57 protein-coding genes and 1 tRNA gene (2 of these 58 cut by a window edge) are annotated in these 57,671 nt (G+C 38.3%); 14 read left to right on the plus strand and 44 right to left on the minus strand.

Translation table 11 applies throughout. From position 1 onward, the window contains the following. Positions 1-43, minus strand: partial view of a flavodoxin family protein gene (locus QEN48_RS00270; protein ID WP_280108417.1) — the beginning only. 545 nt of this gene lie to the left of the window's left edge; 43 of the gene's 588 nt are visible here — the first part of the coding sequence; its start codon is at positions 41-43; the stop codon falls past the left edge of the window. 143 nt (positions 44-186) lie between these two features. Continuing rightward, a complete protein-coding gene (locus QEN48_RS00275; RefSeq protein WP_280108418.1) occupies positions 187-900 on the minus strand; it encodes an isoprenylcysteine carboxylmethyltransferase family protein in 714 nt (237 codons plus the stop codon). A gap of 146 nt (positions 901-1,046) precedes the next feature. Between QEN48_RS00275 and QEN48_RS00280 the strand changes: the two genes are divergently transcribed. Then, on the plus strand, positions 1,047-2,195 hold the full coding sequence (locus QEN48_RS00280) for a sulfatase-like hydrolase/transferase (protein WP_280108419.1): 1,149 nt from the start codon (positions 1,047-1,049) through the stop codon (positions 2,193-2,195). 82 nt (positions 2,196-2,277) lie between these two features. Here QEN48_RS00280 and QEN48_RS00285 read toward each other — a convergent pair whose 3' ends face one another. The 11 genes from QEN48_RS00285 to QEN48_RS00335 all read right to left on the minus strand — a co-directional run bounded on the left by QEN48_RS00285 (position 2,278) and on the right by QEN48_RS00335 (position 9,792). Beyond that, on the minus strand, positions 2,278-3,120 hold the full coding sequence (locus QEN48_RS00285; RefSeq protein WP_280108420.1) for an ATP-binding protein: 843 nt from the start codon (positions 3,118-3,120) through the stop codon (positions 2,278-2,280). Continuing rightward, on the minus strand, positions 3,117-3,953 hold the full coding sequence (locus QEN48_RS00290) for an ATP-binding protein (protein WP_280108421.1): 837 nt from the start codon (positions 3,951-3,953) through the stop codon (positions 3,117-3,119). Before QEN48_RS00290 ends, QEN48_RS00285 begins: the two co-directional genes overlap by 4 nt. A 19-nt stretch (positions 3,954-3,972) precedes the next feature. Further along, a complete protein-coding gene (locus QEN48_RS00295; protein ID WP_280108422.1) occupies positions 3,973-4,332 on the minus strand; it encodes a NifB/NifX family molybdenum-iron cluster-binding protein in 360 nt (119 codons plus the stop codon). A 13-nt stretch (positions 4,333-4,345) separates the two neighbouring features. After that, positions 4,346-5,143, minus strand: coding sequence for an Mrp/NBP35 family ATP-binding protein (locus tag QEN48_RS00300; RefSeq protein WP_280108423.1), 798 nt, complete (start codon positions 5,141-5,143; stop codon positions 4,346-4,348). 15 nt (positions 5,144-5,158) lie between these two features. Next, positions 5,159-5,533, minus strand: a complete 375-nt coding sequence (locus tag QEN48_RS00305; protein WP_280108424.1) for a NifB/NifX family molybdenum-iron cluster-binding protein — start codon at positions 5,531-5,533, stop codon at positions 5,159-5,161. A 6-nt stretch (positions 5,534-5,539) separates the two neighbouring features. Continuing rightward, positions 5,540-5,710, minus strand: coding sequence for a hypothetical protein (locus tag QEN48_RS00310; RefSeq protein WP_280108425.1), 171 nt, complete (start codon positions 5,708-5,710; stop codon positions 5,540-5,542). Positions 5,711-5,918: 208 nt separating this feature from the next. Then, positions 5,919-5,992, minus strand: a tRNA-Ile gene (locus QEN48_RS00315). Positions 5,993-6,060: 68 nt separating this feature from the next. After that, complete coding sequence (pssA, locus tag QEN48_RS00320) at positions 6,061-6,726, minus strand: CDP-diacylglycerol--serine O-phosphatidyltransferase (RefSeq protein WP_280108426.1); 666 nt, start codon at positions 6,724-6,726, stop codon at positions 6,061-6,063. 154 nt (positions 6,727-6,880) lie between these two features. Then, positions 6,881-7,489, minus strand: coding sequence for a phosphatidylserine decarboxylase (locus tag QEN48_RS00325; protein ID WP_280108427.1), 609 nt, complete (start codon positions 7,487-7,489; stop codon positions 6,881-6,883). After that, positions 7,486-8,319 (minus strand): archaeosortase A, encoded by an 834-nt coding sequence (gene artA, locus QEN48_RS00330; RefSeq protein WP_280108428.1) that lies wholly within the window; start codon positions 8,317-8,319, stop codon positions 7,486-7,488. The genes QEN48_RS00325 and artA overlap by 4 nt, the downstream gene beginning before the upstream one ends. Positions 8,320-8,412: 93 nt before the next feature. Beyond that, entirely contained in the window at positions 8,413-9,792 is a 1,380-nt protein-coding gene (locus QEN48_RS00335; protein ID WP_280108429.1) for a radical SAM protein, read from the minus strand. A 161-nt stretch (positions 9,793-9,953) separates the two neighbouring features. On the opposite strand from QEN48_RS00335, the gene QEN48_RS00340 reads away from it, so the two are divergent. Further along, the gene (locus tag QEN48_RS00340) at positions 9,954-10,343 is read left to right on the plus strand and encodes a hypothetical protein (RefSeq protein ID WP_280108430.1); all 390 of its coding nucleotides are present in this window, start codon (positions 9,954-9,956) and stop codon (positions 10,341-10,343) included. Between the two features lie 113 nt (positions 10,344-10,456). Continuing rightward, positions 10,457-13,234, plus strand: coding sequence for an alanine--tRNA ligase (alaS, locus tag QEN48_RS00345; RefSeq protein ID WP_280108431.1), 2,778 nt, complete (start codon positions 10,457-10,459; stop codon positions 13,232-13,234). 99 nt (positions 13,235-13,333) lie between these two features. On the opposite strand, the gene QEN48_RS00350 is transcribed toward alaS, so the two are convergent. Together QEN48_RS00350 and eif1A are read right to left on the minus strand one after the other, a co-directional pair. Beyond that, positions 13,334-13,939 carry a KH domain-containing protein gene (locus tag QEN48_RS00350; RefSeq protein WP_280108432.1) on the minus strand — a complete coding sequence of 202 codons (606 nt, stop codon included), beginning with the start codon at positions 13,937-13,939 and terminating at the stop codon, positions 13,334-13,336. Between the two features lie 23 nt (positions 13,940-13,962). Beyond that, positions 13,963-14,280, minus strand: coding sequence for a translation initiation factor eIF-1A (gene eif1A, locus QEN48_RS00355; protein WP_280108433.1), 318 nt, complete (start codon positions 14,278-14,280; stop codon positions 13,963-13,965). 278 nt (positions 14,281-14,558) lie between these two features. Here eif1A and QEN48_RS00360 point away from each other — a divergent pair, with 278 nt between their 5' ends. Then, positions 14,559-14,936 (plus strand): CBS domain-containing protein, encoded by a 378-nt coding sequence (locus QEN48_RS00360; RefSeq protein ID WP_280108434.1) that lies wholly within the window; start codon positions 14,559-14,561, stop codon positions 14,934-14,936. Here the strand turns inward: QEN48_RS00360 and QEN48_RS00365 are convergent. Together QEN48_RS00365 and purB are read right to left on the minus strand one after the other, a co-directional pair. Continuing rightward, entirely contained in the window at positions 14,904-16,274 is a 1,371-nt protein-coding gene (locus QEN48_RS00365) for an asparagine synthetase B (protein ID WP_280108435.1), read from the minus strand. The genes QEN48_RS00360 and QEN48_RS00365 overlap by 33 nt on opposite strands. Then, positions 16,271-17,632, minus strand: a complete 1,362-nt coding sequence (purB, locus tag QEN48_RS00370; protein ID WP_280108436.1) for an adenylosuccinate lyase — start codon at positions 17,630-17,632, stop codon at positions 16,271-16,273. The genes QEN48_RS00365 and purB overlap by 4 nt, the downstream gene beginning before the upstream one ends. A 222-nt stretch (positions 17,633-17,854) precedes the next feature. Here purB and QEN48_RS00375 point away from each other — a divergent pair, with 222 nt between their 5' ends. Further along, a complete protein-coding gene (locus QEN48_RS00375) occupies positions 17,855-18,820 on the plus strand; it encodes a tyrosine--tRNA ligase (protein WP_280108437.1) in 966 nt (321 codons plus the stop codon). Between the two features lie 74 nt (positions 18,821-18,894). Here the strand turns inward: QEN48_RS00375 and QEN48_RS00380 are convergent, their stop codons facing one another. The 9 genes from QEN48_RS00380 to QEN48_RS00420 form a co-directional block, all read right to left on the minus strand. Continuing rightward, positions 18,895-20,379, minus strand: coding sequence for a proton-conducting transporter membrane subunit (locus QEN48_RS00380; RefSeq protein ID WP_280108438.1), 1,485 nt, complete (start codon positions 20,377-20,379; stop codon positions 18,895-18,897). A gap of 83 nt (positions 20,380-20,462) precedes the next feature. Next, on the minus strand, positions 20,463-21,920 hold the full coding sequence (locus tag QEN48_RS00385; protein WP_280108439.1) for a monovalent cation/H+ antiporter subunit D family protein: 1,458 nt from the start codon (positions 21,918-21,920) through the stop codon (positions 20,463-20,465). Positions 21,921-21,948: 28 nt separating this feature from the next. Further along, positions 21,949-22,314 (minus strand): cation:proton antiporter subunit C, encoded by a 366-nt coding sequence (locus QEN48_RS00390; RefSeq protein ID WP_280108440.1) that lies wholly within the window; start codon positions 22,312-22,314, stop codon positions 21,949-21,951. Next, entirely contained in the window at positions 22,311-22,751 is a 441-nt protein-coding gene (locus tag QEN48_RS00395) for an MnhB domain-containing protein (protein ID WP_280108441.1), read from the minus strand. Before QEN48_RS00395 ends, QEN48_RS00390 begins: the two co-directional genes overlap by 4 nt. A gap of 2 nt (positions 22,752-22,753) precedes the next feature. Further along, positions 22,754-23,023, minus strand: a complete 270-nt coding sequence (gene mbhE / locus QEN48_RS00400) for a hydrogen gas-evolving membrane-bound hydrogenase subunit E (protein WP_280108442.1) — start codon at positions 23,021-23,023, stop codon at positions 22,754-22,756. Further along, entirely contained in the window at positions 23,016-23,261 is a 246-nt protein-coding gene (locus QEN48_RS00405; RefSeq protein WP_280108443.1) for an NADH-quinone oxidoreductase subunit J, read from the minus strand. The genes mbhE and QEN48_RS00405 overlap by 8 nt, the downstream gene beginning before the upstream one ends. Further along, complete coding sequence (gene mnhG / locus QEN48_RS00410; RefSeq protein ID WP_280108444.1) at positions 23,262-23,687, minus strand: monovalent cation/H(+) antiporter subunit G; 426 nt, start codon at positions 23,685-23,687, stop codon at positions 23,262-23,264. After that, the gene (locus tag QEN48_RS00415; RefSeq protein WP_280108445.1) at positions 23,684-23,956 is read right to left on the minus strand and encodes a monovalent cation/H+ antiporter complex subunit F; all 273 of its coding nucleotides are present in this window, start codon (positions 23,954-23,956) and stop codon (positions 23,684-23,686) included. The genes mnhG and QEN48_RS00415 overlap by 4 nt, the downstream gene beginning before the upstream one ends. Then, a complete protein-coding gene (locus tag QEN48_RS00420) occupies positions 23,956-24,465 on the minus strand; it encodes a Na+/H+ antiporter subunit E (RefSeq protein WP_280108446.1) in 510 nt (169 codons plus the stop codon). Before QEN48_RS00420 ends, QEN48_RS00415 begins: the two co-directional genes overlap by 1 nt. Positions 24,466-24,541: 76 nt before the next feature. Here QEN48_RS00420 and pyrF point away from each other — a divergent pair, with 76 nt between their 5' ends. Both pyrF and QEN48_RS00430 read left to right on the plus strand, forming a co-directional pair. Beyond that, complete coding sequence (gene pyrF / locus QEN48_RS00425) at positions 24,542-25,195, plus strand: orotidine-5'-phosphate decarboxylase (RefSeq protein WP_280108447.1); 654 nt, start codon at positions 24,542-24,544, stop codon at positions 25,193-25,195. A gap of 201 nt (positions 25,196-25,396) precedes the next feature. Further along, a complete protein-coding gene (locus QEN48_RS00430) occupies positions 25,397-26,560 on the plus strand; it encodes a TraB/GumN family protein (RefSeq protein WP_280108448.1) in 1,164 nt (387 codons plus the stop codon). Positions 26,561-26,757: 197 nt separating this feature from the next. On the opposite strand, the gene QEN48_RS00435 is transcribed toward QEN48_RS00430, so the two are convergent. Both QEN48_RS00435 and QEN48_RS00440 read right to left on the minus strand, forming a co-directional pair. Next, positions 26,758-27,876 carry a CBS domain-containing protein gene (locus tag QEN48_RS00435; protein WP_280108449.1) on the minus strand — a complete coding sequence of 373 codons (1,119 nt, stop codon included), beginning with the start codon at positions 27,874-27,876 and terminating at the stop codon, positions 26,758-26,760. Positions 27,877-28,189: 313 nt separating this feature from the next. Next, a complete protein-coding gene (locus QEN48_RS00440) occupies positions 28,190-29,209 on the minus strand; it encodes a GTP-binding protein (RefSeq protein WP_280108450.1) in 1,020 nt (339 codons plus the stop codon). A gap of 123 nt (positions 29,210-29,332) precedes the next feature. Here QEN48_RS00440 and QEN48_RS00445 point away from each other — a divergent pair, with 123 nt between their 5' ends. The 5 genes from QEN48_RS00445 to gatE all read left to right on the plus strand — a co-directional run bounded on the left by QEN48_RS00445 (position 29,333) and on the right by gatE (position 36,134). Next, on the plus strand, positions 29,333-29,707 hold the full coding sequence (locus QEN48_RS00445) for a hypothetical protein (protein WP_280108451.1): 375 nt from the start codon (positions 29,333-29,335) through the stop codon (positions 29,705-29,707). Between the two features lie 158 nt (positions 29,708-29,865). Next, entirely contained in the window at positions 29,866-31,422 is a 1,557-nt protein-coding gene (locus QEN48_RS00450; protein ID WP_280108452.1) for a tRNA uridine(34) 5-carboxymethylaminomethyl modification radical SAM/GNAT enzyme Elp3, read from the plus strand. A gap of 90 nt (positions 31,423-31,512) precedes the next feature. Further along, on the plus strand, positions 31,513-32,931 hold the full coding sequence (gene argH / locus QEN48_RS00455; protein ID WP_280108453.1) for an argininosuccinate lyase: 1,419 nt from the start codon (positions 31,513-31,515) through the stop codon (positions 32,929-32,931). 20 nt (positions 32,932-32,951) lie between these two features. Continuing rightward, a complete protein-coding gene (gatD, locus tag QEN48_RS00460) occupies positions 32,952-34,226 on the plus strand; it encodes a Glu-tRNA(Gln) amidotransferase subunit GatD (protein ID WP_280108454.1) in 1,275 nt (424 codons plus the stop codon). A gap of 15 nt (positions 34,227-34,241) precedes the next feature. After that, positions 34,242-36,134: a Glu-tRNA(Gln) amidotransferase subunit GatE gene (gatE, locus tag QEN48_RS00465; RefSeq protein WP_280108455.1), complete on the plus strand. Its 1,893-nt coding sequence runs from the start codon at positions 34,242-34,244 to the stop codon at positions 36,132-36,134. A 446-nt stretch (positions 36,135-36,580) separates the two neighbouring features. On the opposite strand, the gene QEN48_RS00470 is transcribed toward gatE, so the two are convergent. Next, positions 36,581-37,537, minus strand: coding sequence for a hypothetical protein (locus QEN48_RS00470; protein ID WP_280108456.1), 957 nt, complete (start codon positions 37,535-37,537; stop codon positions 36,581-36,583). A 108-nt stretch (positions 37,538-37,645) separates the two neighbouring features. Between QEN48_RS00470 and QEN48_RS00475 the strand changes: the two genes are divergently transcribed. Beyond that, positions 37,646-38,371 carry a hypothetical protein gene (locus QEN48_RS00475; protein ID WP_280108457.1) on the plus strand — a complete coding sequence of 242 codons (726 nt, stop codon included), beginning with the start codon at positions 37,646-37,648 and terminating at the stop codon, positions 38,369-38,371. Here the strand turns inward: QEN48_RS00475 and QEN48_RS00480 are convergent. Genes QEN48_RS00480 through QEN48_RS00500 form a run of 5 tightly spaced genes read right to left on the minus strand, consistent with a single transcriptional unit; the run spans position 38,368 to position 45,494 of the window. Continuing rightward, positions 38,368-39,336, minus strand: a complete 969-nt coding sequence (locus tag QEN48_RS00480; protein WP_280108458.1) for a ribonuclease H-like domain-containing protein — start codon at positions 39,334-39,336, stop codon at positions 38,368-38,370. The two genes, QEN48_RS00475 and QEN48_RS00480, sit on opposite strands and share 4 nt — an antisense overlap. A gap of 17 nt (positions 39,337-39,353) precedes the next feature. Beyond that, on the minus strand, positions 39,354-41,525 hold the full coding sequence (locus tag QEN48_RS00485) for an SMC family ATPase (protein WP_280108459.1): 2,172 nt from the start codon (positions 41,523-41,525) through the stop codon (positions 39,354-39,356). A 33-nt stretch (positions 41,526-41,558) separates the two neighbouring features. After that, positions 41,559-42,812 (minus strand): DNA repair exonuclease, encoded by a 1,254-nt coding sequence (locus QEN48_RS00490; RefSeq protein WP_280108460.1) that lies wholly within the window; start codon positions 42,810-42,812, stop codon positions 41,559-41,561. An 18-nt stretch (positions 42,813-42,830) separates the two neighbouring features. Next, positions 42,831-44,369 carry an ATP-binding protein gene (locus QEN48_RS00495; protein WP_280108461.1) on the minus strand — a complete coding sequence of 513 codons (1,539 nt, stop codon included), beginning with the start codon at positions 44,367-44,369 and terminating at the stop codon, positions 42,831-42,833. A 15-nt stretch (positions 44,370-44,384) separates the two neighbouring features. Then, entirely contained in the window at positions 44,385-45,494 is a 1,110-nt protein-coding gene (locus QEN48_RS00500; RefSeq protein ID WP_280108462.1) for a DNA double-strand break repair nuclease NurA, read from the minus strand. Between the two features lie 121 nt (positions 45,495-45,615). On the opposite strand from QEN48_RS00500, the gene QEN48_RS00505 reads away from it, so the two are divergent. Next, the gene (locus QEN48_RS00505; RefSeq protein WP_280108463.1) at positions 45,616-46,215 is read left to right on the plus strand and encodes a hypothetical protein; all 600 of its coding nucleotides are present in this window, start codon (positions 45,616-45,618) and stop codon (positions 46,213-46,215) included. 53 nt (positions 46,216-46,268) lie between these two features. Here the strand turns inward: QEN48_RS00505 and tpiA are convergent, their stop codons facing one another. The 10 genes from tpiA to QEN48_RS00555 all read right to left on the minus strand — a co-directional run. Beyond that, positions 46,269-46,916, minus strand: a complete 648-nt coding sequence (gene tpiA / locus QEN48_RS00510) for a triose-phosphate isomerase (protein ID WP_280108464.1) — start codon at positions 46,914-46,916, stop codon at positions 46,269-46,271. Between the two features lie 17 nt (positions 46,917-46,933). Next, complete coding sequence (locus tag QEN48_RS00515) at positions 46,934-48,085, minus strand: bifunctional 5,6,7,8-tetrahydromethanopterin hydro-lyase/3-hexulose-6-phosphate synthase (protein WP_280108465.1); 1,152 nt, start codon at positions 48,083-48,085, stop codon at positions 46,934-46,936. A 134-nt stretch (positions 48,086-48,219) separates the two neighbouring features. Next, the gene (locus QEN48_RS00520; RefSeq protein WP_280108466.1) at positions 48,220-49,386 is read right to left on the minus strand and encodes an MFS transporter; all 1,167 of its coding nucleotides are present in this window, start codon (positions 49,384-49,386) and stop codon (positions 48,220-48,222) included. Then, the gene (locus QEN48_RS00525; RefSeq protein WP_280108467.1) at positions 49,383-50,576 is read right to left on the minus strand and encodes an NAD(P)/FAD-dependent oxidoreductase; all 1,194 of its coding nucleotides are present in this window, start codon (positions 50,574-50,576) and stop codon (positions 49,383-49,385) included. The genes QEN48_RS00520 and QEN48_RS00525 overlap by 4 nt, the downstream gene beginning before the upstream one ends. A 170-nt stretch (positions 50,577-50,746) precedes the next feature. Beyond that, a complete protein-coding gene (locus QEN48_RS00530; protein WP_280108468.1) occupies positions 50,747-50,971 on the minus strand; it encodes a hypothetical protein in 225 nt (74 codons plus the stop codon). Between the two features lie 122 nt (positions 50,972-51,093). Further along, a complete protein-coding gene (gene nucS / locus QEN48_RS00535; RefSeq protein WP_280108469.1) occupies positions 51,094-51,861 on the minus strand; it encodes an endonuclease NucS in 768 nt (255 codons plus the stop codon). A 149-nt stretch (positions 51,862-52,010) separates the two neighbouring features. After that, the gene (locus tag QEN48_RS00540) at positions 52,011-54,227 is read right to left on the minus strand and encodes a CDC48 family AAA ATPase (RefSeq protein WP_280108470.1); all 2,217 of its coding nucleotides are present in this window, start codon (positions 54,225-54,227) and stop codon (positions 52,011-52,013) included. A gap of 59 nt (positions 54,228-54,286) precedes the next feature. Continuing rightward, on the minus strand, positions 54,287-54,928 hold the full coding sequence (locus QEN48_RS00545; protein ID WP_280108471.1) for a metalloregulator ArsR/SmtB family transcription factor: 642 nt from the start codon (positions 54,926-54,928) through the stop codon (positions 54,287-54,289). Positions 54,929-55,090: 162 nt separating this feature from the next. After that, positions 55,091-55,975 (minus strand): TFIIB-type zinc ribbon-containing protein, encoded by an 885-nt coding sequence (locus QEN48_RS00550; RefSeq protein WP_280108472.1) that lies wholly within the window; start codon positions 55,973-55,975, stop codon positions 55,091-55,093. A 215-nt stretch (positions 55,976-56,190) separates the two neighbouring features. Then, positions 56,191-57,671 carry the 3' portion of a glutamate synthase-related protein gene (locus QEN48_RS00555; protein WP_280108473.1) on the minus strand. It continues 160 nt past the right edge of the window, so 1,481 of the gene's 1,641 nt are visible here — the last part of the coding sequence; the start codon falls outside the window, past its right edge; its stop codon occupies positions 56,191-56,193.

The raw sequence follows: 57,671 nt of genomic DNA on the forward strand, positions 1-57,671 counted from the left end.
TTCCATCGCTACGAGGACTTCCATTAAAACCCAGAGCTTTCAATATAAACACCAAAAAACCAATACAACCGGAAAAACCATTAGTTTTTCCAAAAAAACTATATTTTCAGAAAAAACGATTGATGTTCAGACTGCTCCAAACAACCTAAAGTATAGAGGGGTATTGGGGGTTGTGTTATATTTTTGTTATATGAATCTGGGTGTTTTTTCTCTATATTTTTGATATAAATGTGGGTTATCGATGGATTGCATCACCTCTTTCTCTTCATCGATCGTTAGTTTATAGTAGAAATATATTAAGACTGGTAGCATAGCTAAGGTTAGTAGTGAAGGCCAGTGGATAAACCATCCAACTGCGATTAATATTATACCTAGGTATTGTGGGTGGCGGGAATAACGATATACTCCGTTTGTTACAAGCTCTTTTTGTTTTATGTTTTTATATAAGGTGATCCAGCCTAGAATGACTATAATCATTCCTATGAGGCTTATTATCATTCCAACAATCTTCCAGAAGGTCATAGATAGAGATTGACCCAGGAATGTAAAGGAGAATATAATTTCTTGTGTTGGTGGTGCTCCTCCAGGTGAGATAGCGGCTGCAGATGAGATATAGACTGTTAATGGAACACCGTACATTTCGATAAATAGTGAAACTATGAAGGCTGTGTATATCCCCATTGATTTCCATTCAATTTTCTTCCTGAAAGAAAGAGGTAACAAAAAGACAAGGAAAACACCAATGTTGAGTAAAACGAGGTCCCAACGACCTTGGACCACCATGGATTCAACATGACCCATCATAAACCAATGTGCATGCTCATAAAAAGACGGGAGTGACAATAAGGCCAGTAAGGCCAATACAATAAATCCAGTTCTACGCCAATTAGGCCAGTCCATTTTCTTTAAAACCTATAAAGGAATTGTTTTGTATTAATATTGGTTTTATTTATATTTCAATATTTTATTTTTTCATTTTTTATGGGAGGGGGTTTTTTAGTAAAATAAGTATTTAGTTTTAGTAGGTTTATCGGGTTTGATGTTTTATGAATGTTGTTGTTTTGGTTGTTGACACTGTTAGGAGGGATCGTCTGTCTCTTTATAACCGTGATATCGATTTCACTCCTAATTTTTTACGGTTTTCAAAATCTTCTGATGTTTATTTGAATGCTTTTAGTCAGGCCCCTTGGAGTTTTCCGTCACAACTTTCATTTCTTTCCGGTTTATATCCATGGCAACATCAAGGGAATCAATTAAAGCCATTTCTAGGTGATGAAGTTGATTTATTACCTGTTAAGTTGAAGGATGAGGGATATTTTACATCTATTATTCATAATAACACTTGGTTAACTCCAATTACTGGGGTTACCAAGGATTTTGACGAAGAAAGAACTATATCTAATAAGTCTAAGTATCTGCATAGTTTTTGGAAATGGTTAGGGAAAAATAATTTAAATAATGTTCAAAGGAAATTGATTTTGTCTTCCTCTAAACTTAATTTACTCAATACATCTAAAGATAGATATGGTGTTTTAGATCAAATTAAATCAATAAAACGTTTTTTAGAGAGCCATAGTGAACGAGATTTTTTTTGTTATATTAATTTGGTTGAATCACATTATCCATATAATCCACCGGAGAAATACAAAAAAAGACATGGTGTGAATCTTGATGTTGGGGATTTAAAGTCGATGCCTTTAGAGTATGGAGGAAAGATTTTTGAGGAGGAGTTGGAGGTATTGAATCGTCTTTATAATGCTGAAATTGATTTTCTTGACGACCTGTTCGGTAAAGTTTTAGGTCTATTTAAGGAGTATGGGGTTTATGAAGATAGTTTGTTCATTGTTTTCTCCGACCATGGTGAGTTGATTGGTGAAGAAGGTAAGTTTGGACATCATTTTTCCACAAATAAACACTTGATAAATGTTCCCTTAATGATTAAGAGACCAGGTGATGATGGAGAGGTTATCAAAGATGTTATTGAATTAAGAGAGATCTACTCTATGATTTTAAGGGAGGTTGGAGTTAACCATCTGGATAATAATAAATTAATGGATGGTTATGCCTGTGGGATGTATGAAAAACCAGTCATATATAAAGAAAAACTTGACTCATTCTACGATTATTGTTTGAGTGATGTTTTTTATTTCGCTACTGAGAATGATGTTTGCAGAGTTAATAAGTCTGTGAAGTGACCTCTCCCTAAAGAGGAGGGGTCTTAGCCCTGAGTCGGGATAATTTAGTTTGTTATTGTTTTGTTGTTTTCTGTGTTTTTTGTTAGTTTTTGAGTTTTTTCCATGTTTTTTTGATTTTTTTGGTTATTTCTGTGTCTGTGTATTCAGTGATTGGTTGTTTGTTTATCATTGCTTTGGTTGTTAGTTGTGTGTATGGGATTTTTCCTATTACGGGTGTTTTTTGGGTTTTGCATATCTCTGTTATTTTTTTGGTGTTTTTTGGGTTTAGGTCGTGTTTGTTTATGCATACTTGTGTTTTGGTTTGAAAGTGTTTTGTTAATTCTATTATTCTTTTAAGGTCGTGTATTCCGGAGACTGTTGGTTCGGTTACTATTAATGTTTTGTCTGTTGATTTTATTGATGCTATTACTGGGCATCCTATGCCGGGTGATCCATCGATTAAGATTGTGTTATTTTTGTTTGCGGTTTTTTGGGCCCATTGTTGGACTTGTGTTACTATTTTTCCTGATGCTTCTTCGCCTGGTTTTAGTTTTGCGTGTATGAATGGTCCGTATTTTGTTTTTGATTTGTAGATTGTTCCGATTTGTTTGTTTTTCATTTTTATTGCGTTTTCTGGGCATATGTATTCGCAGGCTGCGCATCCTTCGCATTTTGATTGGTTTATTTCGATTTCTGTGTTTATTGCGTTGAAGTTGCATATTTCTCTGCATTTGCCGCATTTGGTGCATTTATTTGTTTTGGTTGGTTTTAGGAGTTCTATGTAATTTTTTGTCTCTTTTATTTCTGGATTTAGGAGTATTTGGAGGTTTGGTGAGTCTACGTCGCAGTCTGCGAGTATTAAGTTTTTTTCTATTGCTGCGAATCCTGCTGTAATGGTTGTTTTTCCTGTGCCTCCTTTTCCTGAGATTATTGTTATTTTTTTCATTGTATGGTGTCCTGGATCTGTTTGTAGAGTTTTTTAAATTGTTTTTTCATTTCTGGTTTTTTATCGGTGAATGGGATTCCTTCTGAATATAGTTTGGCGATTTTTCTATCGTTTGGTATTTTCATTAGTATTGGTATATTGTTTTGTTTGCAGTATGATTCGAGTTCGTTGTTTCCTATCCCCTCTTTATTTATTACTACGCCGTATGGGGTTTTTTGTTGTTTTAACATTTTTATTGAGTTTTTTAGGTCGCTTAATCCGAATGGCGTTGGCTCCGCTACTAGTATGCAGTAGTCTGTTCCTTCAATTGCTGCAATTGTTGGGCATGCGTTTCCTGGTGGAGCGTCTATTATTGTTGTTTTATTTGGTTTTGTTTTTTGCTTGACTGCTTCTATTATGCGTGGGGATAACAGTTCTCCTGTTTTTAGTTTTCCGTGATAGAATCCCATTTGGTTTGTTCCTTTTTCTATTTTCCCTAATGGTCTTTTTTTCTCTTTAACTGCGTTTTCTGGGCATACTATTTTACATAATCCACATGAATGGCATAGTTCTGGAAATATTTTTATTCCTTTTTTTGACATGGCAATTGCATTGAATTGGCAGTGTTGGACACATTTGGCGCATTTTGTGCATTTTTGTTTGTTTATTACTGGAGTTTTGGAATATACTGTCTCTATTGTTTCTATGCCTTGGTTTAAGAATAGATGGCAATCTGGTTCTTCGACATCGCAATCGAGTAATTGGGTTTTTTTGGGATTTAGTGTTAGTGTGAGGTTTGTGGCTATTGTTGTTTTTCCTGTCCCTCCTTTTCCACTTGCTACTGAGATGTTCATTGTTCTCATTAGGTTTTTTTTAGTGTTTGTGGTTTTGACAGGCGTTTTGGGTTGTTGCTTGGTTAAGCTTGTTTTGTTCCCATGCTTCCATTGTTTTTTCTACGTTTTCTCTGGCCCCTATGTATACTTTAATGTCTTTTTTTCCGCAGAGTTGGATTGCTTTTGGACCTAGGTTTGAGCAGATTATTGTGTCTACGTCTTTTTTATTTAGGAGTTCCGGTGGTTTTCCAGTTCCTCCTGTGTGTTCGCTTTTGTTCGGTATGGTTTTCACTTGGTTTTTTTCTGTGTTTATTATGGTGAAGTATGGGGATCTTCCAAAGTGGTCTGCGGTTTTTGATTTTGTTCCTTGGTCTTTTAATACTGGGATCGCAATTTTCATTTTTATTCTTCCTTTATTTTATTTTGTTTTTTATTTGGTCGGTTATTTTTTGGAACTGTTTTGAGGTCTTTGATTTTTTATTGTTTACTATTGGATTTCCTTGTTCGCCACTTTCCATTATTTCTGGGTCTAATGGGATTTTTCCGAGAAATGGTATTTCTAGTTCTAGGGCTAGTTTTTTTCCTCCGCCTGAACCGAATATATTTGTTGTTTCTTGGCAGTTTGGGCATTTGAATCCACTCATGTTTTCTATTAATCCGATTATTGGGAGGTTTACTTTTTCTGCGAATTTGACGGATTTTCTTATTGTTTGTAGTGCTACTTCTTGTGGAGTTGTTACTATTACTGTTCCATCTGGGTTGGGAAGTATCTGGGCGATGGTTAGTGGTTCGTCACCGGTTCCTGGAGGTAGGTCAAATATTAGGTAGTCTAGTTTGCCCCAGTTTACGTCTGTAAAAAATTGTTCTATGGCTTTCATTTTTAGTGGGCCTCTCCAGATTACTGGTTCGTCTGTTTCGGGTTGTAGTGATCCGATTGATATTGTTTTAATTCCGGTTTCCGTTTCTATTGGGTTTATCGTTTTTTTGTTTTGTGTGGGTTTTTGTTTGGCTCCGATTATTTTTGGTATGCTTGGTCCGTGTATGTCGCAGTCCATTAAACCTACTTTGTTTTTTTCATTTGAGAGTTGCATTGCTATGTTTGCGGCTACTGTGCTCTTACCTACTCCTCCTTTTCCACTCATTACTACTATTGATTTGTTTATTTGGTCTGTAATGGTTTTTATAGTGTTTTTTTGTTTTGTTTTTTTCATTTTTATTTCACCTTTTTATTTGATTCCTGAATGGGTGTGATTTGTAGGGGCTTTGATTTGTTCTAGTTTGTTTTGTTGGTGTTTTTTGATGTTTTCTTTAACAGTTCCTTCTATTCCTTTGATTACTTTGATTTCCCAGTCTTCTAGAATTGAGTAGGCTTTTGGGCCTATTGATTTGCATATAAGAATATTTGGTGTTTTTTTGGCTATTTGTTGAGCTGCTGTTATTCCTGCTCCGCTATTTTGGTTTTTTCCCTTGTTTTTTTCTGTTTTATAATCTATAATTTCGTTGTTACTTGTTTTAGCTGTTATAAAATATTTACTACGTCCAAAAACGGAGCTGATATTGTTTTTTATTTTTTTACCTTCTGAGGGTATTGTTATTTTCATTTTTGATCAACTTTTTCGTTTTAGGTTTGTTTGGCATTCAGGGCATCTTTTTTCATTACAGGGTTTGCCTTGTATATGTTGTTCTTTGTAGCCACAGTTAGGGCATATACATTTTGTTGGTCTGTTTTTTGGTCGATTTCGGTTTTTTTGTCTATTTTTTTGGTTTCTTCTTGGCATTATATATAACACCCAAACATAAAACACATATGTGTAAAAAATATATAAAGGTTCCCATAAAAAACCAAAAACACACTAAATAAAAAAACAAAATAAAACATCTAAAAATAAATTAAACACTGATTTACATGTTGCCAAAACTAAAAAACAGGATTTAACGCGTGCTAAACATATAAAAACAATAAAACCAAAAAATAATAGCTTTAAGTGGGCCCGCCCGGATTCGAACCGGGGATCTCACGGTTATCAGCCGTGCGCTTTAACCGCCTAAGCCACAGGCCCTCTGGGAACCACAATTTATTTTATTTGATTTCTCTTAAGTCTTGTCTGGGGTTTTTGTTTTATATTCTTTATCTTTGCTCTGCTATTGTAGTCTTTATTATCGTTGTTTTTATTGGTCCAATTAATATATATGCTGTTACTAATGAGAGGAGTGTTATTGAGGTTATTGTGAATATTGTTCCTGTTGTGGCTGCAACTAAAATTAATAAGATTCCTGCGATGATTCTTGGTTTAGTTGTTATTTTTGGGTATTTTATATTTGATATCATTAGGATGGATAGTGTTGTTACAACGATTGTTGTTGGTATTATTGCTTCGAAGTATATTGTGTATAGTGCTAGTGTGAGTCCAGCAGAGGTTGTTGGTATGCCTTGAAAATGTTTTTTGGTTGGGTTTTTATTGAATCTTGCAAGTCTTATGACCGATGTTGCTATAAAAAGTATTGCTAAGGGGATTGATATTGTTATGTCTATTGTTGTGTATAGTATTGCGGCGGGTAGAACTCCGAAAGATGTTGCGTCGGCTAGTGAATCTAGTTGGACGCCGAACTGGTTTGATCCTTCTTCATATAGTATTCTGGCTGTTAATCCATCGAGGCCGTCTAGTATTGCTGCGATTACAACTAGTTTGATTGATATTATTGGCTGTCCCTCTATTAAGTAGATTATTCCTAGAAAACCTGCGGTTAGGTTTCCTAGCGTTATTATGTCTGGTATGTTGAGGTTTGTCTTCATCTAGTTGTCCTTTCCTGGTTTTTTCTATTTTTATTTTATTTAATAGTTTTTTAGATAAACAAAAACAAATAAACTATTTTTTAATTAAATCAAATATTTTTTAAATATTTAAGTTTTATCAAAAAACCAGATAAAAACCAAAAACAGATAGAGATTATTTAGGTTGGTCCGCAAGTTTAGTAACCCCAGCAATCACTCTATCCTCCGAATCAACAGTTAAATCGCTTAAATCAAAGTCTTCAGGGAAATATAAATCAACTCTCGAACTAAAAGCTATCAAACCAAACCTATCTCCCTTAACGGCCTTATCCCCAGGCTCTATATAACACCTTATTCTCCTAGCCGAAAAACCAGCTATCTGAACTACTTTAAATTCACCACACTCAGTGGATAAACAAACCTCGTTCCGTTCATTATTCTCAGACTCTTTCTTAAAAGCCGGAATATACCTACCAGAATGATGTTTAACACCAATAACCTCACCAGACAAAGGAAGTCTATTTATATGAACATCAAAAAGACTTAAAAAAATACATACAACAGGCCGACCCTCAACCTCCTTGATATCTAAAACACGGCCATCTGCAGGGGAAACCACGCCATCACCATTAATCTCTCTTTCAGGGTCTCTAAAGAAAAATAAAACAGCTAAACCAAGAACTATAAAAACCATACCGACAAACAAAAACTCTAGATATAAGAAAGCAAGCGCTAAAACCAATAAAACACTCGATAGCTTTATTCCCTCACTAGCCACCTTCATTTCAAATCCCTCAACATTTTATATGGAACCATCAACACCCTTAAAACCATTTCCTGGAGTTTAGGCAAGACAGTTAACAAAAAATATGCGAGTATAAAAAGAGCTATTAAAGACCCTATTTTAGCAATGACATGGTGCGCTATCCCAAAACTACCTGTTATACCAAATATAGTCATACCTTCAAATATATCATTACCGGTTGCATAAACGATAAAAACATTTCTAAACAAATTAAGTATATATATAACTGGAATCGTGATAAATGCCTTAACCTTATTAATAATGGTATCAAAAGACGAAAGAATTGCTGCAGTAAAAATCGCTATACTCTCTATACCAGTACAAGCAAAAACAATCTTTACGCTCGTTATAGACCCACCATCTATATACAACAATGTTGTTCCAGAACGTTCAACAGACATCCCAATCAAATCAAGAATAAAAGCAGTATTATGAGCAACTACTACCTGGAGAAAATCAAAACTTCCTGCAGATAAATACGCAAATGGAAAATAAATAACTCCTGCAATAGTTGCTAATCTAGTTAGAAAAACCGCTTCATCCCTAAATTCAGCATTCCATAAACCTCTAAACTCAAGGTAAGCAACGGCCCAAGACAAAACAGAAGCAGAACCAGTTAAGACTGCATTAAAATAATCCTGGATCTCAATATAGCCCTCTGGAACAGATAGCCAATAAACACCAAACAATAACCAACCAACACCACCAACTAGATGTACTAATCGGCCCTCCCTTTTACGAAAAGATAGAGATGTGGCCAAAACAAAAAACACTAGTGCAATCCAAACAAAATTTCCATAATCAATCATAACCAAACGTTAAACTACATTCTCCCTTGAAATAATAATCCTTTTTCATTCCGATCCAATTCCACAAAAAACTTTTTTTTGGATCTACTAGCGCTATTGCTTCATAGATTGTTTTAAAATAGCCTTCATCACTTTATAGAAGGGTATTCCTTCATCTATGAGGTTTTTGATGACATATGTAGGTCTTAAGTAAAATTCCTTGAAAGCTTGTTTTTGAAGTTTCTTGATTTCATCATACGTCAGTTCTGTGGTTTCCACTACAGGTGAAAAGAGGTCATACCTCCCCCAATCTTCTTGCATCTCACCGACACCTTTCACTTTTTTATAGAACTCTGTGCCAGGATATGGTGTTGCAACAGAGAATAGAGCGTAGTTGGCTTTTATTTCTTTAACAAACTCTATACTTTTTTCAACGGTTTCCTTGGTTTCCCCGGGCAATCCGATTGCTAGAGATGCAACAGTCCTCATTCCAACATCATTTGCAGTGTCAAATATATTTCTAACCTGGTTGGTACTGGTGCCTTTTTTCACTCTATCAAGGATCTCTTGGTTTCCAGACTCCACTCCAATAAATATCGTGTGGCATCCTGCCTCTCTCATCAACTCAATAAGCTCTTTATCAGCCTTGTCAACTCTCGCTGTACAGCCCCAACCGATATCTAGGTCTCTTTCCTTTAATTCATTACAAAATCTTTCAACCCATTCAGGGAGTAATGTAAATGTATCATCCATGAACGCTATTGTTGATACATCAAGATTGTTTTTAACGTACTCCATTTCATCAACTACATTTTTTGGCGATCTTTTCCTGATTTTTTTGCCATGTAACGCTGATGAAGCACAGAAAGAGCATTGCATTGGACAGCCTCTACTGCATATCATAGTTGTTATAGACATTCTTTCATCAAACACAACGTATTCATCTATTGGCAATAGGTGTCTAGCTGGATATGGCAGGGAATCTAGATCTTTAACCAACTCCCTTTCTTTATTCTCAACAACCAAGCCTCCAGACCTATATACAATGCCTTCCACATTACTTAGGTCACCACCTTCTCTAAGTGTTCTATATAAATCTAGAACTGTATACTCCCCCTCGCCCTTAACTATAAAATCAACCGAGTTATTGTTTTGGAGAATATCTTCATGCATAAAAGTAGGGTGTGGTCCTCCTAAAACTGTGTATGCGTTACAGGAATCATCCACAACTTCAACAGACCTTAATGCTTCAGGTATTAATGGAGTTGTGGCTGTGACTCCAACTAGGAATGGGTCGAGTTCACCAACAAGTCTCTCCATCTCCTTATATCCAATGTCTTCCGCGGCACAATCCATTATCTCTACATCTACATGGTTTTCTTCAAGAACTGCAGCTATATAAGCGATACCTAAAGGGGGTGCCCTAATATTGAAATATTTTTTGTATTTAGATTTAAAATCCGGTGGGTTGATTAGGAGTACTTCAGTTGGCATCAATAATGAATATCGTTTCTAATCTATTATAAATCCGGATATTGATTTAATGATTAATTGCGAAACACCTCTATTTTATTTAGCTAAAAACGTTTTTTGTATTCAGGACCTAAATAAAGGTAATAGAGTTGTTTTGTTTAGGAGTATATTGGTGTGTTTTTATGGGAGAAGATTGGTTATCTGAGTCTTTAGGAAAGATATTCCGTAAGATGGGGGGTTCGCTTGAGAGGGCGAAAAAAGAGTTCAGGGATGGATATAAAGATTCATTAGTTGATAAAGAAAATACTTCCCAGAAAATAGGTAAAAAAGAGCCTTTTGTAGATGTATTCAAGAAAGGGAATAGAGTTAGGGTTCTTGTTGAAGCGCCTGGGGCCTTTAAAGACGATGTACATCTAGGTGTCTATAACAAAAATATATTACATGTGTATATTCCCTCAAAGTATGAGGATTATTCTGTTGATGTTAAACTTCCAGCTAAAGTGAAAAACAAAAAAGCTAGATATAAATACAATAACGGTGTGATGGCTATTTCGCTTGAAACAATGGATTAAGTTTTTATAACCACCCGGTTTTTGTTATTGGTTTCTTGTTAACAAGTGTTTTTACCTTGTTTTTTGCATAGATTTTATGTTTATCTCTATAATAGATATTTCAAGATTAGACTATGAGTTTAGAAGATGAGTATAAACTGGATTTTCTTCAAGATCATGATTTTTTTAGAAAAAAGTGTGAGGAGTGTGGAAGTTATTTCTGGACTTTGGAGGAAAGTCGTGAGACCTGTGGTGATCCTCCATGTGATGATTACTCGTTTATTGGAGACCCACCGATAGATGGGGAGTTTAGTTTAACTGAGATGCGGGAACACTATTTAAGTTTTTTCGAAGACCGTATGCATGAACGTGTCGATAGGCGTCCAGTTATCGCTAGATGGCGAGATGATATCTTCTTAACAATAGCCTCTATAGCTGATTTCCAGCCCCATGTAACTGGGGGTCACTGCCTTCCTCCTGCTAACCCATTAACTATATCTCAGCCTTGTATAAGGCTTGATGACATCGATTCAGTTGGCCGGAGCGGGAGACATTTGACTAATTTTGAGATGATGGCGCATCACGCCTTCAATTTCGGAGATGAACATATTTATTGGAAGGATAAGACTGTTGAGTTATGTCATGAGTTACTTACCGGCTTAGGTATAGATGGTAGTGAAATAATATATAAAGAAAATCCTTGGGCTGGTGGAGGTAATGCTGGACCGGCTTTTGAGGTTTTATGTCGTGGTTTGGAGTTGGCAACACTTGTTTTCATGAACATGGAGCTGGATCCAGATGGTGAATTCGAGATTAAGGGTGATAGATACCGTAAAATGGATCTTAGGGTTGTTGACACTGGTTATGGACTTGAAAGGTTTGTTTGGGCCTCAAAGGGAAGTCCAACTATCTATGACGCTGTTTTCGGTGATGCTGTAGACGAGTTTATGGAGTTGGCTGGAATCAACCATCCTCTAAAGGATCCTGAGTACCGTGATATACTTGGTGAGCATGCCAAACTATCCGGTTACATGGATGTTGAGGTTGGGAGCGACCTAATGGAGATACGTAAAGAGGTTGCAAGTAGGCTAGATTTTGATGTAGGTCAACTTAAAGAGATGATGGAGCCGATTGAAGAGGCTTATGCTATTTTGGACCACAGTAGGACAATTACCTTCATGCTTGGTGACGGAATCGTTCCTTCGAACGCAAAAGCTGGTTATCTAGCGCGCCATGTAATCCGACGCGCATTAAGAATGATGATGTCCCTTGGTATAGAGGAACCATTATCCGAGGTTGTTCAAATCCAGATTGATATGTTGGAGGATGATTATCCAGAGTTTAAGCGGCGTGAAGACAAAATACGGGAGATAGTTGATATAGAAGAAGATAAATTTAGAGAAACGATATCTAAAGGAAGAAACCTTGTTAGAAAGACAGCTAGACACTATAACGAGAAAGGAAAAGAAATACCACTCGAATCTGTTCTAGAGCTATATGATACACATGGAGTTCCACCCGAGATCATTCAGGAAGTAGGTGAAGAGGTCGGGGTAGAGGTTGAGGTTCCAGACGATTTCTATACACGGGTTGCAAAAACACATGAAGGAGAGACAAAAGAACCTGAAGAACCAACTGAAATCGAAGAGAGATTGAAGGAATACCCACCAACAAAACTATTGTTCTACAGCCAACCAAACGACATCAGTTTCGAAGGAGTTATAATAGATTCCTTTGACAACAAAATCGTGTTAGACCAAACACTTTTCTATCCTGAGGGCGGTGGACAGCCCGCAGACCAAGGAACAATAGACACTGGTGAACGTATATATAAAATAACCGATGTACAGAAAGTCGGCAACGTAGTTGTACACACTATTGAAGATGAAAGTGATGAAGGCTCAGACATAAAAAAAGGAGTGGTAGTGCAAGGTAAGATAGATCAAGAGAGACGTAGGGCCCATGCAAGACATCACACAGCTACACACGTAGTGCTTGGTGCCGCTAGAGACGTACTCGGATATCATGTTTTTCAACAAGGATCTAATCTATCAACAAGTCAGGCCAGGCTTGACATAAGCCATTACAAACCGATTACATCCAGTCAAATAAAAGATATAGAGTGGAAGGTTAATCAAATCGTTATGGATAACCGTTCTGTAAATGCAAGAAACATGGATAGGAATGAAGCTGAAAAAAAACATGGATATATACTCTATCAAGGCGGTGTTCCAATGGGCGATGAAATACGTGTTGTTGAAACGGAGGACTGGAATGTTCAAGCCTGTGGTGGTACACACTGCGAAAGCACTGGAAAGATAGGGCCTGTAAAAATACTTTCTACTGAGAGTGTGCAAGACGGTGTTTTAAGACTTAATTTCTCTGCTGGAGAAGCTGCAATTGAGAGCATGCATGAAAGGGATGAGATACTTCAAGAAACATCAAACACTTTCTCGGTTCACTATCAAGAGCTTCCTAAAACGGCTGAAAGGTTCTTTAAAGAATGGAAAGAACGTGGAAAAGAGATTGATAGACTTCAGAAAGAAATAGCTAAACTACGTAGGCAAAGCCTGATAAACATGGCTATAGAGATTGATGGAATCAAAGTTGTGAGCCAGAAACTGGTTGAAGCCGAGATGGATGAAATCAGGGCAACGGCGGAAGAAACTTCAGAAAGAGGAGTTACATCATTGATAGCTGGAGAAAAAGGCCATACAGCAATCTCGGTTAGTCAAGAGGCGATTGATAAAGGATTAAGTGCAAACAAACTGTTCCAGAAACTTGCTGAAAAATATAGTGGTGGTGGTGGAGGAAGTGAAAAGATGGCGCAGGGAAAAATACCTCCAAACAAAATAAATCAAGTATTAAGTGAGTTTGAAGAAGTTGTGAGGGAAGAGTTGAATAAAAACTGAGGATGTTTGGGTTTAGATTTTCTCTCTAATGGTTTCAGGGCCTAAATATCCTTCACCCACCTAGGTTTTTTAGCCTTTTTTGGTGGGTTTATTGGTTTTTTATTTGTTTTCTGTTTCTTTTTCTGTTTCTTTTTCTGGTGGTCTGCCTGGCCTTAGGTCTGATTGGACGTACTCTATCTCTCCTGGTGTTGTTATGTTTTCTTTTAGGAATCTATAGGCATGTCCGTGTGGTGCTCCGTTTAATATCATTTCTATGGCTTCGATTGTTGCTGTTACTCTCTCTGGCTTACCGATGCAGGATACGGTTTTACCGTAGATTGATATGTTTGTTCCGGATATTTCTTCGAGTAAGTTTCTTGTTTTACCTTTCTTACCGATTACTCGTCCTTTAAGTCTTTTTCTTGATTTTTTTGTTTTTGCGTAGTTTGTGATGTCCAGTACTTGTAGTACTTTTTGATCTTCTAGTAGTTTGGTTGCTTTCTCTGGTGTGAATCCACGTCCTATTGCCCTAACTACCTTACTTGTTTTCCATCCCAGCAGGGGGTCGGCGTCTTCTCGATCTATCTGGACGTTTCCGTCTTCACTATCGATTTTTAGTTTAACGCCTGTCCGGGATTCTATATCTTTTTTTGTGCTACCTTCTTTACCGATCAATACCCCTATTCTATCGTTAGGGATTTTTACATAATCTTTATTTTCCGGCATTTTCCTTCAACAAAAACTTTTTTTTATACTTTTAACTTACCATGCTCTTTTAGCCAACGAACATCCCATTGTTTATATCTCCATTTAATGTCCGCTTTTTCATCCTGGAAGTCCCATGGCTCAATAAGAACCACATCATCTTCTCTAATCCAATTTCGTTTCTGCATCTTGCCCGGTATTCTCGCGATACGGGTTTCACCGTCTTCAGAATGTACTCTAACTCTGTTAGCCCCAAGCATGCTGATCACTCGAGCTTGGATCTCTCTTCCTCTTGGAAGCCTTGGGCTTCTATGTGTATTTTCATCGTTATTTTTCTTTTTTCCCAGATTAACACCTCCCATGTTTTGTTTTATGAATCAAGAAAATAGATAGTTAATTAAACTTCTATTTTGCTCTATATGTAGAGCCTTAGATTATTCCTATTATAGATTCTTCTTTTTTTTGTTCTTTCTCCATCTTCAAACTATCCCTTAACTTAATTCAGGTTTTTTGTTGTTTTGTTTTTTTGTTTATTTGGTTTGGTTTTGTTTTTTTATGGATGAGTATTTATGTTTGTTGTTGTCATAGTTTGTATTGTGTTTCGATCTTTGTTGAATTGTTGTTTTGGGGTGTTGTATTCTTGAGTGATATAAAGGCTATTGATATAATGATTCCGTGTGAAAAAGTGGTTAGGATTGGTCCTGACGATTATTTAGCTAAGGCTAGGTTGGTTATGTCGAGGAATAATGTTGGTGGTTTACCTGTTACTGTTGGGAATCGGGTTGTTGGATTTATTACTTTGCGGGATATTACTTTGTCTCCAGCACCAGCTAAGTTCAGGGTTTCGGAAATTATGACTAAGGATGTTGTTAAGAAAACTGGTGATACATCGGTTAAGGAGATTGCCGACATAATGGTTGAGACTGGTATTCAGCGTGTTCCTATTGTTGATGATGGTGAGTTGGTTGGGTTGATTACTCAGAGTTCAGTTATTAAAGCTGCGCGTGACGTGTTTTGAAACGGTTTTTTTAAATATTTTTTTAGATTCAGCAGCGAGGTATTTATCTACGTGGTGTTTTTCTCTCCGTTTGTATCCGTTTCTTCTTGCTATTCGATCTATTTCACGGTCAACTCTACTTCCGTATTGTAAGGATTTTTTCGGTTTTTTTGTTATTTCTGGTGGAAGTAGTTTTTTGGCTCCTGCTCTCAATATCTTTTTTTCTATTTCGTTTTCATCAGGTATTTTATCTCTAATTGGTATTGATAAAGCGGTTTTAACTACTTTTTGGTCTAGAAATGGGTTTTTAGAAAGTATGTTTTGGTTTGTGAATACGTGGTAGTCTCGTTCAAGGTCTTTCTCAGCTATGTTATCTATGTCTCTGGCCATCTCGGTTTCAGGGTTATCTGAGTTTCTGTATTTTGTGTATCCTCCGAATAACTCATCTGAACCCTGGCCTGTTAGGACTGTTCGGTATCCATCTTTTCTAAGTTTTTTTGACAGTATTAGGAATGGTAGGCCGACTCCTATTGAAAGTCGGGTTGCATCGCATGTTGCTTTTATTGTTTCAGGGATTGTTTTTTTAATTGTAGGTAAATCGATTTCTATAGGTTTATGTGGTAGTTCTAGGTGTTCACTGGCTTTTTTACTCCACTCTATGTCGGGGGAGTTTTCATATCCAACTGTGTATAATGTTACGTCTGTGTATCTATCTGCTAAAACAGCTATCAATGAACTGTCTACTCCACCTGAAAAAGCTATGGCTGTTTCTTCTCCAACTCTTCTTTGCACTGCTTGATCCAGTTTATTTATGATTTCTCTTCCGTATTCCTCGGTTGTTTTGGTTTTTGATTCGTTTTTTAGGTCATTGGTGTTTGAAATGTTTTTTGTTTCTATTTTATTTCCATCGATTTTGTATAGTTTTCCTGGAACCACTCTTTTGGGTTTTTTTTCGGTAGATTCTAAGATATCTAGTTGGTTTGTTGAGAAGGTGACCCCATCTGCTTGTGTGTAGTATAGTGGTATGCTTCCTATTCGGTCTCTCCCTAACATCAATTTCTTATTAGATAGCCATGCGAATGCGTATTCGCCATCCAGTTGCATTAATTCGGTTGGGTCGTTGATTTTATTTACGGCTTTCTTTAGTGAAACTTGTTTGTTCCCACTGTAGATTGCTCCGGTTATAGCGACAAAGTCTTGGTTTTTCTTGATTATCTCTGAATCGATGTAGTTTGTTTTTTCTATCGTTATTTCGGTTTCATTTCTGTTTGAGCTGACTGTTTGTCTGTTTTGGTTTTTAGTTTGGTTTTTTGTTAGTTTTTTAAGTTGGTTTTTTGTTGTCGCGCCCCATAATGTCACTCTGTTATTTCCTCCCGATTTTGTTTATAGTATTTTATTACGTTTTCGATATGTAGGTCGACGCATCCAAGATAGTTTGAGGGGTCAAGTACCTCTTCGATTTCTTCTTCAGTCATGTGTTTTTTAACTTCAGTGTTTTCCATTAATGCTTGTTTAAGTGTTTTATTGGATTGGTATGCATCCATTGCACAGTCTCGAATTAATTTATGTGAGGTTTGGCGTCCGAGGCCTTTGTTGAATAGTTTTATCATTATTGCTTCACTCATGTTAAGGCCTCCAGTCATGTTGAGAACTTTCTCTATGTTTTCTTGGTTTATTACTAAGCCATCGATAACGTATTTCATTAGTTTGAGTTGTTCATCTACTAAAAGAAATGTTTCTGGCAAAACCATTCTTTCTGATGAGGAGTTTGTTAGGTCTCTTTCGTGTTCAAGAGGTACGTTTTCTAGTTCCGTTGTTACGTTGGATCTCACTACTTTGGCGAGCCCTCCGATTCTTTCAGATCTCATTGGGTTTTTTTTCTGAGGCATTGTGCTTGAACCGACCTGTTTATCTCCAAAAGGCTCTTGTAGTTCACTTATCTCTGTTCTCTGTAGGTTTCTGACTTCTTTGGCTATTTTATCTAATGAACTGGATATTATTGCGAGTTTGGATATTAGTTCGGCGTATCTATCTCTCTGTATAACCTGGCTTGAGATAGTTACTGGCTTGAGTCCAAGTATCTCGTTAACTCTTTTATGTACTTCTTCCCCCATGTCTCCTAAGGCGGCTTGGGTTCCGACGGCGCCTGTTACCTGTCCGACCAATATTCTTGGTTTTAATTCCTCGACTCTCTCTATATGTCTCCTGATTTCTGAAGCGTATATAGCGAATTTATGGCCGATTGTTGTCGGTACGGCGTGTTGTCCATGTGTACGGCCTACACATGTTAGGTCTCTGTATTCATCTGCTTTTTTTATTAGAGAGTCTTCGAGCTCTCTTAATCGCCTCATTATTATTGAGAGTGATTTCTTAAACTGTAGTGCTCTTGTTGTATCTGATATATCGTTGCTTGTTGCGCCTAAATGGACGTATTCCCCGGCTTCACCTTCACATTGCTCTGACAATGCTTTAACGATAGCCATTATGTCGTGTTTTATTTCTGCTTCAATTTCTTTAACTCTTTCAAGGGAGACATAATCTAGGTTTGCCTTGTCTTCAATCTCATCTGCTGCTTCACTTGGGATTATACTGAAGTCGGCTTCAGCTCGAGCTAACGCAGCCTCCACCTTTAACATATACTCTAACTCAGTTTTTTTCCTCCATATCTCCCGCATCTCTTCAGAACCATATCTGCCTTCTATTGGATGAATTGACATCGATTTATTTTATAGAAACACTGTATTAATCATTTTCCAGAAAACTCACCCAAAACACCACATAAAACAACTGTTTGTCTTTTTTTTGTTATTTTGAATTGGGTTGTTGTTTGCACTCGAATGTTTTAAGGATTAAAAACATTACTGTTATCTGGTAGTTATTTTGAGATATCTGGGTTTTTTGGGAGATAGATTTTATATGTTTTTTGTGAGTGATTTTGTATGAATTTGGATAGGTATTCATTGGTTACTAGGAATACGGAGGAAGTTGTTGTTGAGGATGAGTTGAGGGAGTTGTTAGATAAGAATGGTGAACCGGTTACTTACGTTGGTTATGAGCCTAGTGGGGCACTTCATCTTGGACATCTGTTGACTGCTAACAAACTTATTGATTTGCAGGAGGCTGGGTTTAGGGTTAAGGTTTTGTTGGCGGATTTCCATGCATATTTAAATGAGAAAGGTAGTTTAGATGAGATTAAAGAGGTTGCTGAGATGAATAAAGAGTGTTTTTTGGCTTATGGCCTGGATCCTGATAAAACTGAGTTTGTTTTCGGTAGTGAGTATCAACTTAATGAGGAGTACACTAAGAAGGTCTATGAGCTTTCACTTCAAGTGACCTTGAATAGGGCTACTAGAAGTATGGATGAAATTAGTAGGCGTCGGGAAAACCCTATTATGGGTCAAATGCTCTATCCGATAATGCAGGCTATCGATATTGGATGGCTTGATGTTGATGTAGCTATGGGTGGTACGGATCAGAGAAAAATCCATATGCTTGCAAGGGAGAAACTTCCTAAAGTTGGTTATAACTCACCAATCTGTATCCATACCCCTATTTTGACTGGATTGGATGGTGAGAAGATGAGTTCTTCTAAAGATAACTGGATAGATATATCTGATAGTTATGAAACTGTTGAAGAGAAAATAATGGATGCTTACTGTCCCGAGAAACAGGTGGAGAATAACCCGGTTACTGAGATAATGAGGTATCATGTCATGCCTAGGTTTGAAGAGATTGAGATTGAAAGGCCTGAGAAGTTTGGTGGGAACTTGGTTTACACGGAGTATAGTGAGTTGGCAAGTGATTATATGTCAGGCGAGTTACATCCGCTTGACTTAAAGAATGGTGTTAAGGATTATTTGAACAGGGTTTTAGAGCCTGCTAGAGAAAAATTAAAGAAGGCTTAAACCCCTTCCTGTCTTTTCCTATTTTTTTGTTTTTTTGGTGTTTTTTGGTTTTTTTGGGTTGTATGACTGGTTTTTTATGGTAGGTATAGGTCGGCTGCTATGAATGCTAGTTCTAGGAAGCTGTAGGGTAGTAGTGCGAATAGGCCTAGTATGATTGTTCCTGCCATTGCGAAGAGCATTGGTGCTGTTATCCATTTTGGTACTGGTGCTTTTACTTTTACTTCTGGTTTTTTGAAGAAGGCTTTGTATATTATTGGCCAGAATACGAGTATGTTTAGTATTGCGCTTGCTATTAGGACTAATACGAAGATATAGAGTTCTGCTTGTATTGCTCCTTTTATTAGGTACCATTTTGATACGAATCCGACTAGTGGTGGGATTCCTGCTAGGCTTAGGGCTCCTATTGAGAATACTAGGGTGTGTATTGGCATTCGCCAGCCTATGCCGTCCATCTCGCTGACGTATTCTTTTCCTGTTGCTACGAATACGGCTCCTGCGAAGAAGAACATGCCTATTTTCATGAATGCGTGGTTTGAGATATGGATTATGCTGCCGGCGATTCCGAAGTAGCTTAGTAATGCTGCTCCTAAGACGATGTAGGATAGTTCGTTTATTGTTGAGTATGCGAGTTTTGCTTTTAGTTTGTCTTTTTTGAGTGCGACTAGCATTGAGAGTATTATTGTTATTGAGGCGATTGTTGCGAGTGCTATTCCCATGCCTATTGCGGCTGTTAGTTCTATTCCGAATACGTTGTTTACGACTCTTATTACTCCGAATGTACCTGATTTGACTACAGCTACACAGTGGAGTAATGCTGATACTGGTGTTGGTGCGATCATTGCTGATGGGAGCCATCCGTGTAATGGCATTATGGCTGCTTTAACTCCGAACCCGATGATGAATATTATGAATAGTAGTTGGAGCATTTGTGTTGAAGCCATGTCTTGTGTTAGGAATCCGTTTTCGGCGAATGTTAGTGTGCCTGATATGTCGTATGTGATTATGAGGGCGAGTAGTAGGAATACGGCTCCTGCTGTTAATGTGTAGCCTAGGTATTTCCAGCCTGCTTTCATTGCTTCTTTGGTTTCTTCGTGTATAACGAGTGGGTATGTTGCTATTGTTAGTATTTCGTAGAAAATGAATAATGTGAATAGGTTTTTGGATGTTGCTATACCCATGGTTGCTGCTATTGAGATTGCGAATGCTGCGTAATATCGGGTTTGTTTATGTTCGTTTAATCCCCGCATATAGCCTACGGAGAACATTGAGGTTACTATCCATAGTAGGCTGGCGAGGAGAGCGAAGAACATTGATAATGGGTCTACTAGGAAGGATATTGAGATGCCTGATATAAGTTCAGGGGTTTCTAGTATATATTCGCCTCCACCATAGATGTGGGGAGCCATTGATGCGACTAATAAAAAGATTATTATTGATGTTATGAATGTAACGCCTTCTCTTAGGTCTCGACGTTTTTCTCCTGCTAGGTATATCAGGATGGGTGCTATGAGACCTATTAAGACTATTAGTAGTGGTCTGATATCTGTTACAGTCGTCATTTTTTCACCAGTTTATTGTTTTATATGGTTTATTTTCCGTTTTTATAGGGTTTTTCAGGCATCTGATTTATCTAATCTTTTTTTTATTTCATTAAGGATTCTGCGAAGGGCTCTATTAGGTCTAGTGGTATTGAGAACCCGAATCCGAATATTATGCATGATATTGCGAGTATTCCTATTGGTATTACTATTGTTAGTGGTTCCTTCACTTTCGTCATGTCGTCGTTTTCTCTGGTGTATGCTATGTTGAGTACTCTGAAGAAGTATATGGCGTTTAATAAACTGCTTAGTAGTATTACTATTACGAAAACCCATTGTCCTATGTCTACTGCTGCCCAGGCGAGGTAGAACTTGCTTATAAATCCGTTGGTTGGGGGTATGCCTATCATTGCTAGTGCCGCTATTCCAAAGAAGGCCATTGTATATGGCATTTTTTGGCCGAGGCCACCGTAGTCATAGATGTTTCTCTTGCCTGTCAGGTATATTACTGCTCCTGCTGCGAGGAATAACGCTGATTTCATTAATGCGTGGTTGAATAGGTGGAGTAGTCCGGCTGATAGGCCGAGTGATGTTCCTAAACCAAATCCGAAGATTATGTATCCCATTTGGCTTACACTTGAGTATGCTAGCATTCTCTTGATGTCTGTCTGGTATATTGCTAGTAGGGATCCGAATAGGACTGCGATTCCAGCGAGTATTAGGAAGACTGTTGTTAGTGGTATTACTTCAGTTATATATTCATATCCATATACCGTTAGTAATATCCGTATCAATCCGTAGGCGGCTACCTCTACCAATACTGCTGAGAATAATGCTGAAACCGGGCTTAATGCTTTTGAGTGTGCGTCGGGCAGCCATACGTGTAGTGGGAATAAAGCGCTTTTTATGCTGAGGCCGGTTACTATGAATGCGAGTGAAGCGAATATCGCTGTTGATGGATATAGGTCGAGTTCTACTATTCTGGCGGCGAGGTCTGCGAAGTTGAGTGTTCCGGTCATTATATAGAGGTATCCGATTCCGAGTAGGAAGAATGCGGATCCTACAGCACCCATTAGGAGGTAGTTGAATGCGGCTGTTATTGCTTTTTTATCTTGTGAAATTGCGGTTAAGCTGTATGATGCTATAGAGAATATCTCTAGACCTACGAACATGTTGAAGGCGTCTGCGGCCATTATGAACCATAGGAGGCCGCCGGTCATTAATAGGATTAGTGTGTAATAAAGTACCTCTTTTTTAGGTTTAAGGCTGTGTTTTACGTATTTTTTTGAGAATATTGTGGCGAGTAGTGTTACACCGAGAACTATTAAAGCCATTAATGCAGCGAGGTGGTCTGCTAGTATTTCAACTCCCCAAGGAGGTTCTTCTCCGACTGTGAAGTAATAGATCTCGCCATTTACCAATATTTCAATTGCAAGTAGAACTGCAAGTATTGTTGTTATTAGTACGATTATTGTTGTTAATATGTTTGTTATTTTAGGTTTGAAGTATCCTATTATTGGTATTATGTATGCTCCTAAAAGTGGTAGGAGGATTATTAGCATTGGAAGTTGGTTTTCGAATGCGCTCAGTTTACCACAACTCCTCTATTTCGTCTGCATTCAAGGTTCCATACTCTTCGTATATCCGTATTATCAATGCCAGCGCTGTCGCGGTTATAGCTAGTGCGATAACTATCGCGGTGAGTATTATTATGGAGGGTAGGGGGTTCGCGTGTTGGTCTACGTTGACTTGGTCGTAGTTGTATAAGACGGGTGCTATTGCGTCTGTCTTATCGGCCATAGATATATAGAAAAGGAATATGGAGGTTTCAACTATGTTTAGGCCCATGAATTTCTTTATTAAGTTCTTTTTTGCTATCATAGCATAGAGCCCGATCATGAATAGTATGACGCTTACCCAGTAGTTGTAATGTAGTAAGTAGAATTCGAAGTTCATTTTCTTGTTTCACCCCCCATGGTGATGAAAATGGATATAATGATTGCTGTGACGGTTATCCCTATCGCTATTTCAAGTAATGCTATAAAGGTTAGTGTTATCGTGGGGTCTGGATAGGGTAGTGGTATTGCAGGGTATTCTAGGAAATTTCCTCCCCATATTATTGCTGCCATCCCGGCTATTATGAATATTAGTGTTCCTCCGGATTCCATCAATCTTCTGACTGTTTGGTTGGCGAATCCACGTCCTTTTTCTAGTCCATAGACAAGTATGTATAGTACGAAGGCCGCTGATACTATAACTCCGCCCTGGAATCCTCCGCCATGTGAAACGTGTCCGTGTCCGATTACGTATGCCCCGAACAACATTATTACGGGGATTAATAACCTACTTACGTTTTCAACGATTACTTCGTTTTCCATAATTTCTGAACTCATTGTTAATCCCATCCAAGCAATGCCATAATTGCTATTCCTGCTGCGAATATTACGGTGATTTCTCCAAATGTATCGTAGGCCCGCCAATATACAAGTACTGCTGTCACTATGTTGTGTACTCCGGCTACGTCATATGCTTCAAGTATGTAGGTTGGTGATACGTGTGATGAGGCGGGGCTGTTTGGATCGCCGAAATCGGGCATGTCGGCTACGGCTATAGCCATTATGGCGCCTACTATACCGACAAGAATCATTGATATTTTTTTATTCATCTTCCATCCTCTCCGTTCGCGCTATTGTTATTATGAAAAGTATGGTTGTTGCTCCTGCTCCAACTGCTGCTTCAGCGATACCTACGTCCGGAGCGTTAAGTTGAACGTAAACTATTGCCATTATAAAGCTGTATACAGCGAATATTAGGGCTGCAACTATTAGGTCTCTTGCAACAACTACCGCTATAGCGGTTATTGGTAATAGGAGTAATAGTAATAGGTTTAATATTAACTCCATTTAACTCTCCTCCCCATAATCTTTCATATGGCTTTTTCTATCGTTTTCATCAGTCCTATCGGTTTTTTGGTTTTGTTGTGTTTTTTTGGTGATTGTTTGTTTTGAGCATTTACTGTAGTTGGTTATTTCACATGGGTTGACCCCTGAAATATAGCCGCCTTTGGATATTATCTGTGCGGCGGTTGGGTTGGTTAGGTATACAAAAAATATTATCATAAATAGTTTTATTGCTGTTATATCAAATCCCTGATAGATGATTAAGCCTAACAAAATTGCTCCAACCCCTAAAGTATCACATTTAGTTGTTGCATGGAGTCTTGTGAATACATCTGGCAGCCTAATCAAGCCTATCAAACCGACTATGAAAAAGAAAACTCCTACTGCAATTAATATAATTGAGGTTATTTCAAGGGCCGTTTCAATCACTGGAAAATCTCCCCCGTTATCATGTATCTACCCGCTATAACTGCAAGTAAGAAATTTAGTAATGCATAGGTTAGGGCTACATCGATGAACAATGGTTGGTTTGTAATGTAAGCTATTAAGACCAAAACTATTAGCGTTGCTGTACCTATCACTTGGATTGCTACAAGCCTGTCCGGTAGTGTTGGACCTTCTATAGCTCTATATACAGCTATTAAGGCAGTTATAACCAGTATTATGGCTGCAGCGAGAAATGTCTGTTCTATAGCCATTAATCTTCATCCTCCCTGAATATGTGTTTAACTCTTTCTTCCATACCACTTTCAACCATTTCTTGGTAGTGATCTGAGGTTAGGCAATGTATGTAGATATCGTTGTCTTCATCTACGTTTACAGTTAAAGTTCCTGGAGTTAGTGTTATTGAGTTTCCAAAAACGGTGATCGCCATCCCTTTTTCGAGGTCCGGGGAGTGTTTAACGAAAGTTGGTGATATGGGGAGGTTGGGGTTTAGAACTATCTTGGCAACATTAATGTTTGCCTTGATTATTTCAGTTAGGTGCCAAAAAATATATCTAGAAAACCTAAAAACCTCGATGTGTAATCCATCTAAACCACTTCTTCTCAAGAATAGGTCATGTGTTATATAAGCGATTAATAGGGAGGCAACAACTCCCATCGATATGTGTGCTAAATCATAGTATCCTGATAGGAGTAACCAAAACCCCATCAATGCAAGAAAAGTAATCAGGAATCCTGAAATTGATTTATTAGTTTTTTCCATTAACCGATTAGCCCCCGTCCCGAATTCAGTATACTTGAAGAACACTTAAATCTTTTGAGGAATTAAATAAGAATCGATGCAAAAGAACACTGGACTTATTTTTGCAGCCGACCTAGAAGATGGAAGGCGTGCAATAAATATAACAAACGAAATATCAGATTTAATCGATGCTGTCAAGGTTAATTACCCAATAATCCTATCTAATGGACTTCAGATAGTTGAAGAACTCAGTAGAACCAAGGAAGTGATCGCAGACCTTAAGATAGCTGACGTACCCCACATAAACAGAAAGATATGTAAAAATGTATTTGAGGCCGGGGCTTCAGCCATAATCTGCCATGGCTTTACAGGAAGAAACAGTATAGAGGCATGTGTAGAGATCGCTAACCAGATGTATGGAGATGTATATGTTGTCGCAGAGATGTCACATCCCGACGCAGAACGTTTCATACATCCAGTTTCTCAAGAAATCGTTGAATTAGCCAGCCAACTAAGAGCCAATGGATTAATAGCTCCAGCAAACGACTTAAAACGACTGAATACAGTTAGTGAATTGGCTGGAGACATGCGGATACTTTCACCAGGAGTCGGTGTACAGGGAGGCGGAGCCTCAACAGCAATAAATGCCGGTGCCGACCAAGTAATCGTAGGTAGAAGCATATACGACAGTAGAGAACCTAGACAAGCAGCTAGTGAAATAGTTGAAGACATCGGTTACATTCAACAGTAACCCAATCCATAATTAAAATGAAAACAAAAAAAACGTTGAAAAAGGGGTTTTAACGGTTTTTATCTTAACTCAGGGCTAAGACCTCTTCCTTCAGGGAGAGGATGATGTCACGGATATTCAATCTAGTTCAAAGGTTTTTTCTGTTAGTTACATGGTTTTTTATTGTTGTTGAGGATTAACCATATCTGGTAGGTTTGTTTTATGGGAAAAGGCGAGATACATCTGTTAAAAACCGCTCACGTTTCTGAAAAAAGCGTGAAGGAGGTTGAAGAAGCTATAAACGAAATAGAGCCAGATGTTGTCGCTGTTGAATTGGATCTACCTAGATATAAATCCTTAAAAGGAGAAGAAACAGAAATAAGCGTTAAAGACATCCTAAAGGGAAATGTCTTTATCTTCCTTTTCCAAATGCTCTTATCCTACTTACAGAACCGGATTGGAGCAGATTTAGGGGTCGAGCCTGGAGCTGAAATGAAAAAAGCTATTGAATTAGCTGAAGAGAAAGACATCGAGGTCGCCTTGATAGATAGAGATATCCGGATCACCATGAAGAGACTGTGGCACCAAATGACCCTTCGAGAAAAACTAAAGATGATAAGTTCATTGGTGCTTGGCGCCCTCGGTTTTGGAAAACAAAAAGAGATAGATATTGACGAAATAACTGAAGACGACACAATCGAGATGTTGGTCTCCGAGTTCGAGAAATTCTCCCCAAATGCAGCTAAAGTATTGATAGATGAAAGAGACGCATACCTAGCCTCAAACCTACTAAAAGAAGCTAAAAAAGAAAAAAAAGTATTAGGAGTCATTGGAGCAGGACATGGAGAAGGGGTTAAAAACTACCTACAGAACTATGAAGAAATACCTCCTCTAAAACAACTTACCCAAATCCCTAAATCACGCAAATACCTTAAAGCGATTGGAATACTCATACCACTATCAATAATCGGTTTATTCGGATACCTAGTATTCGCTGGAAAACCACTATCCGTAATATTAACCGCCCTCGGTTATTGGTTCCTAATAAACGGTTCACTAGCCGCTATAGCAACATTGTTAGCCAGAGGCCACCCACTATCAATAGCAACCGCATTTTCTTTCGCCTGGCTAACCTCACTCTCACCATTCCTAGCTGCTGGATGGTTTGCAGGCATGGCAGAAGCATATGTAAGAAAACCAACAAGCCAAGACTTCAACCTACTCAAAGACGCCGAAAAACTAAGCGAACTAATGAACAACAACCTCTTCAAAGTTATTTTAGTCGCAGCAGCCGCAAATGTAGGAAGCATAATAGGAACATTCATAGGAGCATACATACTCCTAAAATTCGCAGGAATCGACGTCGAAACATTAATACCATTTTAAACACCCTCCCTTAATCTTCCTAAACAAAAAAATTAAGAAACTGGATTTTAGTCCTTATAAACAACATAAATAGATATTAAACACAGCTTCTTTAAAAAAAACCAAGAAATAGATTTAAACCACCAATTATTTGATTAATAGCTTAAAGATTTTATATCGCAAGATATGGATTGGTTTTCTCTGTTTTATGTTTTGTTTTAGTTTTCTGGGACCATTCCCATTTCGCCTAACTCGATTGCTGTTGTGAAATCGCTTCGACTTATTATTCCTACAACTTTTTGTTCTCTGGTTACAGGTATTCTTCCTATTCTTTCTCTTGATATTATTCTGAGTGCTTCGATTGCATCAAGTTCTGGTTCAACTGTTATTGGGTTTTTTGTCATTACGTCTTTGACATATGTGGCTACTCTCCGTTCTCTTGGGATTCCACGTATGTCTGAGAAGGTTACTATTCCAATAAGTTTGTCGTTTTGTGTTACTGGATATCCCATGTGTTTTTGCTTCATCATTAACTCGATCAGTTCTTTGGCATCTGTTTCTGGTTCAACGGTTAATACATTCTCTGTCATTAGGTCTTTAACCTGTAGGTCTGAGAATATCCTTGTTATCTTGGTGCTTTTTTCTTCCTGTGATGCACCGAAATATATGAATGCAGCTATTAGAATCAACCAAATTCCTGCTGGTAATAATAAAAGCCCTATAAGGCCTATTGAGAAGGCGAATGCCTTACCTATTCCTGCTGCTCTTTCAGTTGCCTTTAGGTATGGCATTCTTTTCGCGAAAATTGATCTTAATACCCGGCCTCCATCCATTGGGAATGCGGGTATGAGATTGAATGCGGCTACAATTATGTTTATGTATCCAAGCCATCCGATAAATATTCCTGCTAGTGTTCTTTCATCGGGGAATATTGGGGTTGGTAATCCCGCTATATAATTGATTGATAACAAAATAACTCCTATTAAAAGGCTGACTACAGGTCCGGCTAAAGCTAGTTTTAATTCGATTGAGGGGTCATCTGGGGTTTGCTCCATTGCTGCAACCCCACCAAATATCATCAATGTTATGCTGTTTATAGGGATCTGGTTTTTAAGAGCGATATAAGAATGGCCTAATTCATGTAACAAAACGCATAAAAAGAACATCAATGTAAGTAATGTACCTAAGGTATAGGCTAGCCAAGGTTCAACTAAGCCTTCAAAAAAGAATGGTGAGTTAGCGAATAGCCATGCAAAAGGCGGTAAGATTATTAAAAACGATATATGGAGCTTTATTGGTATCCCCCAAACCTCCAATATCTTGATTGAACTCTTCATAAATCAAGCTCCCAAAAACATTACAAACCATTTTAAGCAAACGGTCAAACAACAATTATTCAACAATTGTTAGTTATTTCAATAGGTATTTCCTTTACGACACATCTAATTGTTAATTGTATCTCTAAGTTTAGGTGTTTATTTTGTTTTTACAAATCAATATATTCTTTTAACACACATACTTCTTTTCTTTGAAGTTAATTTCTTTTTAAAAAATCCAATCAGAATATAGTATCGTTATTCAATTAATCTATGTTTGGTTAGTTATTAAAAAAAAGAAAAAGAGGAATCCATGGTTTTATGTTATTTAAAGTTAGGTTTTGACGGTTATTTGGTGTGTGTTGTTTATTTCACTAAGTGTTTTTAGCATTATTCCGTAGATTAGGTCGTCTGGTACTTCACTGGCTATTACATTTAAGATTAATCGTCCTTCTGTTATTTTTGTTAGGTTTCCTGTAATGTCTACTTCTTTTGTTGCTCTGGGCCTGCTTCCTTTAAGGTAGGAGTTGTCATTACCTATGTATGCCTTAATGTGGTTTATTTCTCCACCTGCATTTGAGATTTTTTCGTCTATGGAGGTGACTACTTCTCTTAATATTTGCTGTGTTTGTTTTTTGTTGAAAGGTTTGTTTGATTTAAATTTGAATTTCTCTCCTCTCTCACTTATTCCGGAAACCGATTTTAGGTATTCTTGGAATAGTGCAGGGCTGTTGAACTCGGTTCCCTCATGAATTTCATTTAAAACAACATCTATTATCTCATTGATGTTTGTGGAGTCTTTTGCTGAGACATGCAATATCTTTACGTCTTGGTTGAGGTTGTAAACCATCTCTTCAATCTTAGTTATGTCTTCTTTTGATAATACGTCAATTTTATTTATAACAACTATTTCAGCGTCCTTAACCTGTCTTGCATCTATTAGAGGGAACTCTCTATCTTTTTCGATTACGTTTTTTAGTTCACGGCCATCTAAAAGGATTGTTATTGGGGCTAGATCGATTTCATCCCCAAACTCATTGCGTAAATCGAAATATAGTTTTGAAGGCAAGAAATAGGATACAGGCTCTACAAACAAGACATCTTTACTTGATTTATCATTTACTTTATTCATAATTTCTTTTAAACGATTTAGGTAGAAACAGATGCATCCACCGGTCAATTCATCTCCATCAAGGCCCAGCTCCCTTACAAACAATGGATCGACATTTGAATTACCTTTTTCGTTATCTATAATTAAAACGCTTTTACCATCTTTCTCAAGTTTCTTCGCCATCTCAGAGATCAAGGTGGTTTTTCCAGAGCCATAGAACCCGCCAATAAACGATACTTTCAAAATTATCACTTAAACCTAATTACCTACCTATCGTACTTAAGGTTTTCAGTGTTAATCTAGCGGAACCTTGTTTTTTGGAAAAACATAATTATCTCTGAGGTTACCTTTTAGTTGGGTGGTTTATTGAAGTTAATTAAGCAGATATCTGTTTTCCTTAAGAACAAGCCGGGGGAGCTAGCTAGGTTGTTCAATACTATAGACGGTGAAATCGATGTATCTGCTTTTGAGATAGCAGAAGCTGGTGATTTCGGTGTGATTCGAATGATAACTCCAGAACCTAATAAACTGGAGAAAAAACTTGAAAAGAATAGTTACACTGTATCTATAGTTAAAGTAATCTCAATCGATAGAGATGAAGTTTCAGGTGTTTCAAACAAACTTGGAGATAGCGAGGTTAACATCGAGTATGCCTACTCGGCCTGTAGCTCCGGAGGAAAAGATAGGGTTATAATGAAAGTTGATGACCCTGAAGCGGGTTTAAAAGCACTAGAGAGATAAAAAAGTTTTATCTTTTTTCATCAAGGATTGGGTGTGGTTTTATGTTTATTTTTTAGGTCTATGGGTGTGGTGTTTTTTTCAATTAAATCTTTATTGTTGTGGATTTAACTGTAGTTAGAGGTTTTTATCTGTTTTGTGTTTTTTGTTAGGTGTTTTTTATGGATCGTTTTGAAGAGACTTGCAGGGAGATTGCTCGACGTATTGTTGAGGATGGTGTGCCTGAAAGTGAGATTGAATCTGTTAAGAGGGAGGTTTGTAGGGAGACTGGTGTTTCTCGTTTTCCAAGCAATCCTGAGATATTGAAGTATGTAGATGGGGAGGAGGAACGGGATAAACTTAAATTAAAGCCTACTCGCTCTATATCAGGTGTTAATATAATAGCGGTGATGACCTCGCCATATAAATGTCCTCATGGTCGTTGTGTGCCTTGTCCTGGTGGTCCTGAAAACGATAGTCCACAGAGTTATACCGGGAAGGAGCCTGCTGCTATGCGTGCTATTAGAGAGGGATATGATCCATATAGTCAAGTTAGAACCAGGGTAAGTCAATTGAAGGAGATTGGTCATGACGATGTTGAAAAGGTTGAGTTGATTGTTATGGGTGGTACTGCACCGGCTCGTGAAGGATATATTGAGGATTTTGTTAAAAACTGTTTCGATGGTTTGAACAAAAAGAAATCAAGTTCATTGATGGAAGCTAAATCAAGAAATGAGGATGCGGATATACGTTGCATCGGCCTTACATTTGAAACACGGCCTGATTACTGTAAACAACATGATATAGACCGGATGCTTGATATGGGTTGCACGAGAGTTGAGTTGGGTGTTCAAACAATATATAATGATGTTTATAAAAAAATAGAGAGAGGACATCGGGTTGAGGATGTGTATAGGGCTACGAAACAGTTGAAGGATTCTGGATTAAAGGTTACTTATCACATGATGTTGGGTCTTCCTGGTACAACTCCATATAAAGATGTTCAGGCTTTTGAGGAGATTTTCAGTGATGAAAGGCTTCAGCCTGACGCTCTTAAGATATATCCAACTCAGGTTGTCAAAGGTACAGAGCTCTATGAGATGTATTTGGATGGTGATTACAGGCCACTTACAAATGAAGAGACTGCTGACCTGATTGCTCGTGTGAAGAAAAAGGTTCCACCACATGTCAGGATAATGCGGGTTATGCGGGATATACCTTCTCATCAAATTGATGCAGGGCCGGATAAAACCAATTTACGTCAAGTAGGTCGTAAGAAACTGGTTGAAGAAGGAAATCCATGTAGATGTATTAGGTGTAGAGAGGTTGGACATCGGGAGAGGAAGGATGGTGTTTCACCTCAAGATATAGAGTTGGTTTCAAGGGAGTACAAAGCTTCTAGTGGTAAGGAAATATTCTTGTCTATCGAGGATGTTGGTCAGGACATATTGATTGGTTTACTCCGATTGAGAATTCTTGATGAACCTTTCCGTCCTGAACTAAACTCTGGTGATGCATTGGTTAGAGAGCTACATGTATATGGAGAAGCAGCACCTATAGGCAGGGAAGGCGATTGGCAACACCATAGTTATGGTGAAAAACTGCTTAAAAAGGCTGAAGAGAGAGCGAGGGAGTTGGGTGCAGAAGAGTTATCTGTGATAAGTGGTGTTGGAGCTAGGAATTACTATAGAAAGTATGGATATAATAAGAAGGGCGTTTATATGAATAAAAAACTCTAAAAAATTGTTTTTAGTTGTCTGGGTAAAATACTAATCTTTTTGATGTTAATGGTATTTATTGTCTTGTTGTTTTTTAGGAGGAATTAATATATGGAAGATGAGTTGCTTGGTGAGCTCGGGAAAATGGATCAAGATGCATTAAGTTTTATTTCATCTCTAAGTGATGATGAATGGATTTTTGATGCAGATATACTTGTAGATATAGCGCATGTTTTGATGTTGATGGAGCAGGATATCGTTCCGAGGGATTCGGGAGTTAAAATCATAACGGCTTTAGAAGAGATAAGTTATGATGAGTTAAGTGGAGAGGACGTACATGTTGCAATCGAGTCCCGTCTAAGTGAATTGGTTGGTGAAGAAACTGCTGGCTGGATGCATACAGCTCGCTCTAGGAATGATGAGGTAGCGACCTGTATAAGAATTCGTTTGAGACATGAACTATTGGAGGTAGCTTGGAGTCTCCACAACTTCTTAAATAAGATATTAGGTGTTGTTGAAGATAACAAGGATACAATGATGCCTGGATTCACCCATCTACAGCATGCTGAACCCACAACCGTTAGCCATCACTACCTAGCTTATTTTGAGGCCTTTAACAGAAATCTAACCAGGATATTGGATTGTTTCGCTAGAACCAATAAAACCCCTCTTGGGTCATGTGCTCTTACCTCTACAACATTCAAGATAGATCGGGAGTACACAGCTGAACTACTTGGTTTTGATGGTGTTATGAGGAACAGTATGGATGGGGTTAGTTCACGCGACTTCGCTTTAGAAGCTGTTTCCTGTTTCAACAACATCATGTTGGATTTAAGTCGTCTTGCTGAAGAACTTATTATCTGGAGTTCTACCGAATATTCCTTCGTCGAACTACCTGATGACTATACATCCACCTCAAGCATTATGCCGCAGAAAAAGAACCCCGATACTCTAGAGTTGGTTAGAGCTAAATCAGGAAGCGTATTAGGGGATTACACTGCCATCTCAAGTATCTTAAAGTCACTTCCTTACGCTTACAACAGAGATCTCCAAGAACTGACGCCGAAGATCTGGAGTAGTGTAACAAACGTTAAAGGGTCACTTAAAATAGCAAACGAAGTAATCGATGGATTGGAGTTCAATGACGAAAAACTACAATCATCTTCACGTAAAGGATTGACAAGCGGTAGTGAGATAGCGAACTACCTCGTTAGAGATAGAGGTATTCCATTCCGGATAGCTCACTCAAAGGTCTCGAATCTAGTTAACGAAGGACTTAGTTTAGAGGAAATGGCTGTTAGACTTGATATACCTGAAGACGTTATAGATGAAATCACAGATCCTGAAAAGATACTTGAAAGAAAAACAGTTCACGGATCCCCCTCACCAATAGTTACATCTAAAGAAGTAAATGATGGATATCTAAGGCTTGAAGAACATGAAAAAGAAATCAAGTCAAGAGAAAAAAAGATTAACCAAGGTCTGAACAAAATTAAAAAAACCTTGGATAACTACCTTAAAGAAAAATAATTTTTAGATGGAGGAAGTTGATGACTATTCAACAGTTTATGGAGAAAAACGACATTAATGAAAACGATAAAATTCAGATTAAGAAGGGAGAGTATAGCTATAAAGGACGGTTGATGCCGTCATCAAAAGAACAAACAGCCGTAATAAAACTTGAAAACGGATACAACATCGGGATAGATATCGAAGGTTGTGAAGCAACCCTAATCGAGAAAGCAACCGAAAAAAAGACAACTAAAACAACAACTAAAACAACCCATAATGATAAAAAAACCATATCGATGTTGTTAACCGGAGGTACAATCGCAAGCAGGGTAGATTATCGGACAGGAGCCGTTTCAAGTGATTTCGATATGGAAGAAATACTTTCAGCTATACCAGAGTTAGAGGGTATGGCTAACTATCGTTCAAAAGTTGTTTCAAACATATTAAGCGAGAACATAAAACCCAATGACTGGATTGAAATAAGTAAAGCAATCTACAAAGAAATCGAGGAAGGTAGTGAGGGAGTTGTAGTAGCACATGGAACCGACACAATGGCCTATACAGCCTCAGCAATAAGTTTTCTAATCGACACCCCAGTACCAATCGTTTTTGTTGGCTCCCAGAGAAGTGCTGACAGACCAAGCAGCGACAACGTCCTTAACGTTGTTTCTGCAGTAAAACTCGCTAAATCCGATATAGCTGAAGTAATGGTTGCAATGCACGGAACCTCCTCCGACACATACTGTCTAGCACATAAAGCAACAAAAACACGCAAAATGCATACCTCAAGGCGTGACGCATTCAGATCAATCAACAGCGATCCAATAGCTAAAATAGACAACGAAATAACAGTTATCACCGATTATACAAAACGTGGAGAAAAAAAATTAAACTATAACGGTGGTTTAAACCCAAACTGTGGTCTAATAAAATTCACACCCACCACAACTCCAGAAACACTAAGAAACCATATAAAAAACATGGATGGAGTTGTTATAGAGGGAACAGGCCTTGGACACGTCTCAAACAACCTAATCCCAGTCATCAAAGAAGGTGTTAACCAAGGAACACCAATAGTGATGACCTCACAATGCCTATACGGCCGTGTATGCGACAGGGTATATGACACAGGTAGAGACCTAATAGAAGCCGGAGTCATACCAGGCCGAGACATGTTACCCGAAACAGCATTAGTGAAACTTATGTGGGCCACAAACCAGACAGATGACCAAACCGAGATAAAGGATTTGATGACCACAGATATCGCTGGCGAGATAACAAACCGCAGTGAACCAGAAAGCTATCTAAAATAACACGAGATGATTTTTATGAGTAAATTCAAAGAACTTGGATTAAAGGTCGGATTCGAATTTCATCAACAACTAGATACAGAAAACAAACTTTTCTGCAACTGCCCAACAAAGCTATCAGAAAAAGAAGAACCAGACTACACATTCACTAGATACCTCCATCCAACAGAAAGCGAGTTAGGAGAAGTCGATAGGGCAGCGCTTGAAGAAGCACGGCTATCAAAACTCTATCGATACCATGGATATAAAGAAAACACCTGCCTCGTTGAATGTGACGAAGAGCCACCCCAACCAATGAACAAAGAAGCACTAGATATCTGTATGGAAGTAAGCCTACTTCTAGACGCCAGAATAGTGGATCAAGTTCACACAATGCGTAAAATAGTTATAGATGGCTCCAACACCACTGGGTTCCAGAGAACCGCATTGGTGGCAACCGACGGAGAAATAGAGACCGAAGAAGGAAAAATAGGTATAGAAGGAATATCAATCGAAGAAGAATCATGTAGAAAAATAACAGGAGAAATCGGTGACGAAGAAATAACATACTCACTTGACCGACTTGGAATACCATTAATAGAGATCGGAAGCAAGCCAGACATAAAAACACCAAAACAAGGCCGTCAATTTGCCGAAAAAATGGGAGAAATACTAAGATCAACAAAAAAAGTCAAAAGAGGCATCGGGACAATACGACAAGACATAAACATAAGCATAGAAAAAGGAAACAGAATCGAACTAAAAGGAGCACAAGAACTCGACCTAATCGAAACATACATCAAAAAAGAAGTTACACGCCAAACCAAACTCCTTGAAATAAAAAAAGAACTACAAAAAAGAAACATAACCCAACTAGATGGAGACATAAAAGACGTCTCCCACCTATTCAAAAAAACAAGCTCCAGCATAATCAAAAACGCATTAAAAAACGGAGCCGTACTAGCCCAAAACCTAAAAGGATTCAAAGGCCTTGTCGGAAAAGAAATACAAGAAAACAGGCGTTTAGGAACCGAACTATCAGATAGAGCAAAAAAAGCAGGTGGAGTCGGAGGAATATTCCACACAGACGAACTACCCAAATACGGCATAACCGAAAAAGAACTCAAAAAACTCCGAGAAGAAATGAACGCCAAACCAAACGACTGCATAATAATAATCGCAGACAAACCAAAAAAAGCACAAGAAGCACATAAAGCAGTAACCGAAAGAGCAGAACAAGCAATCAAGGGAGTACCAGAAGAAACAAGAAAACCATTACCAAACGGTGGATCAGAATACATGCGACCCCTACCAGGCTCAGAAAGAATGTACCCAGAAACAGACATACCCCCCGTAGACATAAAAAAACAACAAATCAAAGAAATAAAACAAAACCTACCAGAACTAATATCAGAAAAAATAGAGAGACTCACAAAAAACTACGACATAAACAAAGAAATGGCCAAAAACATAACAAAAAACCAACAAGCCAAAATATTCGAAGAAATAGCAAAAAAAGACGTACCACACACAATAATCGTGAAAACACTAACAGGAACACTACAAGAACTCAAATCAGAAGGCCATAACACAAACAAAATAACATCCAGCCACATCAAACAAACATTCCAACTACTAGAACACAAAGAAATATCAAAAGAAGTAATACCCGACATACTGAAAGAACTTACAAAAAACCCAGAAAAAACACCAAAACAAGCAGCAAAAGAAACAGGAAAAACAAAAATAGACCAAAAACAAGCAAAAAAAACAATACAAAAAATAGCCAGCCAAAAAGAAGACTTCATACAAGAAAGAGGAATGGCCGCACTCGGACCACTAATGGGAGTAGTTATGCAAGAACTAGACAAAAGAATAGACGGAGAAACAGCAAGCCAACTACTCAAAGAAGAAATCCAAAAGAAACTATAAAAAAAATATAAAGAAAGGGTGCAAAGCGGATTCAATCTTGGAGGGGATGGGATACCGCCAGCGCACCCTTCATACAAACCTTTCTACCTTATGGTATAAAAAACCATCGCAAAAACAAAACCCAATAAAAACACCTCTTAACCAAAACAAACACCAAACAAAAACAAAAACAACCAAAACAACCCACAAAACACAGAAAAACACAACAAAAACAACCAAAACAACCCATAACCACACAAACCCAACTAAATCAACTTCCACAACACCTCAAATAACCAAATAAACAAAACAACCCCACAAACCCACCAACACACAAAACCCAATACACATACCCCACACAAACATAAATTAATAAAAAACCCCAACCCACATAGGCTGAGGAAACCACAAAAAAATGTTTTTATCTTAAAAAAACGCCCAAAACCCCTTTTGGGAAAGGCGTTAGTTCACAGCCGACTCACCCTCTTAAATCCAGAGAGTTCAACTACATCAATACCAAACTTATCCACCATTTTATCCAACAACAGATTCAGGCCTACCGAGTCTGAAGATATATGTCCAGCCGCAACAACGTTGATGTTTTGTTTTTTAGCCTCCTTAATCTGATCCTTAGACATATGCATAGCTATTATAGTGTTAACTCCAGATTGAGCCATCTTCTCCAACCGATCTTTACTAAGCTCTGTCCCACCAGTCATGTCGTAAGAAACCTTACCAACACGGTTCTTTTTTTTGCCATTAAATATGGTTGGACCAAGGTCATAATCTAATGCCCATTCATACTCAGGTATATCAAGCAATACATCTATCAAATCTGATATTCGGTCAGGATCTTCCTCCTCAACATACCTTTCTAGATAACTATTCACATGATTATCAGCTAGTGTATGGAAACATGCATAAGGAATATCCAGTAGTTCAGCTGTTTGAACAGATCTAGGGTGATTCCCAGAGTGAACCCCTCTACGAACCTCATCAACTCGACCCCTCACAATAGCTTCAGCCTGTGAAATACTGACCCCAACCTGTTCAAGTGTCTCAACCTGCATCTTCATAACTTCATGCAAGTTAGCTAACCCACGACCCTCAGGATGGTGAGCAATAGCTCCAGTTATCTCATGACCTTTCTCATTCAACCTATCTATAAGTAATAAATCCTGCGTCTCAATATCAATTCCAACCGCAACCTTCTCAACCTCTCTATCACCAGCATACAAAACCTTGCTATCATCATAGGGATTCTCCAACCGATTTAAATCATAACTGTCCTTCCGAACCCCCTCTAAATCCTCATACTCCTCACTTCTCTCATCAAGAATCTCTTCAATTCGAGACCTATCCCGTGGATCAACCTCAATAGCTTGCTCTACAGCAAATTCATGCAGCTCATTTAAAGTTACCATAAACAAAACCTCTTAGCATAGTAGTCCGTCTCCAAACAAATATATTCCCACCAAAAAACGATAAAATATACCCAAAAATTATTCGATATATTAGAGGGAGGATGTCAAGTGGATTTAGCTAGTGATGAAGTCGATAGGTTAAGAGAGGTTGTTGATAGTTATATGGAGTTAGCTATTGGTTTAGATAGGCATTGCAATCGATGTCTCGAGACTCGGAGGTGGGGTGGCTCGGTTGTTTTAATGGTTTTGGATGCCGCGTTCACATCTGTTGGACTCAATTACTTTAATATCGTTGTTCCACAGGTAATGGAGTTTGAAAACCGGTTTGTAGAGCGAGGTAGAATTGTTAATTTAAGTGATTTAAGTAGTTTGGAACATGATGTTGTCAGTGATTTATGGAAGAACGAGCGGTCTTGGCATGTTGCTAGGAAGGTTGCCGAGTTGATTGATAAGGTTGGTGATAGGCATGGGTTGGATGATAGGTTGGCTTTGAGGCGTTGGGCTAGTGAAAGTAGTTTGGTTGGTTGGAGGGAGAACCCTGTTGGAGAGGTTAAGGGGGTTGGGGTTGTGACATATCAATATTTAAGGATGATGGGTGGTGTTGATACAAGTATGCCTGATGGTGTTGTGCGGAGGGTGGTTAAGGATATTTTGGTTAGAGCAGATGTTGATCTACCTGTTGATGGGGATATCGAGTTGGTTGAGACGATTGATTATATGTCAGATGTGACTGGTTATCGGTCGGTTGAAATTACATGGATGACTTGGCTTGTTCAAAGCGAAGGAGACAAAATTAGGATGGAGAAGTATAGGGATGTTTTGGAGAGGATTTAGTTTTGTTTTGGTAGGTTTTGGGTTATGTTGTGGTAGAGGTTTGTTAGTGTGAGTATGTCTTGTCGGTTGTGGCTGAGTATGGGTAGTAATGGTCCTGGGTTTTGTTTTTTTAGGTATGTTTGGTAGTAGTCGGGTACTCTTTTGCTTGGTATGTCTATTTTTCTTTTTATGTTAAGTAGGGTTGTTTCTATGTGGTTTAGGTTGTGTTTCTTCAGGTTTTGGTGTGTTTTTTTGGTGTAGTGGTAGAGGTCTATGTGGGTTGGGTGGTTTTGTGTTGGTATTTTGTGGTGGTGTTGTCTTTTTTTTATGTATGGGATGTCGAAGCTTTTTCCGTTGAATGTGATTATTGTTTTTTTGTTTTTTAGGTATTGTTGGGTTTGGTGGAGGACTGCTTTTTCTTGTTTTGGGTTTTGAAGTAGTAGTTGATGTAGTTTTAGTTGGTTTTTTTGTGGTAGGCCTATTCCGATTAGTATTATTGGTTGGTTTGTTAGGCCGAGTGTTTCGATGTCGAGTAATGCTATTTCGTTGTTTTTTAGTTCTGGTGTGTGTTTTAGGGCTTCATGGCATGTGGGTCCGAGTTTTTTGTGTAGTGTTTGTATTGCTTTATATGGTTTTTTTGTGTTTTTTAGGTGTTTTTTTGCTTTTTTGCTCCATTTTTTATGTTTTTTGAGGTCTTTTATTGTTTGGTAGCCTTGTTTTTTTAGTTTTTTTTCTGTTTTTGGTCCGATTCCTTTGATTGGTTTTAGGTCTGTGTGTTTTTTGTGGGTTTTGGTTGTTTTTATTGTTTTCTTGGTTGTTTCTATTCGTTCTATGTACTGTCCTTTTTTGTTTTGTTTTTTGGTTGTGTTTGGTAGTTGTTCTATTGATTGGTTTTTGTATTTTTTTGTTAGTTTTTGTTTTATGTGGTCTGGGCCTTTTTCGATGGTTTTAGGGTCGATGTGTTGGATCCATTTTTGGAGGTTCATTTTGTATCTATATTTTTTTATAGTGTTTTGGCTGTTGATGTGTTGTTTGTTTTGTTTATTTCGATTATGTTGTCGACGTAGCTTTCCATTTTTGGTTCGTGTGATACTAATATGATTTGTTGCATGTCGAGTTCGTCTATTATGTCTCTTATTTTGTCTAGTTGGTTTGTGCTGAATCCGTCTGTGGGTTCGTCTAGTATTATCATGTTTTTGGTTTGGATGTCTTCTACTAATTGGTTTATTACTCTGTTTAGTGCTAGTCTGTATGCGAGTGCTACTGATGTTCTTTCTCCGCCTGATAGTCTTTTGTATTTTGTTTCTGTTTGGCCTCTTTCTATTATTGGTGCGAATCCTTGGTCTACGTGTACGTTTAGGTCGCTGTCTTCTATTAGCATTCGGAACCATGTGTTGAATATTTCGTTGAATTTCATTTGGAGTTGTGTCATGTATTTTCGTTCGATTGTTGCTGATAGGTTTTTGAGGTTTTCGAGCCATTCTCTATGGTTTTCTATTTTTTGTTTTAGGTTTTTGGCTTGTTTTTTGTCTTGGATTTCTTTTTTTATGGTTTTGATTTCTCTTTTTCTGTTTTTTATGTTTGTTTTGGTTTCTATGAGTTTTTGTTGAGTTTGGTTTAATTTGGTTCTTTTTTCTTCGATTTTGTTTTCTAGTTCCTGGTTTTTTTGTTTGGTTGTTTTTAGTTGGTTGAGTTTTTGTTGGGTTTGGTTTAATTTGGTTTGTTTTTCTGTTTTTTGGTTTTTGAGTTGTTGGATTTTTTGTTGTTTTTCTTGGATTTTTTGTTTTAGTTCTTTTGCTTGGTTTGTTTTTTCTTTGTATTCTTGGAGTTTTTTTCTGTCTTTTTTTAGTTCTTGTGTTTTGTTTTCTATTCGGTTGAGTATTTCATTGATTTTGTTTTCGATTTTGTTTTCTAGTTCTTGGATTTCTTGTTGATGGTTTTCTAGTTTTTGTTGGTGTTTTTGTAGTTTTTGTTGGATGTTTTGGATGTTTTTTTGTTTTTTGTTTTGTTCTTTTTTTCTGTGTTGTTCGTTGAGTTGGTTTCCACATATTGGGCATTCTGATTTGGTTTCTTTTAGTTTTGAGAGGTTTTTTTGGTGTGTTTTTTTGGTTGCTTTTAGGTTTTTGATTTGGTCTTGTTGTTTCTCGATTTCTTTTTCGATCTCTTGTTTTTCTTGGATTTTTTGGTCGAGGTTTTTTTCTATTCCGGGTTCTTTTTTATGGCATTTTTCTTTGAGTTTTTGGAGTTTGTTTAGTCTTTTTTCTATTGTTTCTTGGTTTAGGTCTGTGGGTTTTGTTTGTTTTTTTATTTCGTTGTATCGGTTTTGTGTTTGGTCTTTTTCTTGTTTGTGTTCTTTTATTCTTTCTTTGGTGTTTTGGAGTGCGGTTTTGATTTCTGTTTTCTTTTTGTCTAGTTTATGTAGTTCTTCGATTTCTTTTTCGATTTCTTGTTTTTGGTCAATTAATTTATCTAGTTGTTTTTGTTGGTTTTCTACGTCTTTTTCTAGGGTTTTTTGTTTTTCTAGGTGTTTTTGTAGTTTTTCTTGGATTTTTTGTTGTTTTTGTTGTTTTTGTTTTAGGTCTTTTGTTACTCCTTCTAGTTGGTTTAATGGTTTTCTTAAGTTTTTTCTAACTTCATCTATGTTTTCTCGGATTTTTTTGTATCTATTGATTCCAGTGATTTTTCTTAATGTGTTGAGTCTTGTTTCTTCGTCTGCTTCTATGATTTTTTTCATTTCTTCTTGAGGGGTGTAGACTGTGTATCTATAGATAAGTGATTTTCTTTTGGAGACCATTTCCATTGGGTAGCCAAGGATTTTGAATACCTCTGTTTTTAGTTCGGTTGGTGTTAACTCGGTTTTGGCGTTTTTCTTGATGTATCCGTTTTCTTGTCTTATTGCTGAGTTTTCTCGTGTTAACTCTCTATAGACTGTGTATTTCTGGCTGTTTATTGTGAATGTGAGTTCTGCATATCCGTTGTTTGTGCCTTCTCGTAGTAGGTCTGCTCCGGATAGTTGGTTTCCTCTTAGGCCGAATAAAGCGAACTCTATTGCCATGAGTAGTGATGATTTTCCATGGCCTATGTCTCCTGATAAAAGAAGTGTTCCTGTTGGGAACTCTACGTGTTCTTCTTTATAGCTTCGTATGTTTTTTAGGTGTATTGAATTGACTTTCAATTTTTGCCTCTCAGGGTTTAGGGTTTTTGGGTTTTATAGTGTTTTTTCTATCTCTTTTTTTATTCCAAGTGTTTTTAATGCGTCTTGAACTACTCTTTCTCTGTAGTCTTTCTTTTTTTCTCCGTCTTCTTGTTCTGTTGATAGTTGGTTGAATAGTTGTTTTGTTATTTCTTTTTTTTCTTCGTCTGATTTGTTTTTAAGTTCGAACTGTCCGGTGTGTTCTTCTATTAATTTTTGTTCGAGTTCTTTTCGGTCGCTTGCTTTTACGTCGAATTCTTGGTATTCTTTTGTTTTTAGTTGGTTGATGTTTATTCGTACTGCTGTTGCGCCTAGGTCTGTTATTTTGTTTCTTATGTTGTTGAATCCTATTTCTGTTGTTTTACCGGTTTTTAAGACACCATATACCTTTAATAAGACTATTGAGTTTTTTATGTTTTTTTTCTGTATTTTTTGGTTTATTTCGTGTTCAACCATGTCTGGTGTTTTGTTTTCTCCATCTATCTCTATTGATATTATTGGAGCGATCTCTATTTTTTGGGGTTTGATATCTATTTCATCGTCTACTACATCTACGATGTAGAAATTTCCATGTCTGTTTTTTTCTAGTTCTCGGTAGTCGGTTGGGAATATGCAGCCTGGGAATGTTATTGGGCCATATTCATCTTCTTTAAATATGTCTTGTTTGTGTACGTGGCCGCCTGCGTAGTAGTCTAGGTTTTTTGGTAGGTGGGAGAGTTTGATTCCTTTCATGCGTTTTAGGTATTCAGGTTTGTATTCGTTTATTGCGGAGTGGAACATGAATATCTTGAATCCGGGTTCTTTTTTGAGTTTTTCGTGGTCGAGAACTTGGTAGGCCTTTGATTCTAGGGCGCCGGCTCTTCCGGGCATTCCTGTTATTTTTACTCCTTCGATTGGTTCGTGGTAACTGAGTTTTAGTTTACCGTTCTTCATTTGGCCTTTACCTACGTTTTTTATGAGTTCAGCGGATTCAAGTACATTTAACATTGTGTTGCCGGATGGAGAGAAGTCGTGGGAGCCTGGTACGACGATTACTTCGATTTCTTTTTGGTTTATTTCTCTTAATCTCCGGAAGGCTTCCATTAAAACTGTTGTTGGTGGTCTTCCTGTTTCGAATAGGTCTCCTGAAATCAGTATGAAGTCGACGTCTTTATTTAGGCATTGGTCTATTGTTTTGTTGAATGCCTTTATTGCTATTTCTTTTAGTTTTGATCCACTCCATGATCCTAGGTGGATATCTGAGATATGTGCGAAACGGAAGTTATTCAAATTGTTTTCCTCCAGTTGTTATGTTATTCCTCTGAACTGGATGTTTTCTGGTTCTTTTTGTTGTTTTTCTGCGATTTCGTCGAAGTAGGGTATTTTGATTGGTATTGCGAAGTCTGTGAATGTTGATGTTACTATAGCTTCTCCTTTGTCTAAACTGGCTATGTTTCTATCGTCTTTTGATAGGTCTTGTGAAGCGCTTTGAACTATTGATTTTCTCTCACTCCCCATCTCCATGCCTAGGATTATTTTTGTATTCATGTTTGCTAGTATCTCTCTGGGTATTACGCTTGGTAGTTGGGTTATTGCTGTCATTCCTATCTTGAATTTACGTCCTTCTCTAGCGATTTTTTCAAATATGTTACCGGATTTCATAACCGAGTTTTCGCCTATTACTCGTGGTGCTTCTTCTAGAACTATTGATACTACTGGTTTTGTTTTGAGTTTATCGCTGGATTTATAGTTTTTATATCGATTGAAAAGTCTGTTAGCTATTATGGAGCCTATTAATAACTCTATTTTAGCTTCTAAATTTGATGTATCCAGTATTACTGTTTTACTTGATTCAAGTGCGTTAATTATATTGTCTATTGTTGCTTTACCTGCTTTTTCGTCGAAAATACCTTTGCAGATTAATTCGTTTTCCGCTTCATGTATATCGAGGTATACACCAAGTTTTCTCTTCATAGTTTCGAGTGTTACTTCTTGAACGCCTTTTAAAGGTTCTTGTGCTAACAATAGTTTTTTAATCCAGTTTTGGCCGTGTTTTTGGTAGTATGCATTTATTGCTTCAGTTTGGGCGTTAGATAGGTCGATTACCTTGATTAGGTCCCAGGGCTTTAGTTCCTGGATGTTTATAACAAGTTTATTTATCCCTGATTTGTTTTTGCCTGGTGAATAGGGTTCGAGCAGGCGGTTAGAGTCTGGGTGGTTTGATAGGCCGGGAGTTCCTGCTGTCCCTATATATTCGTCGTGGGGATCGATTATTAATTGGCCACAGTACTCTTGGTTTAGTAGTTCCCATGACATGGCTTTAACCAGGTTTGATTTACCTTTTCCTGTTGATGCTGGAACTAGGATGTGGTGTCTTAATACTTCTTCTCCGGGTAGGGTTATCTCGACATCCAGTTCGCTTGAACCTGAACGGATGTTTCCTAGTGATAAAGGTTTTTCGTGGGCTTGTATGAAACTAAAATCTTCTTTTATGACTCTTCTTAATCCTGAAAAGAATTGTGGGAGTTTTTTAGGTGAGTGTGAACGTAGTTCTCCGTTTTTCTCTACCGTTACAAGGCTTTTTAGGTCGGCTATTATGTAGTTGCTTAACTCTGGGTCTGTGAAGTCGAGGTCTCTTCCATATCCCTCTAACTTCATTCCGGCAACTAGGTTTTTTTCCTTCTCCGGGATTTGGGAGCCGTACATCAAGTCATGTACTTGGAGTAATGTGATCCAGGATTCACCTTCTGCTACAAGAAGATCTCCCATCTCTATTGTTTCACTTGCCTTCTGTCTCACTCTTACTGTGTCAAAATCTCCACTTACAATTCTTCCAACAACATTCATTATTAACCACTTATCTTATCTTATTTTGTTTAATACGTCATGAGCATCTACAGCAGATAGATATCCACGTAACTCATTCCAGAGATCATTTCCTTCTGTCATCGCCCTAAACCTGGCTCTATATCTAGAGGCCTCTTCCTTTGATACACTAGCCATTCTGTCTGCATCTATCAACCCATATGGATATCCCGGAAACCTGACATCTCTAGAGTTATTGGATAGAGCTGTTAAAACAGATTCTATTTCCTTTTCCCCTACTTCATCCATCCAATCCCTCTGCAGTTCATACCTAAATGCATATTCCGATGTTGAATATAGTTTTACAAAAAAGATTTCAGCTCTATGGTTTGGATCGGTGTTTTTAACAACCGGGTAGTAATACCATGGTTTATCTATGTCGGTTGCTAGGTCCTTCAAGGCCTTAACCAAACTATTGCCTGTTGTTGTGTGTAGGGTTGTGGTTTTAGATAGGCCTGAATAGACCACATCATTGGTTAATGCCTTTCTGTATGCATATTCTGCATACTTGGTTTCGTTTTTAACAGATGTCTGTAGGCTACCGTCCATCACCATTATGTCTCCAGAACTTAGTTCTTGTTTAGAGATATCGCCTGCAACTTTCCATTCTGCGAAACGTCTTGCTGCTGTGCATACTCTACCGATTCGGGACATATTTAGTTGTTCGTCGGGCTCTCCAACTACCTCACTAAGTTTTAACTCTAAATCACTTTCATCTGGTAGGTATTTTTTGTGTTCTGGAGTGATTGGATAGAGTCTTCCTTGATATTTTATTTCTCCATCCAGTTCAGAGGCGCTGGCAAGTGCATAGAAATCGATTCTCTGAGGTATAGATCCTGGCTCAATTCTCTTCTTTCCTTTAAAAACATTATAATAAATACGTATTAGGTGGACGCTGAACATTGGGGAGGAGAACAACTCCATGTTCCCGCCATCTATAAATGAAATTTTTCTATCTGTTTCTCCCTTTGGTATTGGAGTGAATTTATCTCTAGATAACTTGATTGGGGTGTAGTTGAATCCTTTGAACAAAGGTTGGCCAGGATCTGTTTTACGAATACTGTCACCAAGGTCTTCAAGCAGGTTGGATAGAGCATTATCCTTCATATTGAAATCCACAACTATATATGCATTACAAAGACAAATCACTTCTCGGTCAGGTAACCGAAACAAAAAACAACCGTTAACATTCATATAGTAATAGTCGGTTAATACCAAGGGGATATTTATGGATAGAAAATACGTTTATATTTCAATATTAATAATCGCGTTTGCTTTATCAACTGCTGGATGTTTAGGTGGTTATGATAAATCGGTTTCTGCTGAAGAAGGTCTTGCTATGCTTACAGATCAAGAGATAGATCCAGAGATACAGAACCACGTAGATATGGAGAAGGTTGGATTGGATGTAAGTGATGGAAACTTATTGATAACTATCGAGACATACGGTGATATACCAAACACCATTGAAGAAGGCGCAACTGTATATGAAGTTAATGTCAAGGATTTAGGTAGTGATGAAGCCAGTGTTAACTCACTTGCGTTAGAGTTCATTGGTGATACTGAATATTTCAATGCAGAAAAACCTGTTGAAGGAGATTTAATGGATATAGATGGAGCAGGTTACACAGTTGATTCAAAGTTTTTTGGAGGATATGAACTAATATTTGAGGTGCCTCTTGAAGAAATTGATGATCCTGATGAAGTAGGTATTCAAGTCCATTCAGAATGGTCTGATCCAGATGGATTTGGAACTGCTATGGATTTCATTCCCCTCGATGAAGATGGAAATGTAGATTCTAGTGAATACATCAAGTATGAAGTTTAAAGAAAAAATAGAAGTAGGGTTTTTGGGGTGTTGAAACCCCTTTTTTTTGTTTTTTATTGTGTTTTTGAGAGTAGTTTTTGTATTGATTTTTCTGGGTTTTTGGTTTTAACTACTCCGGATGCTACTAGGATTCCTTTGGCGCCTAATTCGATTGCTTTTTTTACGTCTTCTCCGCTTGATACTCCTGCTCCGCATAGTACTGGTGTTTCTGATTTTTCAACTGATTTCTCGATTATTTCTGGGTCTGCGGTTGTTACGGAGATATCTCCGCCTATAAGTTCTGGTGGTTCTATGGCTACGTACTCTGGGTTGAGTTTTGATGCGGCTGCTGTTGTTTGGACGTTGTTTGTGCATATGATTGTTTTTAGGTCGAGTTTTTTTGCTCTTTGGTTTGCTTTTGCTATTTGTTTGAGTGTGAGGTTTTTTTCTGAGTGGTTTATTAGTGTGCCGGTGGCTCCTGCTTTTTTTATTGCTTCTGGTAGTATGTGTCCGGTGTTGCTTCCGTATTGGATTGGGTCTATGTGTTGAGCGTATATTGGTACTGTTGTTTCTTCGGCTATTTTTTGTATGTCTGTTGGTTGTGGGGAGATTATTATTTCAGTGTCTGTTTTTTCTTGTGTTTTTTCGATTGCTTTTGCTATTTTTAATGCGTTTTGGTTTGTTCCGGCTTTGTAGGTTTTTAGGTTTATAATCAACTTCATTTTTTGTTACCTCGGGTTTAGAGGCTTGTTTTTATTTCGTCGATTATTTCTCTAGCTGCTCCTTCTGGGTCTTTAGCACCTGTTATGGCTCTTCCTACGACCAATATGTCTGCTCCGGCTTCAATTGCTTCTTGCACGTTCTTTGATTTTATTCCCCCGGCTACTGATACGAGGCCTCCATCTAGTTCTTTTTTGATGTTTTCTATGTTTCCCCATGCGTGTTCGGCTTCGTCTTCTACGTCTATGGCTCTATGAAGCTCTAATATATCTGGTTTTTGGTCAAGTTGTTTTAATAGTTCGATGGGGTTTTTCATGTTTATTGTGTCGATTATTGAGTATATACCGGTTTTATCTGCTTCTTCTATTACGCCTTCTATTGTTGGTTTACTTGCTATTCCAGCTACTACGACTCCGTCTCCTCCTGCGTCGGCTACCATTCTTGCTTCTAGGTTTCCGGTGTCAAGTGTTTTTAGGTCGACTACTATGAATGCGTCTTCTCTTATTTCTCGCATTCGGCTTACTACGTCGACTCCATATTTCTTAACGAGGGGTGTTCCCACTTCGAATATTATGTGGTCGTCTTCTGGTATTTCTTTCAACAATTTCTCGACGTGTTGGAAGTTTGTGGTGTCTAGAGCTACCTGTAGATATGGTGGTTTGGAGAGCCTTGTTATGCGGTTGCCCATTATTGGGTGGCCTCCGATGTCTTTTTCTTTTATTACTTCTTTGGGTGTTGGATATTCATTTAGAGCTCGTTTTATTGCGAGTTTGGTTGCACCATAGTTGTATCTATATATTTTCTGGAAATCTTTGGCTTCTGGATGTATGAATACACTTGCTATTATAACTTTGTCTTCAACTTCTTCCTCTTCTATTATTCCTTCTTCAAGTGAGTCTGCAACTGCCTTTGAAACCGCTTCTTGGGCGGGACCGAATATTTTCTCAGTGTCCCCCATGTCTTGTATTGTTACTTTTGGTACAATCAGGGTTGAGGGTTTTGTCGGTAAATTAGGTTTTATTACGCCTAGAAGGGGTGTGTGTCCTTCGGATAAATTCGTTAATCCATTTAAGAATGCCTGGCCTGCGGGCCCAGACTTGTCTCCAATCACTAAATCGATATGCGCTAACTCTGGTTCTTGTCCTATAAGAGCTTCTCCAACCTTAAACATTAAAAAATCACCATCAAAAAGTCCTTTTTAAGTTATTAAACTTAAAAGTATAATATACAATCGCTTCAAAAATACAAAAAACATGTTTCTTTTATCTTTGTTTTATTTTTAGGTGTGACCACATTTATTTTTGTTTATATTTTTGTTAGTGTTTTTTTAGCTATAATGAATGCTATTGTTCCAAGTAGTAGTATGAATGCTGTTATCATGAAGAATGTATCGAATTCATAGGCGTTGGCGAGGACGCCTAATGCTATTGAGCCTATAGCGATACCCATATCGAAACTGGAGTTTATAAGTGCGCTTGCTTTACCTCTTTCTAGAGGTGCTACGGTTTCTACAGATAGGGCTAGTAGGGTTGTGTATGCTGCTCCGAATCCGATTCCAAATACAATTCCTGCTATGTAAAAACCGGTTTGGGTTGTTGTCAAGCTTATAATTGTTATTCCTAGGACGGAAACAACCATCATTGGAGCGGTTACTATGCTCATTCCTTTTCTATCTGCATATCTACCTACTGGAACCCTTACTATGAGGGCAGCAACTGCGTATACTGTGAAGAACAGGCCGATTGTGAATTCTGTATATCCAAGTCTGTTTGCGTAAACTGGAAAGAAGGCTGTAATCGCTCCATAAGCTGTTGTTAATGCTAAAACACCTACCACTGCTGAAGTTACATTGCTGTCTTTCAATACATCCATGAAGGTGGCTGTTCCAGTTCCATCTATATCGCTTTCGCTTACTAAAAAAACGAGTATTAGTGATACTACTGCGAATAAAGAGGAAATATAGAATGCTTCGTTGTATCCAGTTAGATCAACCAAAAAACCCGCTATTCCAGGCCCCAATATCATTCCAAGCATTACTGGAACTCCAAACATACCCATAGCTTCTCCTAATCTTTCTCTTGGAACCATGTCCACTGCCATAGACATTGAAGCAACGCTGAAAGCTCCTATCCCGATTCCATGGAATATCCGTATCAAAGCTAAAATCAATACAGATTCGGTTAGTGTGTAGAGTATTGGGGCGAGTATGAAGATTATTGCTCCTACCACAAGCAGTGGTTTACGGGCAACGTTGTCTGCATACCTACCGAAGGGTACTCGGCTTAGTACTGCTGAAAAAGCGAATATCCCAACTATCACTCCGATCATTAGTTCGCCAGCCCCGAGTATTTCGGCGTAAAGACTGATTATTGGGACTATTGCGAAGAAACTTATGAAGAACATGAACACAGAGGCCAGTAATATGAGGTACTCTCTGGTTAATATTTTTCCGGAAAGTTCTGACTTGTTCATAGCATTTCTCCAAGGAATTTAGTTGCAAAGACTCCGAAATATTTTATTAGAGATGGTTTGGTTTTTAATATCTGGTATGCAACTTTGGAGGGATAATCCATGTCCCCATGGCTCTCAATTGCATTTATCAATCGTGGGTTATCCAGTTTTTTTATCACGTCATCTATTTCATTATCTGATAGTGAACCTAAGGAGTTGTGAATCGCCAATCCAATCTGTAGTTCTCTACCTAATTCCTTTCTCCAATCAATGTCGTATTTTTTTAGGGAGGTTCTGCCATCGATATATTTGTTTATTGTTTCTCCAGCTATCTTCCCACAATACATTCCTGTGTAGACTCCTCCGCCGGTTGTCGGTTTGACTTGGCCAGCGGCGTCGCCAACGATGATTGTTTTATCTCCCACAAGTTTTTTTGGATATCCGATTGGTACTGCGCCATAATTCCATTCAAGCTCACTACCACTGTATTGTTTGAGGGCTGGATGTTTTTTGATTAAGTTCTCTAGATATTTGTTTGCAGGTTTCTGAGCTTTTTTTGGATCTAGACAAAGTCCTATTCTAACGGTTTTTTCGTCTATTGGTATGCTCCATCCGAAGAATCCTGGAGCGATTTTTTCACCCAGAAATAACTGAACGAACTCTGGGTCTTCAACCTGAACTCCAGTTAATGTGAGTTGGGCTCCTGAAAGAAATTTCTTTGGACCAGGCAATCCCTTGGTACGTCTTATTGTTGATTTAACTCCATCGGCACCAACCACAACCTCTGGATATATCTCTCTAATGCCTTCTGGAGTGCTTACCTTAAGTTTTGAGCCATCCCAGTTTATTGCTCTCCACCCGAGCTTTAGTTCCGCTCCTGCCATAACTGCTTTTTCAATCAATCTCTGATCGAATTGAGCTCTATCTATTATGTAAGCCTGTGTTTCTGGCCGGCTTATACATATTTTTTCTCCATTTGGCGAGTGTATTATTGCGCCTCGAACTTCATTCAGAATGTAGTTATCATGGTTTAAACCACTTTCTTGAATTGTTCTTGTGCTAACTATACCGGCACATTGAATTGGATGGCCAATAGCTCTGTCTTCTTCTAAAATCATTAATTCAAGGCCATTTTCAACTGCCGTATATGCAGTTATAGCTCCAACGGGCCCTCCACCGACAACAACGGCTCCATTGTATTTTTGTTCCAAAGTAACACAACCAGAATTATAGTTTGATTTATCTCTCGTCAACAAAAAAGTTTACAAAAAAGTTTATAAAAAAAGGTATTTCTAATTAATATTAATTAACGATTGTTTGGAGTGGGGGTTTGGCTCTTTATTTATCTTGGTTTGGGTTTTACATGGTTTTATGTGGGTTTTTAGGTTTTTCCGAAGATTTCTTTGATTTTTTTATGTAGTTTGTTGATTTTTTTGGGTTTATTGTTGTCGGTGTAGAATAGTTTTAGGCTCTGGCAGTTTGGGCATCGTATTTCATTTGACATTAGTAGGTCTTTTTTGTATGTTGTGTTGCAGTTTTCGCATATGAACTCTGTTTGTTTTGGGTTTTTTGTTATCCTTTTTTGGGTTTCGTTTTGTTTTTTCATGGTTGTTGGGGGGTTAGGGATTTGTGGTTTTCCGGCCTGTGTTGCCGGGCCTATTTTTATCCCTTGGGTTTGTTTTCTTTAATTCAGTTATTTAATAGTTTTCCCTTTTTTATTTGGTTTGTTTATTGTTTTTTGTTTTTGAATTGGTCTAGGGTTTTTATTTTTTTGGGTTTTGTTTTGGGTGGTTTTAGTTTGATGTGTTCGAAGTTTTGGTTTTTTATTCTGTTTTGGGCGTTTGGTGTTATTGATGGGCTGACTAATATTCCTCTTAGGTTTTTGTATCCTTTTTCTTTGTAGTAGTCTATGTATCTCTGTAGTTGGTCTACTGCTTTTGGGCCTACTCTTTTGCGTTTTAGTTCTATTATTACGTTGTTTCCTTGGCTGTCTCTTCCGAATAGGTCTATTCGGCCGTATCCTGTTTTTCTTTCTGCTTCTATTATTCTTAGGCCTTTTTCGATTATTTCAGGGTTTTTTGTTATCTTTTTTTGCATCTGGGCTTCTTGTTTGTTTAGTGTTAGTTCGGCTCCATCTTTTAGGTTGTATGATGCTGTGTGTATTACTTTATGTAGTGTTATGTCTAGTGTTTCGTTTGGTGAGGTTCTTTCAGATCTGAGTATTACTTTGTTTTTTTGTTTGTGTACTGTTGGTCTTGAGCCTGGTGGTTGCCAGTTTGTTGGGTCGCTGTTGTTTTTTTGGTGGACAAGTGTTGTGCCGTCGGGTTTTAGTATTGTTATTCTTTCTCCTAGTGGTAGGTATCCGTCTGCTCTGCCTTGATAGTCTACTTCGCATTTTGCTGTTATTGTTAGGAGTTTTTGGTTTTTTATTGCGTTTTTTATGAATTGGGTGGTTTGTTTTGGTGTTGGGTTTTTGAGGGTTTTATGTTTGCTCAATTTGTTTCCCTCGTGGCCTGGGGTTTTGGTGTTGGCATTATTGTTCACTTTTATTTTTGGGTTATGTGTATTTGGTTTTGGTGTTTTTTTGTGTGGGAGGGGTTTGTGGGTGTCCCCCCTCCTTTTTTGTGGTTTATTTTTGTGGTTTTTTAGATTATGCTTGGTTCTTCTATTTTTTCTTCTCTTTTTGCTTGGAAGTCTTTTGATATTTTTTTGTATTGTTCTATTTCGCCTCGGTCGCTTGATGATCTGACTTTTTCTAGTGCTTTTTCGAAGTGTTCCATGTTTATTTCTATGTCTTGGATTGCTTTTTTGGCTTCTTCTCTTGTCATTCCTTGTTGGACTTTTTCTCTTAGGGCCATCATTGATGCTTCTTTGCTTAGTCCTTCTATGTCTGATCCTACGTATCCATCTGTTTTTTTGGCTAGTTTTTCTATGTCTACGTCTTCTGCGAGTGGTTTGTTTTTGGTGTGTACTTTGAATATTTCTTTTCTGGCTTCTGTGTCTGGTGCTCCTACTTCGATGTGTTTTTCTAGTCTTCCTTGTCTTAGGAGTGCTGGGTCTATTAGGTCTGGTCGGTTTGTTGCGGCTATTACGACTACTTCTCCTCTTTCTTCTAGTCCGTCGAGTTCGGTTAGCATTTGGCTTATTACTCTTTCTGTGACTTGGCTGTCTCCGCTCATTCCTCCTCTACGTGGTGTTATGCTGTCGATTTCGTCGAAGAATATGATTGTTGGTGCGGATTGTTTTGCTTTTCTGAATGTTTCTCGTACTGCTTTTTCTGATTCTCCTACCCATTTGCTGAGTAGTTCGGGTCCTTTGACTGATATGAAGTTTGCGTCTGATTCGTTGGCTACTGCTTTTGCGAGTAGTGTTTTTCCTGTTCCTGGTGGGCCGTGTAGTACGATTCCTCTTGGTGGTGCTGTGTCGATTTTTTCGAATGCTTCTGGGTATGTCATTGGCCATTCTACTGCTTCTCTTAGTTGGTTTTTTATTTCTTGTAGGCCTCCGACGTCTTCCCATGTTATGTCTGGTATTTCTACGAATACTTCTCTCATTGCTGAGGGCTCGATTTCTTTGTGTGCTTGTTCGAAGTCTTTTTTCTCTACTTCTAGTTCGTCGATTACTTCTTGTGGTATTTCTTCTGCGTCTATGTCGATTTCTGGTAGTATTCGGCGTAGTGAGTTCATTGCTGATTCTTTTGTTAGTGATTCTATGTCGGCTCCTACGAATCCGTATGTTCTGTCTGCGAATTCGTCGAGGTCTATGTCTTTTGCGAGGGGCATGCTTCGTGTGTGTACTTCGAATATTTGTCTTCTTCCGTCTCTGTCTGGTACTCCGATCTCGATTTCTCGGTCGAATCTGCCTGGTCGTCTTAGTGCGGGGTCTATTAGGTTTATTTGGTTTGTTGTGGCTATTACGACTACTTCTCCTCTTGCTTCAAGGCCGTCCATTAGTGATAGGAGTTGGGCTACGACTCTTCTTTCTACTTCGCCGCTTACTTCTTCTCTTTTTGGTGCGATTGAGTCGAGTTCGTCTATAAAGATTATTGATGGTGCGTTTTCTTTTGCTTCTTCGAAGAGTTCTCTTAGTTGTTTTTCGCTTTCTCCGTAGTATTTGCTCATTATTTCGGGTCCGCCGAGGCTTATGAAGTGTGCGTCGGTTTCGTTTGCTACTGCTTTTGCGATTAGGGTTTTTCCTGTTCCTGGTGGGCCGTGTAGTAGAACTCCTTTTGGTGGTTCTATTCCTAGTCTTTGGAATAGTTCTGGTTTTTTCATTGGGAGTTCTATCATCTCTCTGACTTTTCTGAGTTCTTTTTCTAGGCCTCCTATGTCTTCGTATGTTACTTGTGGTACGTCTTCGACTTCTTCGACTGGTTTGTCTCCTATTTCTATCTGTGTGTTGCTGTCAGCTATCACGGTTCCTTTTGGGTCTGTTTGTACTACTTTGTAGTTTATTGCTCTTCCAAAGAACTCTACTCTAATTTTCTGTCCTTTTGAGATTGGCCGGCCTTCTAGGATTTTGCGGACTCCGTCTGATGAGATCCGTAGGTTTATTTCTTCGGTTGGGGCGATGGTGATTTTTTTGGCTTTTTGGGCGTCGACTTTTTTGACTTCTACTCGGTCTCCTATTCCTGCTCCTGCGTTGTTTCTTACGCTTCCGTCGATTCTTATTGCGTTGTCGGGGTCGTTTGGATAGCCGGGCCAGACTACTGCGGTTGCTGTTCCTTTTCCTTCGATTTGGATTATGTCTCCGCTTGTTAGATTGAGGTTTTGCATTACTTTCGATGAGACTCTTGCGATGCCTCTTCCGGCATCTCGGTGTCTCGCTTCTGCTACTCTTAGTTTTATAGTTTTATCGGGCATTTTAACACCTTTTAGATTTTTAATTTTTAGTTTTAAGGTTTATTTAATGGGTTTTGGGGTTATAGGACGTTTTTTTCTCTTAGTTTTTTTACAGTTTCGTATATTTCTTCTATTTCGAGGTTTAGTCGTTTTGAGAGGTCTTCTGGCCGTACTTGTCCTTCTTTCATCATTTCGTTAAGTAGGGCTTTTTCTTTCTGGTTCAGGGCTTTTTGGTTTACTATTTCTTGGCCTGTTTGCATTATTTCGTCTATGAGTTGGTAGAGGTGTTTTTCTGTTTTCTTGATTTTTTGGCATTGTTCTTCGAGTTCTCTTATTAGTGATAGTACTTGTCGTAGGTCTTGGTTTATTTCGTATTTTTTTCGCTCCATTCTCTCAATTTCTGGGAAGGTTGTTCTTACTTGTTTTTTGTCGTTTTCGGTCATTTCTAGGTCTTCTATGTTGATTTGGGTTGTGTTTCTGTTGATTACGATCTGTAGCATTAGGGTGTTGTTGATTTTGTAGTATTTTCTGTTTCCTTTTCTGTATGGTTTGATTAGTTCTTGGTTTTCGAGTATATGGAGGTGTTCGATTATTGCTTTTCGACCTGTCTGTAGTTTTTCAGAGATTTCTGTTACGTACATTGGTTTTTCTGCGAGCATTTCTAGTATTTTTCTCCGGTTTTTGTTGCCGAGTATGTTGAGTGTGTTTTCTGTTTTTTTCAAGTTTGACCTCCAAACCCAATGTTACCTTACGTAACTAATATAGTTATTTATACTTAAAAACCTTACGAAAAAAGTAACTATAGGTAACTCTATGGTTTGTGTAAAAAAACAAACCCCCACAAAAACAAAACCAACAAAAAAATACAAAATCTAGTTCTTAAATCAAAGATCTAGCTCTTCCTCAATCTCATGATACCGATTTCGAATAGTAACCTCACTAACACCTGAAACATCACTGATCTCCCTCTGAGTAACCTTCTTACCCATAACCTTAGCCACCAAATACGTAGCGGCAGCAGCAATACTAACAGGAGACCTCCCACTCAAAAGACCCTTCTCATCCGCCAACCCAATAACCTCAACAACACGATTCTCAACCTCTTTACCCAAATCAAGCTCACTAACAAACCTAGGAACATAATCAACAGGAGAAGCAGGCTTCAAATTAATATCAAGCTCATCCGCCAAATAACGCTCAGCACGCGCAACCTCCTTCTTAGAAACACGAGCCGCTTCAGAAAGCTCCTCAAGAGTCCTAGGGAGATTATAAAACCTAGAAGCAATATAAAGAGTGGCAGCAACCATAGCCTCAATACTACGGCCCTTCATCAACCCCTTACCCGAAGCAGTCTTATAAAAAACAGCAGCAACCTCATGAACATCCTTCGAAATATTAAGCTGACTAACCATCCTATGCATCTCCTGAAGACCAGTAGAAAGACTCCTCTCCTTACCCGAAGACCTCCTACTCTGAAGCTGATGACGCCTCAACCTACTAAACTGAGCCTTCTTCTCAGGAGCCAACTCCTTACCATACCTATCCTTAAAACCAATCTCAGTACTCAAACCCTTATCATGCTTCGTAACACTAGAAGGAAGACCAACATGAGACTTCTCCTTCTCATCATCAAAAGAAAAAGCCCGCCAATCAGGCCCAGAATCAATCATCTCCTCATCAACAACAAGACCACAACTCTCACACCTAACCTCATTCTCCTCAGAAATAAGCTTCCCCCCACACTCCGGACATCTCTCAACATCATTCAATAATAAAACCCCACCAATAAACAATTCAGCAAACTACAAACATTAAACACCCAAAATACCTCAAACAAACCACTTAAACCCAACAAACACTACCTAGACAAGAATTAAGATATTTCTATTATTTAAGAATACCGCCAACAAAAACTCATAGAAACAAAAAAAAGAAAAAAAAAGAAAAAAAGGGGTGGGTCCTAAAAAGGCTAGGCCTCAAAAAATCAACCAATCAATATCTCCTTAGCCTTCTCATCATCGGCTTCACCCATATACTCAATCCCAACCGCCTTCTCAGTCTCCCTGTTAGCAGCCATCAAATCATCCCTTGACACAGTCTCCAAACTAAAGTTCCTGGAGCCAGCCATCAACTGCTGTAAACCACCTTTCAATTTATCAACAAGATTCCATAACGCTACAGCACCAAACGGTAGTTCATCCATCCGATCCTCACCAACATGATCAACAACGTCATACCAACCTGCAAACATACTCTCTGGAGTCTCACCAATATCCTTCACAGTCTTTGGCAGACTATCCCAATTACCATTAACCTCTTCCTTACGCTCCGGCTTCAAAACACCCTCGATGTTAGAGCCTAAGAAACTTGGAATCATCAAACCACGACCCATACAAACAAGCTTTACATAAGGCGAGCCAAGAGCCAAGGCCTTAAACAAATGATCCTCTCTCGCGAAACCACCAGCAAAACTGAGATCGGGAACAAACATTCCTTGGTCATCAAGAATTCTAGCATATTCATGCGCTTTGTTATGCAGAACAAGTGAAGGCACACCCCAATGCTCCATCATGTTCCAAGGACTCATTCCGGTTCCTCCACCAGCACCATCGATAGTCAATAAATCAAGTTTTGCTTCAGAAGCCAGTTTAATAGCAGCAGCAAGATCTCTCATCCCATAAGCACCAGTCTTTAAAGAAATCCGTTTAAACCCAAGGCTTCTTAAATAATCAATTTTCTCCATAAACTGCTCCTTCAGTTCTTCATAGCTTGGTGCATCTGTCGCTCCAAGACGACTATGCCGAGCAAAACCATCTATACCACCCTGTTTAAAGCTCTCTTCATTGGCCTCTACATTCGGATCGGGATCAACAACATAACCCCTATTCCTCAAGAATTTAGCGTAATCCAAACTATCCACCTGTATCTCACCGCCAATACTCTTAGCACCCTGACCCCACTTAATCTCAATTATAACATCGTTTCCATGTTTATCCGCGATATATTCAGCTACTCCATTCCTCATATCCTCAACATTCAGTTGTATAAACAACCCACCATAATCCTCATCAGCGAACTCATAATACGTATCTATACGCCTATCAAGTTCAGGAGCATCAACAACCTTACCGTTCTCCAGTTCAGCCTCCCTATCAACACCAACAACGTTCTCACCTATAACGATTGGGAAACCATTCACAGCAGCTCCAATCGCAAGCGACTCCCAATATTTAGCAGCAATAGCTGTAGACCCAAGCGCCCCAGTCATCAAAGGAACCTTACATTTAGTCTTAATCTCATTACCAAACTCAGTCTCAACATCAACGTTAGTATATAAACAGTCATCAGGGCTATCAGAAACTCCTTCAGGCAATCCCTCAGAACCATAAGCATATCCCTTAACCCTCAACGAATGATATCCAACACCCTCAGGACTTAGGTTACGGCTACCAGCAGTTATATCAC

This window comes from Methanonatronarchaeum sp. AMET-Sl (assembly GCF_029854155.1).
GTDB lineage: Archaea > Halobacteriota > Methanonatronarchaeia > Methanonatronarchaeales > Methanonatronarchaeaceae > Methanonatronarchaeum.

Excerpts from the sequence above, each read along its gene's own strand:
- mbhE (WP_280108442.1), bottom strand. The coding sequence starts at position 23,023 with ATGAATAAAAAAATATCAATGATTCTTGTCGGTATAGTAGGCGCCATA.
- pyrF (WP_280108447.1), top strand. The coding sequence starts at position 24,542 with ATGCAAAAGAACACTGGACTTATTTTTGCAGCCGACCTAGAAGATGGA.
- QEN48_RS00350 (WP_280108432.1), bottom strand. The coding sequence starts at position 13,939 with ATGCCGGAAAATAAAGATTATGTAAAAATCCCTAACGATAGAATAGGG.
- argH (WP_280108453.1), top strand. The coding sequence starts at position 31,513 with ATGGAAGATGAGTTGCTTGGTGAGCTCGGGAAAATGGATCAAGATGCA.
- QEN48_RS00520 (WP_280108466.1), bottom strand. The coding sequence starts at position 49,386 with ATGAACAAGTCAGAACTTTCCGGAAAAATATTAACCAGAGAGTACCTC.
- purB (WP_280108436.1), bottom strand. The coding sequence starts at position 17,632 with ATGTCAATTCATCCAATAGAAGGCAGATATGGTTCTGAAGAGATGCGG.
- QEN48_RS00450 (WP_280108452.1), top strand. The coding sequence starts at position 29,866 with ATGGATCGTTTTGAAGAGACTTGCAGGGAGATTGCTCGACGTATTGTT.
- QEN48_RS00325 (WP_280108427.1), bottom strand. The coding sequence starts at position 7,489 with ATGAAGGTGGCTAGTGAGGGAATAAAGCTATCGAGTGTTTTATTGGTT.
- QEN48_RS00420 (WP_280108446.1), bottom strand. The coding sequence starts at position 24,465 with ATGGAAAAAACTAATAAATCAATTTCAGGATTCCTGATTACTTTTCTT.
- QEN48_RS00405 (WP_280108443.1), bottom strand. The coding sequence starts at position 23,261 with ATGGAGTTAATATTAAACCTATTACTATTACTCCTATTACCAATAACC.
- QEN48_RS00540 (WP_280108470.1), bottom strand. The coding sequence starts at position 54,227 with ATGCCCGATAAAACTATAAAACTAAGAGTAGCAGAAGCGAGACACCGA.
- pssA (WP_280108426.1), bottom strand. The coding sequence starts at position 6,726 with ATGAAGACAAACCTCAACATACCAGACATAATAACGCTAGGAAACCTA.
- artA (WP_280108428.1), bottom strand. The coding sequence starts at position 8,319 with ATGATTGATTATGGAAATTTTGTTTGGATTGCACTAGTGTTTTTTGTT.
- QEN48_RS00290 (WP_280108421.1), bottom strand. The coding sequence starts at position 3,953 with ATGAACATCTCAGTAGCAAGTGGAAAAGGAGGGACAGGAAAAACAACA.
- QEN48_RS00530 (WP_280108468.1), bottom strand. The coding sequence starts at position 50,971 with ATGAAAAAACAAAACGAAACCCAAAAAAGGATAACAAAAAACCCAAAA.
- QEN48_RS00305 (WP_280108424.1), bottom strand. The coding sequence starts at position 5,533 with ATGAAAATAACAATACCCTCAGAAGGTAAAAAAATAAAAAACAATATC.
- QEN48_RS00385 (WP_280108439.1), bottom strand. The coding sequence starts at position 21,920 with ATGCTAATAATCCTCCTACCACTTTTAGGAGCATACATAATACCAATA.
- tpiA (WP_280108464.1), bottom strand. The coding sequence starts at position 46,916 with ATGAAGTTGATTATAAACCTAAAAACCTACAAAGCCGGAACAAACCAA.
- QEN48_RS00480 (WP_280108458.1), bottom strand. The coding sequence starts at position 39,336 with ATGAACCTCCAAAAATGGATCCAACACATCGACCCTAAAACCATCGAA.
- QEN48_RS00395 (WP_280108441.1), bottom strand. The coding sequence starts at position 22,751 with ATGAGTTCAGAAATTATGGAAAACGAAGTAATCGTTGAAAACGTAAGT.
- QEN48_RS00495 (WP_280108461.1), bottom strand. The coding sequence starts at position 44,369 with ATGAATGTTGTTGGAAGAATTGTAAGTGGAGATTTTGACACAGTAAGA.
- QEN48_RS00280 (WP_280108419.1), top strand. The coding sequence starts at position 1,047 with ATGAATGTTGTTGTTTTGGTTGTTGACACTGTTAGGAGGGATCGTCTG.
- QEN48_RS00515 (WP_280108465.1), bottom strand. The coding sequence starts at position 48,085 with ATGTTTAAGGTTGGAGAAGCTCTTATAGGACAAGAACCAGAGTTAGCG.
- QEN48_RS00380 (WP_280108438.1), bottom strand. The coding sequence starts at position 20,379 with ATGACGACTGTAACAGATATCAGACCACTACTAATAGTCTTAATAGGT.
- QEN48_RS00310 (WP_280108425.1), bottom strand. The coding sequence starts at position 5,710 with ATGCCAAGAAGAAACCAAAAAAATAGACAAAAAAACCGAAATCGACCA.
- QEN48_RS00390 (WP_280108440.1), bottom strand. The coding sequence starts at position 22,314 with ATGAACTTCGAATTCTACTTACTACATTACAACTACTGGGTAAGCGTC.
- QEN48_RS00435 (WP_280108449.1), bottom strand. The coding sequence starts at position 27,876 with ATGAAGAGTTCAATCAAGATATTGGAGGTTTGGGGGATACCAATAAAG.
- gatE (WP_280108455.1), top strand. The coding sequence starts at position 34,242 with ATGAGTAAATTCAAAGAACTTGGATTAAAGGTCGGATTCGAATTTCAT.
- QEN48_RS00295 (WP_280108422.1), bottom strand. The coding sequence starts at position 4,332 with ATGAAAATTGCGATCCCAGTATTAAAAGACCAAGGAACAAAATCAAAA.
- QEN48_RS00500 (WP_280108462.1), bottom strand. The coding sequence starts at position 45,494 with ATGAAGGATAATGCTCTATCCAACCTGCTTGAAGACCTTGGTGACAGT.
- QEN48_RS00340 (WP_280108430.1), top strand. The coding sequence starts at position 9,954 with ATGGGAGAAGATTGGTTATCTGAGTCTTTAGGAAAGATATTCCGTAAG.
- alaS (WP_280108431.1), top strand. The coding sequence starts at position 10,457 with ATGAGTTTAGAAGATGAGTATAAACTGGATTTTCTTCAAGATCATGAT.
- QEN48_RS00470 (WP_280108456.1), bottom strand. The coding sequence starts at position 37,537 with ATGGTAACTTTAAATGAGCTGCATGAATTTGCTGTAGAGCAAGCTATT.
- eif1A (WP_280108433.1), bottom strand. The coding sequence starts at position 14,280 with ATGGGAGGTGTTAATCTGGGAAAAAAGAAAAATAACGATGAAAATACA.
- QEN48_RS00430 (WP_280108448.1), top strand. The coding sequence starts at position 25,397 with ATGGGAAAAGGCGAGATACATCTGTTAAAAACCGCTCACGTTTCTGAA.
- gatD (WP_280108454.1), top strand. The coding sequence starts at position 32,952 with ATGACTATTCAACAGTTTATGGAGAAAAACGACATTAATGAAAACGAT.
- QEN48_RS00285 (WP_280108420.1), bottom strand. The coding sequence starts at position 3,120 with ATGAAAAAAATAACAATAATCTCAGGAAAAGGAGGCACAGGAAAAACA.
- QEN48_RS00335 (WP_280108429.1), bottom strand. The coding sequence starts at position 9,792 with ATGCCAACTGAAGTACTCCTAATCAACCCACCGGATTTTAAATCTAAA.
- QEN48_RS00300 (WP_280108423.1), bottom strand. The coding sequence starts at position 5,143 with ATGAAAAAAACAAAACAAAAAAACACTATAAAAACCATTACAGACCAA.
- QEN48_RS00275 (WP_280108418.1), bottom strand. The coding sequence starts at position 900 with ATGGACTGGCCTAATTGGCGTAGAACTGGATTTATTGTATTGGCCTTA.
- QEN48_RS00415 (WP_280108445.1), bottom strand. The coding sequence starts at position 23,956 with ATGGCTATAGAACAGACATTTCTCGCTGCAGCCATAATACTGGTTATA.
- QEN48_RS00375 (WP_280108437.1), top strand. The coding sequence starts at position 17,855 with ATGAATTTGGATAGGTATTCATTGGTTACTAGGAATACGGAGGAAGTT.
- QEN48_RS00505 (WP_280108463.1), top strand. The coding sequence starts at position 45,616 with ATGGATAGAAAATACGTTTATATTTCAATATTAATAATCGCGTTTGCT.